The organism is Streptomyces sp. NPDC055749 (genome assembly GCF_053617235.1).
Window position 1 is genome coordinate 1 of record NZ_JBSHFH010000054.1, and the last position, 52640, is coordinate 52640.

41 protein-coding genes and 1 tRNA gene are annotated in these 52640 nt (G+C 70.0%); 24 read left to right on the forward strand and 18 right to left on the reverse strand.

Annotated elements, in window-relative coordinates; genetic code table 11:
• Positions 1–218: 218 nt before the first annotated feature.
• Positions 219–291, forward strand: a tRNA-Thr gene (locus tag ACWGO0_RS30250).
• A gap of 46 nt (positions 292–337) precedes the next feature.
• Here ACWGO0_RS30250 and ACWGO0_RS30255 read toward each other — a convergent pair.
• A complete protein-coding gene (locus ACWGO0_RS30255; protein ID WP_453542038.1) occupies positions 338–2962 on the reverse strand; it encodes a SpoIIE family protein phosphatase in 2625 nt (874 codons plus the stop codon).
• A gap of 401 nt (positions 2963–3363) precedes the next feature.
• Between ACWGO0_RS30255 and ACWGO0_RS30260 the strand changes: the two genes are divergently transcribed.
• From ACWGO0_RS30260 to ACWGO0_RS30300, 9 genes are all read left to right on the forward strand, one after another.
• Positions 3364–8805: a HAMP domain-containing protein gene (locus ACWGO0_RS30260; protein WP_453542041.1), complete on the forward strand. Its 5442-nt coding sequence runs from the start codon at positions 3364–3366 to the stop codon at positions 8803–8805.
• A gap of 244 nt (positions 8806–9049) precedes the next feature.
• Positions 9050–9733 (forward strand): response regulator, encoded by a 684-nt coding sequence (locus ACWGO0_RS30265; RefSeq protein WP_453542044.1) that lies wholly within the window; start codon positions 9050–9052, stop codon positions 9731–9733.
• Between the two features lie 157 nt (positions 9734–9890).
• Complete coding sequence (locus ACWGO0_RS30270; protein ID WP_453542047.1) at positions 9891–12641, forward strand: DNA translocase FtsK; 2751 nt, start codon at positions 9891–9893, stop codon at positions 12639–12641.
• Positions 12642–12842: 201 nt separating this feature from the next.
• Positions 12843–13643 carry a helix-turn-helix domain-containing protein gene (locus tag ACWGO0_RS30275; RefSeq protein WP_453542050.1) on the forward strand — a complete coding sequence of 267 codons (801 nt, stop codon included), beginning with the start codon at positions 12843–12845 and terminating at the stop codon, positions 13641–13643.
• Positions 13644–13798: 155 nt separating this feature from the next.
• Positions 13799–15286 carry a 30S ribosomal protein S12 methylthiotransferase RimO gene (rimO, locus tag ACWGO0_RS30280; RefSeq protein ID WP_453542053.1) on the forward strand — a complete coding sequence of 496 codons (1488 nt, stop codon included), beginning with the start codon at positions 13799–13801 and terminating at the stop codon, positions 15284–15286.
• Positions 15283–16119: a CDP-diacylglycerol--glycerol-3-phosphate 3-phosphatidyltransferase gene (pgsA, locus tag ACWGO0_RS30285; protein WP_453542056.1), complete on the forward strand. Its 837-nt coding sequence runs from the start codon at positions 15283–15285 to the stop codon at positions 16117–16119. The genes rimO and pgsA overlap by 4 nt, the downstream gene beginning before the upstream one ends.
• Entirely contained in the window at positions 16116–16625 is a 510-nt protein-coding gene (locus tag ACWGO0_RS30290; RefSeq protein WP_453542059.1) for a CinA family protein, read from the forward strand. Before pgsA ends, ACWGO0_RS30290 begins: the two co-directional genes overlap by 4 nt.
• A 109-nt stretch (positions 16626–16734) precedes the next feature.
• Positions 16735–17118 carry a helix-turn-helix domain-containing protein gene (locus tag ACWGO0_RS30295; protein ID WP_069169097.1) on the forward strand — a complete coding sequence of 128 codons (384 nt, stop codon included), beginning with the start codon at positions 16735–16737 and terminating at the stop codon, positions 17116–17118.
• A 234-nt stretch (positions 17119–17352) separates the two neighbouring features.
• A complete protein-coding gene (locus ACWGO0_RS30300) occupies positions 17353–17604 on the forward strand; it encodes a hypothetical protein (protein ID WP_453542063.1) in 252 nt (83 codons plus the stop codon).
• A 4-nt stretch (positions 17605–17608) separates the two neighbouring features.
• Here the strand turns inward: ACWGO0_RS30300 and ACWGO0_RS30305 are convergent, their stop codons facing one another.
• The 3 genes from ACWGO0_RS30305 to ACWGO0_RS30315 are packed head-to-tail and all read right to left on the reverse strand — an operon-like array spanning position 17609 to position 23944.
• Entirely contained in the window at positions 17609–18373 is a 765-nt protein-coding gene (locus tag ACWGO0_RS30305; protein ID WP_453542066.1) for an SDR family NAD(P)-dependent oxidoreductase, read from the reverse strand.
• A 36-nt stretch (positions 18374–18409) separates the two neighbouring features.
• Positions 18410–19207: an Fpg/Nei family DNA glycosylase gene (locus tag ACWGO0_RS30310; protein WP_453542069.1), complete on the reverse strand. Its 798-nt coding sequence runs from the start codon at positions 19205–19207 to the stop codon at positions 18410–18412.
• 48 nt (positions 19208–19255) lie between these two features.
• Positions 19256–23944: an Lhr family helicase gene (locus ACWGO0_RS30315; protein WP_453542072.1), complete on the reverse strand. Its 4689-nt coding sequence runs from the start codon at positions 23942–23944 to the stop codon at positions 19256–19258.
• A gap of 102 nt (positions 23945–24046) precedes the next feature.
• Between ACWGO0_RS30315 and ACWGO0_RS30320 the strand changes: the two genes are divergently transcribed.
• Genes ACWGO0_RS30320 through ACWGO0_RS30330 form a run of 3 tightly spaced genes read left to right on the forward strand, consistent with a single transcriptional unit; the run spans position 24047 to position 26068 of the window.
• Complete coding sequence (locus ACWGO0_RS30320) at positions 24047–24910, forward strand: helix-turn-helix domain-containing protein (RefSeq protein ID WP_453542075.1); 864 nt, start codon at positions 24047–24049, stop codon at positions 24908–24910.
• A gap of 10 nt (positions 24911–24920) precedes the next feature.
• Entirely contained in the window at positions 24921–25763 is an 843-nt protein-coding gene (locus ACWGO0_RS30325) for an AzlC family ABC transporter permease (protein WP_453542078.1), read from the forward strand.
• A complete protein-coding gene (locus tag ACWGO0_RS30330) occupies positions 25763–26068 on the forward strand; it encodes an AzlD domain-containing protein (protein WP_453542081.1) in 306 nt (101 codons plus the stop codon). Before ACWGO0_RS30325 ends, ACWGO0_RS30330 begins: the two co-directional genes overlap by 1 nt.
• A 71-nt stretch (positions 26069–26139) precedes the next feature.
• Here the strand turns inward: ACWGO0_RS30330 and ACWGO0_RS30335 are convergent, their stop codons facing one another.
• Both ACWGO0_RS30335 and ACWGO0_RS30340 read right to left on the reverse strand, forming a co-directional pair.
• Positions 26140–27525 (reverse strand): MFS transporter, encoded by a 1386-nt coding sequence (locus ACWGO0_RS30335; RefSeq protein ID WP_453542084.1) that lies wholly within the window; start codon positions 27523–27525, stop codon positions 26140–26142.
• Complete coding sequence (locus tag ACWGO0_RS30340) at positions 27522–28922, reverse strand: alkyl sulfatase dimerization domain-containing protein (protein WP_453542087.1); 1401 nt, start codon at positions 28920–28922, stop codon at positions 27522–27524. The genes ACWGO0_RS30335 and ACWGO0_RS30340 overlap by 4 nt, the downstream gene beginning before the upstream one ends.
• A 146-nt stretch (positions 28923–29068) precedes the next feature.
• Between ACWGO0_RS30340 and ACWGO0_RS30345 the strand changes: the two genes are divergently transcribed.
• Positions 29069–30307 carry a PucR family transcriptional regulator gene (locus ACWGO0_RS30345; protein WP_453542090.1) on the forward strand — a complete coding sequence of 413 codons (1239 nt, stop codon included), beginning with the start codon at positions 29069–29071 and terminating at the stop codon, positions 30305–30307.
• On the opposite strand, the gene ACWGO0_RS30350 is transcribed toward ACWGO0_RS30345, so the two are convergent.
• Complete coding sequence (locus tag ACWGO0_RS30350; protein ID WP_453542093.1) at positions 30300–31214, reverse strand: hypothetical protein; 915 nt, start codon at positions 31212–31214, stop codon at positions 30300–30302. The genes ACWGO0_RS30345 and ACWGO0_RS30350 overlap by 8 nt on opposite strands.
• A gap of 79 nt (positions 31215–31293) precedes the next feature.
• On the opposite strand from ACWGO0_RS30350, the gene ACWGO0_RS30355 reads away from it, so the two are divergent.
• Both ACWGO0_RS30355 and ACWGO0_RS30360 read left to right on the forward strand, forming a co-directional pair.
• Positions 31294–31488, forward strand: coding sequence for a DUF3046 domain-containing protein (locus ACWGO0_RS30355; protein ID WP_453542095.1), 195 nt, complete (start codon positions 31294–31296; stop codon positions 31486–31488).
• 266 nt (positions 31489–31754) lie between these two features.
• The gene (locus tag ACWGO0_RS30360) at positions 31755–32924 is read left to right on the forward strand and encodes an AI-2E family transporter (RefSeq protein ID WP_453542150.1); all 1170 of its coding nucleotides are present in this window, start codon (positions 31755–31757) and stop codon (positions 32922–32924) included.
• A 15-nt stretch (positions 32925–32939) separates the two neighbouring features.
• Here the strand turns inward: ACWGO0_RS30360 and ACWGO0_RS30365 are convergent, their stop codons facing one another.
• Positions 32940–33860 carry an SDR family oxidoreductase gene (locus ACWGO0_RS30365; RefSeq protein WP_453542097.1) on the reverse strand — a complete coding sequence of 307 codons (921 nt, stop codon included), beginning with the start codon at positions 33858–33860 and terminating at the stop codon, positions 32940–32942.
• Positions 33861–34127: 267 nt separating this feature from the next.
• On the opposite strand from ACWGO0_RS30365, the gene recA reads away from it, so the two are divergent.
• Together recA and recX are read left to right on the forward strand one after the other, a co-directional pair.
• Positions 34128–35258 carry a recombinase RecA gene (recA, locus tag ACWGO0_RS30370; protein ID WP_453542099.1) on the forward strand — a complete coding sequence of 377 codons (1131 nt, stop codon included), beginning with the start codon at positions 34128–34130 and terminating at the stop codon, positions 35256–35258.
• Between the two features lie 3 nt (positions 35259–35261).
• Positions 35262–35972, forward strand: coding sequence for a recombination regulator RecX (gene recX / locus ACWGO0_RS30375; protein WP_453542102.1), 711 nt, complete (start codon positions 35262–35264; stop codon positions 35970–35972).
• 90 nt (positions 35973–36062) lie between these two features.
• Here the strand turns inward: recX and ACWGO0_RS30380 are convergent, their stop codons facing one another.
• Complete coding sequence (locus ACWGO0_RS30380; RefSeq protein WP_453542105.1) at positions 36063–36722, reverse strand: DUF6197 family protein; 660 nt, start codon at positions 36720–36722, stop codon at positions 36063–36065.
• Between the two features lie 245 nt (positions 36723–36967).
• Between ACWGO0_RS30380 and ACWGO0_RS30385 the strand changes: the two genes are divergently transcribed.
• Both ACWGO0_RS30385 and ACWGO0_RS30390 read left to right on the forward strand, forming a co-directional pair.
• Positions 36968–37672, forward strand: coding sequence for an ArsR/SmtB family transcription factor (locus ACWGO0_RS30385; RefSeq protein WP_453542108.1), 705 nt, complete (start codon positions 36968–36970; stop codon positions 37670–37672).
• Positions 37669–40236, forward strand: a complete 2568-nt coding sequence (locus ACWGO0_RS30390; protein WP_453542111.1) for an FtsX-like permease family protein — start codon at positions 37669–37671, stop codon at positions 40234–40236. The genes ACWGO0_RS30385 and ACWGO0_RS30390 overlap by 4 nt, the downstream gene beginning before the upstream one ends.
• Before the next feature lie 30 nt (positions 40237–40266).
• On the opposite strand, the gene ACWGO0_RS30395 is transcribed toward ACWGO0_RS30390, so the two are convergent.
• The 8 genes from ACWGO0_RS30395 to ACWGO0_RS30430 form a co-directional block, all read right to left on the reverse strand.
• Positions 40267–40689: a rhodanese-like domain-containing protein gene (locus tag ACWGO0_RS30395; RefSeq protein ID WP_453542114.1), complete on the reverse strand. Its 423-nt coding sequence runs from the start codon at positions 40687–40689 to the stop codon at positions 40267–40269.
• Positions 40686–41306, reverse strand: coding sequence for a cysteine dioxygenase (locus ACWGO0_RS30400; protein WP_453542117.1), 621 nt, complete (start codon positions 41304–41306; stop codon positions 40686–40688). The genes ACWGO0_RS30395 and ACWGO0_RS30400 overlap by 4 nt, the downstream gene beginning before the upstream one ends.
• Positions 41307–41322: 16 nt before the next feature.
• Positions 41323–41409, reverse strand: a complete 87-nt coding sequence (locus tag ACWGO0_RS30405) for a putative leader peptide (protein WP_311605579.1) — start codon at positions 41407–41409, stop codon at positions 41323–41325.
• A 32-nt stretch (positions 41410–41441) separates the two neighbouring features.
• A complete protein-coding gene (locus tag ACWGO0_RS30410; RefSeq protein ID WP_453542120.1) occupies positions 41442–43160 on the reverse strand; it encodes an FAD-dependent monooxygenase in 1719 nt (572 codons plus the stop codon).
• 173 nt (positions 43161–43333) lie between these two features.
• Positions 43334–44248 (reverse strand): amino acid ABC transporter permease, encoded by a 915-nt coding sequence (locus tag ACWGO0_RS30415; RefSeq protein WP_453542123.1) that lies wholly within the window; start codon positions 44246–44248, stop codon positions 43334–43336.
• A complete protein-coding gene (locus tag ACWGO0_RS30420; RefSeq protein WP_453542126.1) occupies positions 44245–44913 on the reverse strand; it encodes an amino acid ABC transporter permease in 669 nt (222 codons plus the stop codon). Before ACWGO0_RS30420 ends, ACWGO0_RS30415 begins: the two co-directional genes overlap by 4 nt.
• A gap of 92 nt (positions 44914–45005) precedes the next feature.
• Positions 45006–45848: a glutamate ABC transporter substrate-binding protein gene (locus ACWGO0_RS30425; RefSeq protein ID WP_453542129.1), complete on the reverse strand. Its 843-nt coding sequence runs from the start codon at positions 45846–45848 to the stop codon at positions 45006–45008.
• A gap of 60 nt (positions 45849–45908) precedes the next feature.
• Positions 45909–46694: an amino acid ABC transporter ATP-binding protein gene (locus tag ACWGO0_RS30430; RefSeq protein ID WP_453542132.1), complete on the reverse strand. Its 786-nt coding sequence runs from the start codon at positions 46692–46694 to the stop codon at positions 45909–45911.
• A 355-nt stretch (positions 46695–47049) separates the two neighbouring features.
• On the opposite strand from ACWGO0_RS30430, the gene ACWGO0_RS30435 reads away from it, so the two are divergent.
• On the forward strand, positions 47050–47742 hold the full coding sequence (locus tag ACWGO0_RS30435; RefSeq protein WP_453542135.1) for a response regulator transcription factor: 693 nt from the start codon (positions 47050–47052) through the stop codon (positions 47740–47742).
• Positions 47743–47757: 15 nt separating this feature from the next.
• Positions 47758–49152, forward strand: coding sequence for an ATP-binding protein (locus ACWGO0_RS30440; RefSeq protein ID WP_453542138.1), 1395 nt, complete (start codon positions 47758–47760; stop codon positions 49150–49152).
• Between the two features lie 29 nt (positions 49153–49181).
• Here the strand turns inward: ACWGO0_RS30440 and ACWGO0_RS30445 are convergent, their stop codons facing one another.
• A complete protein-coding gene (locus ACWGO0_RS30445) occupies positions 49182–50180 on the reverse strand; it encodes a TAXI family TRAP transporter solute-binding subunit (RefSeq protein WP_453542141.1) in 999 nt (332 codons plus the stop codon).
• Positions 50181–50311: 131 nt separating this feature from the next.
• Here ACWGO0_RS30445 and miaB point away from each other — a divergent pair, with 131 nt between their 5' ends.
• Positions 50312–51832, forward strand: coding sequence for a tRNA (N6-isopentenyl adenosine(37)-C2)-methylthiotransferase MiaB (miaB, locus tag ACWGO0_RS30450; RefSeq protein ID WP_453542144.1), 1521 nt, complete (start codon positions 50312–50314; stop codon positions 51830–51832).
• Positions 51833–51863: 31 nt separating this feature from the next.
• Positions 51864–52583 (forward strand): class III extradiol dioxygenase subunit B-like domain-containing protein, encoded by a 720-nt coding sequence (locus ACWGO0_RS30455; protein WP_453542147.1) that lies wholly within the window; start codon positions 51864–51866, stop codon positions 52581–52583.
• The last annotated feature ends 57 nt before the right edge of the window (positions 52584–52640 follow it).

Sequence of the window (52640 nt, forward strand, 5' to 3'; positions counted from 1 at the left end):
GGTACTGCAGGGGGGACCCTGTGGGAGAGTAGGACGCCGCCGAACAATTATTCCGGGAAAGCCCCGTACCGCAAGGTACGGGGCTTTTCTGCGTTTACTGACTGGCGAGAGTGCCCTTGGCCGGCGTCCAGGGGTGATGCGTCCAGGGGTGACGAGCGACGGTTTTGCATACCCCTCAACTCAGGGTATGCTTTAGCTCGTTGCCGCAGGGCAGCAAGGCCCCAATAGCTCAGTCGGTAGAGCGTCTCCATGGTAAGGAGAAGGTCTGCGGTTCGATTCCGCATTGGGGCTCAGCAATGAGAAAGGCCCCCGCCATTGGCGGGGGCCTTTCTCATGTCTAGACGATGGGCGGTTCCGGGACGCGCATGGCCAGGATGGCCATGTCGTCGGATGCAGGCTCGGCGGCGAAGCGCTCGACCGCCCGCAGGATGCGTGCCGCCACCGCGCCTGCCGTCAGGCCCGTACAGGTGGACAGGACATCGGCCAGGCCGTCGTCACCGAGCATGCGAGCGCCCTCGCGGCGTTCGGTGACGCCGTCGGTGACGCACAGCAGGACGTCGCCCGGTTCGAGGGTGATCTCCTGCTCGTACAGGTCCAGGTCCTCGATGACCCCGAGCAGGGGCTGGGGTTCCGCGGCTGCGACGACCGAGCCGTCCTGCCGCAGACGCAGCGGGAGGGGGTGGCCCGCGCACACCACCTTGAGGAGCGCGCTGCCGTCCTCCTGGGGCCACAGCTCCCCGTAGAGGAGCGTGAGGAAGCGGCTGCGGGTCCCCTCGTCCAGGATGGCGGCGTTCAGGCGCTCCAGGACCGCGGGGCCTGTGAAGCCCTCGCGTGCCAGCAGGCGCAGGGCGTGACGGGCAAGGCCCGTGACGGCCGCGGCCTCCGGGCCCGTACCGCAGACGTCACCGATGGCGAAGCCGTAGGCGCCGTCGTGGATCGGGAAGACGTCGTAGAAGTCGCCGCCGACCTCGTTGCCCTCGCCGGCCGCGCGGTAGATGACCTCGATCTCCACGTTGGGTACATCGGGCAGGCCGGGGGGCAGCAGGCTGCGCTGGAGCGACTGGCTGATCGCCATGCGCTCCGAGTAGAGGCGGGCGTTGTCGAGTGCGAGCGCGGCCCGGCGGGAAAGGTCCTCGGCCAGTTCCAGGATCTCCTGGCGGAAGTGGTCGTCCGACGGCTTGCCCAGCGTGAGCATGCCGATCACGCGGTTGCGGGCCACCAGCGGGAGCACCACTGTCTCTCCGCCGACGGCTGCTGCCGTGGCGAGCGTGGTGCGCGTCGCCATTCCCATGCTCAGGGGTGCGTCGCGGTCGAGGCTGCGCAGGGACGTGTGGAGGGCCGCACGGTGGGCGGCCTCCGAGGGAGCCGACCAGACGCGCGCTCCGGGGGCCGGTACCGGGTCCGGTGGGGCGATCTTGGACAGCAGGGCCTTGAGGCCGTCGATGCGCTCCTCGTCCTCGTGGAGCACGTACGAGAGGTACGGCTCCGAGGACTGGTCCGCGATCGTGTAGACGGCGCACCAGGTGGCCAGCGTGGGGACCGTCATCTGGGCCATCAGCGCCAGCGTCTGGTCGCGGTCGAGGGTGCCTGCGAGCAGGTCGGACGCCTCGACGAGGAAGGACAGGGAGCCGCGGCGCAGCCGTTCCAGCTCGCCCAGGCGGGCGGACTCGACGGCCAGGGCGATGCGGTCGGCGGCGAACTGGAGGCGCAGGGCCTCCTCGTTGGAGTAGCGGCCCGGGGCTTCGGCGGCGACGCCGAGGGAGCCGGTGAGGCGTCCCTCGACCTTCAGCGGCACCGTGACGACGGACCGCATGCCTGTGTCGCTGAGCAGCGGAACCGCGCCGGGCACCGCGTTGAGGTCTTCGTGGACCGCGGGCATTCTGGCGGAGCCGTACCGTCCGGTGCCGGCCTCGACGGGGACCCGGGCGAAGCGCTGGCGGGCCGAGGGGAGGCCGGTCGTGGCCCGTACCTCGAGTTCGGTCTCGTCGTCGGTGGCGAGCAGCAGGAACGCCGAGTCGGCGTCGAGCATGTCGCGGGCCCGTTCCACCGTGCGCTGGAGCAGCCCGTCGAGGTCGTCGGGGGCGGGGGAGCCGATGAAGACCTCGAACGGGTCCGTGGCCCGGTGCTCCGTGCCCGTGTCCGTGACCGGAGTGCGTACGGGCGACTGGAGCACCGCGCGCTCGTAGTCGCGGACGAGGAGGCAGACCGTCGAGGGTTCGCCCTGGGTGTCGCGGACCCGCAGGTGCGAGGCGTAGACCGGGATGACGCGGCCGTCGGCGCCGCGGAATCCGTAGCTGCCCTCCCAGCGGGAGAGCTGGAGTGCGTCGGCGATGCCGGTGTTGGTGCCGGGGGTGTGCGGCCAGGCCGCGAAGTCGGTGAGCTGTTTGCCGGTGACCTGGTCGGCTGCGTGACCGAAGAGGAACGTGGCGTCGTCGTTCCAGGCGGTGAGGGCCCCGGTGCTGTCGATCTGGACGACGGCCACACGTACCCGTTCGTCGGTGACGGGAAGCATGGCCGTGGGCAGGACGGGGCCCGCCGAACGGATGCCGATGGGGCGTTCCGGCAGGTCGAGTTGGAACCAGACGTGTTTGTGCGTGGGGGTGTACTCCACGCCCCAGCGGGAAGCGAGTGCGGCGCAGAGCAGCAGGCCGCGTCCGCTTTCCCGTTCCGGGCTGGCGTCCAAACCCGAGCCCTGCAACGGGACTTCCCGCTCGGGATAGTGGTCGGAGACCTCGACGCGTACGCCGTCCTCCGTGCGCAGGCACAGGACGTCCGCCGCGGTTCCGGCATGCACGACGGCGTTGGTGACGAGTTCGCTGGTCAGGACGACCGCGTCGTCGACGACGTCGGTGTATCCCCACCCCTGGAGCGTGTCACGGACAAAGGCGCGGGCGGTCGCGACGGAGCGCCCGACCGGGTCGAAGGTGGCAGCCGCGCGCGCGGTGATCACAGCACTCCCCATATGGTGTCTCGTCGCTTCCCCGAGTCCTGTGCCCGATTCTCGCCGCTTCGATTCGCCTAGCCAGGCTAGACGCTCGTTCACCGTCCCGGGTACACGAGGGCCGACTTCGGTACGGAGGCGGTCTGATAAGCGTGCGCGGGCGCACAACTATGGACTTCGGGAGGAAGGATGGGGGTCAACCGCGGGAGGTTCCACCCCGGCCTGTTTCGGCCTGGTACGTTTCAACGATTTGACGTCCGCATGGTCACCCGTCGACGGTGTCCTGTGGCGGTGAGCCAAAGAAGATCTGGGCAAGCTTCCGGATAGGCCCGAGCGATACGGTCAACCCCTGCGGGAGGGACACGGTGGAGTCTGGCGTGGCGGCGCGGGGTTCAGGCACGCGCACAAAAGGCGGACAGTCCGTGAAAAAACAGCGCAATGGGACCATCGATGTGGACGCGGCAGCTCTGAACAGACTGCTCGCGGCCCTCGTGGCGATGCGGGACGGCAATTTCCGTAGGCGGCTGACCGTCTCCGGCGACGGTGTGCTGACCGAGATCGCGGCTGTCTTCAATGAGGTCGCGGACCGGAATCTTCACCTCACCGGCGAGCTGGCGCGTGTACGTCGTGTGGTGGGGCGTGAGGGAAAGCTCACCGAACGGCTGGAGACCGGGGCCTGTGAGGGGTCCTGGGCGGCTGCCATCGATGCGTCCAACGAGCTCGTGGACGATCTGGCACGACCGGTCTCGGAGGTCGGGCGTGTGCTGTCGGCGGTTGCCGACGGTGATCTCGAGCAGCGTATGGAACTGCGGTCGCACACGGCCGACGAGACCGTACGGCCGCTGCGCGGGGAGTTCCTGAAGGTCGCCCGCACGGTCAACAACCTGGTCGATCAGCTGTCGGCGTTCACCGAGCAGGTGACGCGGGTCGCGGTCGAGGTGGGTACCGAGGGAAAGCTGGGCGGACAGGCGCAGGTGCGCGGTATGTCCGGTTCATGGAAAGACCTCACGGATTCCGTGAACACCATGGCGTACCGGCTGACCGCACAGGTGCGTGACATCGCTCTCGTGACGACGGCGGTCGCCAAGGGTGATCTGTCGCGGAAGGTCACCGTTCATGTGGCCGGCGAGATGCTTCAGCTGAAGAACACCGTCAACACGATGGTGGACCAGCTGTCGTCGTTCTCCTCCGAGGTGACCCGGGTCGCGCGTGAGGTGGGCACGGAGGGCGAGCTGGGCGGTCAGGCCACGGTGCCGGGTGTGGCCGGGGTGTGGAAGGACCTCACCGACTCCGTCAACACGATGGCCGGGAACCTGACCTCCCAGGTGCGCGGTATCGCCGAGGTGACGACGGCGGTCGCCAACGGTGACCTGTCCCAGAAGGTCACGGTGAGCGCGCGCGGCGAGGTCGCGCAGCTGGCCGAGACCATCAACCAGATGACCGAGACGCTCCGGACCTTCGCGGACGAGGTGACGCGAGTCGCCAGTGAGGTCGGAGGGGAAGGTCTGCTCGGTGGGCAGGCCCAGGTGCCGGGTGCGGCGGGGACGTGGAAGGACCTCACCGACTCGGTGAACACGGTCTTCCGGAACCTGACGACCCAGGTGCGCGACATCGCGCAGGTGACGACCGCGGTGGCCAGCGGCGATATGACGCAGAAGGTCACGGTCGACGTGGCCGGCGAGATGCTGGAGCTGAAGAACACCGTCAACACGATGGTGGACCAGCTCCAGTCCTTCGGTTCCGAGGTGACCCGGGTGGCCCGGGAGGTCGGCGTCGAGGGCCGCCTCGGCGGCCAGGCCGAGGTGCCGGGTGCGGCGGGGACGTGGAAGGACCTCACCGACTCGGTGAACACGGCGTTCCGGAACCTGACGGGTCAGGTGCGGGACATCGCGCAGGTGACGACGGCGGTCGCCAACGGCGACCTGTCGCAGAAGGTCACCGTGGATGTGGCCGGCGAGATGCTGGAGCTGAAGAACACCGTCAACACGATGGTGGCGCAGCTGTCGTCCTTCGCGGACCAGGTGACCCGGATGGCGCGGGACGTGGGCACGGAGGGCCGCCTCGGCGGGCAGGCGCGGGTCGACGGCGTCTCCGGTACGTGGAAGGAGCTCACGGACTCCGTCAACTTCATGGCGGGGAACCTGACCTCCCAGGTGCGGCAGATCGCGCAGGTGACCACGGCGGTCGCCCGGGGTGACCTGTCGCAGAAGATCGATGTGGATGCCCGGGGCGAGATCCTGGAGCTGAAGAACACCATCAACACGATGGTGGACCAGCTCTCCGCCTTCGCCGAGCAGGTGACCCGGGTGGCCCGCGAGGTGGGTACGGACGGGCGGCTCGGTGGTCAGGCGCAGGTGCCCGGTGTGGCCGGTGTGTGGCGTGATCTGACCGATTCGGTGAACGGCATGGCGGGGAACCTCACCGCCCAGGTCCGTAACATCGCGCAGGTCGCCACCGCGGTGGCGCGGGGTGACCTGTCGCAGAAGATCGATGTGGATGCCCGGGGCGAGATCCTGGAGCTGAAGAACACCCTCAACACGATGGTGGACCAGCTGTCCAACTTCGCCGAGCAGGTGACCCGGGTCGCCCGTGAGGTGGGTACGGAAGGCATTCTGGGCGGTCAGGCCGAGGTGCAGGGCGTGTCGGGTACGTGGAAGGACCTGACGCAGTCCGTGAACGGCATGGCCAACAACCTGACCATGCAGGTCCGCAATATCGCCGAGGTCACGACGGCGGTGGCCAAGGGTGACCTCTCCAAGAAGATCACCGTTGACGCCAAGGGTGAGATCCTGGAACTGGTGACGACCGTCAACACGATGGTCGACCAGCTGCTGAACTTCGCCGACGAGGTGACGCGAGTCGCGCGTGAGGTGGGTACCGAGGGGATCCTCGGCGGCCAGGCCCGGGTGCGTGGTGCGACGGGTATCTGGAAGGACCTCAGCGACAACGTCAACCTGATGGCCAACAACCTGACGAGTCAGGTGCGCAACATCTCGCGCGTCTCGTCCGCCGTCGCCAACGGCGACCTGACGAAGAAGGTCACCGTCGAGGCGCGCGGCGAGGTCGCCGAGCTCGCCGACACCGTCAACACGATGGTGACGACGCTGTCCTCGTTCGCCGACGAGGTGACGCGTGTGGCGCGCGAGGTGGGTACGGAGGGCGAGCTGGGGGGCCAGGCACGCGTCCCGGGCGTTTCCGGTACGTGGAAGGACCTCACCGAGTCGGTGAACTCGATGGCGTCCAACCTGACCGGGCAGGTGCGGCAGATCGCGACCGTCACCACGGCCATCGCCAAGGGTGATCTCACCAAGAAGATCGACATCGACGCCCGGGGCGAGATCCAGGAGCTGAAGAACACCATCAACACGATGGTGGACCAGCTGTCGTCCTTCGCCGAGCAGGTGACCCGGGTGGCCCGTGAAGTGGGCACCGAGGGGCAGTTGGGTGGTCAGGCCCGGGTGCGGGACGTGGACGGCACCTGGCGCGACCTCACCGAATCGGTGAACGAGATGGCCGGGAACCTGACGCGGCAGGTGCGCGCCATCGCGGCCGTCGCCACCGCGGTGACCCGCGGCGATCTGAATCTCAAGATCGATGTGGATGCGGCCGGCGAGATCTCGGCGCTGCAGGACAACATCAACACGATGATCGCCAACCTGCGCGACACCACCTTGGCCAACAAGGAGCAGGACTGGCTCAAGGGCAACCTCGCCCGGATCTCCGGGCTGATGCAGGGCCGCCGCGATCTGGACGACGTGGCGTCGCTGATCATGAGCGAGCTGACTCCGGTGGTCTCCGCCCAGCACGGCGCGTTCTTCATGGCCATGACGCCGGGCGACACCGATGAGGTGGGCGCGGAGGGCGGCAGGGAGAGCTCGTACGAGCTGCGTATGCGCGGGAGTTACGGCTATTCCGCGGGCTCCATGCCGACGTCCTTCAGGCCCGGCGAGACGCTCATCGGGACGGCGGCCGAGGAGAAGCGGACGATCCAGGTGGACAATGTGCCGCCGGGCTATCTGAAGATCTCCTCCGGTCTCGGTGAGGCGCCGCCCGCGCATGTGATCGTGCTGCCGGTGCTCTTCGAGGGCAAGGTCCTCGGCGTGATCGAGCTGGCCTCGTTCCAGCCGTTCACGCACATCCAGCGGGACTTCCTCAACCAGCTCGCCGAGATGATCGCGACGAGCGTCAACACCATCAGCGTCAACACCAAGACCGAGAAGCTTCTCGAGCAGTCGCAGGAGCTGACCGAGCAGCTCCGGGACCGGTCGCAGGAGCTGGAGAACCGGCAGAAGGCACTCCAGGCGTCCAACGCCGAGCTGGAGGAGAAGGCCGAGCTGCTGGCCCAGCAGAACCGTGACATCGAGGTGAAGAACACCGAGATCGAGGAGGCCCGGCAGGTGCTGGAGGAGCGTGCCGAACAGCTCGCGGTCTCCATGCGCTACAAGTCCGAGTTCCTGGCGAACATGTCGCACGAGCTGCGTACGCCGCTCAACTCGCTGCTCATCCTGGCCAAGCTGCTCGCGGACAACGCCGAGGGCAATCTCTCGCCGAAGCAGGTCGAGTTCGCCGAGACGATCCACGGGGCCGGTTCCGATCTGCTCCAGCTGATCAACGACATCCTCGACCTCTCCAAGGTCGAGGCGGGCAAGATGGACGTCAGCCCGACCCGGATCGCACTGGTTCAGCTGGTCGACTACGTGGAGGCGACGTTCCGGCCGCTCACCGCGGAGAAGGGGCTCGATTTCTCCGTACGGGTGTCGCCGGAGCTTCCGGCCACGCTGCACACGGACGAGCAGCGGCTCCTCCAGGTGCTGCGCAACCTGCTGTCCAACGCGGTGAAGTTCACCGACAGCGGGGCTGTCGAGCTGGTGATCAGGCCGGCCGGTGCCGATGTGCCCAACTCCATCAGGGAACACCTGCTGGAGGCGGGCTCGCTGCGGGACGCCGACGCCGATCTGATCGCGTTCTCGGTCACCGACACCGGTATCGGTATCGCGTCCAGCAAGATGCTGGTGATCTTCGAGGCGTTCAAGCAGGCGGACGGGACGACCAGCCGCAAGTACGGCGGCACGGGCCTCGGTCTCTCCATCAGCCGGGAGATCGCCCGGCTGCTGGGCGGTGAGATCCACGCGGCGAGCGAGCCGGGACGCGGTTCGACGTTCACGCTCTATCTGCCGCTGCACGCGAGCGAACTCCCGCCCCAGGGCTACCCGCAGATGGGGCCGGGCCCCATCGAGGCGCACGGCAACGCGATCGAGAGCGGTCTGCGCCCGGAGGCGCCGGCCGGTCACGGGACGCAGCCGCCGCTCGGTGATCCGGCGGCCACCGCGGGGATGTTCCGGCGGCGGCGCAAGGCGCTGGGCGGGGCCGGGCGCCAGCCCGCTCTGCCGGCCGGCCGGCAGAGCGCCGGTGGCGCCGCGCACGAGGAGTGGGTGCAGGAAGCGCCGGAGGGCCAGGAGGAGCAGAAGCCGCGGCGGACGTTCCGGTTCCATGGCGAGAAGGTGCTGATCGTCGACGACGACATCCGTAACGTCTTCGCGCTCACCAGCGTGCTGGAGCAGCACGGCCTGTCGGTGCTGTACGCGGAGAACGGGCGCGAGGGCATCGAAGTCCTGGAACAGCACGACGATGTGACGGTCGTGCTGATGGACATCATGATGCCCGAGATGGACGGGTACGCGACGACGACGGCGATCCGCAGGATGCCCCAGTTCGCCGGGCTGCCGATCGTGGCGCTCACCGCGAAGGCGATGAAGGGCGACCGGGAGAAAGCGATCGACTGCGGAGCTTCCGACTATGTCACCAAGCCGGTCGATCCTGATCACTTGCTGGCTGTCATGGAGCAGTGGATGCGCGGAGAGTGATGGCCAGTTGAAAGAATCACGATGAGTTGCTGATCGACTGTGTCTGAACGGGTGTGAGTACGGGGTATTCGGGGAACCTTCTGGTCTCCCACCGCGTTTTCGGTACGTGCACAGTGACATCGCGGTGACAGGGTGTGGTGACGGGCGGGGTGCGGCTACCATGACCGGCACAAGGACGGACGGCGTAAGGGAGTCGTCCCCTGGGGCGGCACCCGGTGCGATTCCGGGGCGAGGAGGACGGGCCATGGTGCAGAAGGCCAAGATCCTCCTGGTCGATGACCGGCCGGAGAATCTGCTGGCGCTGGAGGCCATCCTCTCTGCGCTCGATCAGACACTGGTACGGGCATCGTCAGGGGAGGAAGCGCTCAAAGCGCTGCTCACGGACGACTTCGCGGTCATTCTGCTGGACGTCCAGATGCCGGGCATGGACGGCTTCGAAACCGCCGCGCACATCAAGCGCCGGGAGCGGACCCGGGACATCCCGATCATCTTCCTCACCGCGATCAACCACGGTCCGCATCACACCTTCAGGGGTTATGCGGCGGGCGCGGTGGACTACATCTCGAAGCCCTTCGACCCCTGGGTGCTGCGCGCCAAGGTCTCGGTCTTCGTCGAGCTGTACATGAAGAACTGCCAGCTGCGCGAGCAGGCCGCGCTCCTGCGGCTCCAGCTCGAGGGCGGCGGCCACGCGGGCGCGGGCCACGAGAAGGAGCCGGCAGGGCTGCTGGCCGAGCTCTCGGCGCGGCTCGCGGCGGTCGAGGAGCAGGCGGAAGCGCTTTCGAAGCAGCTCGACGACGAGTCGGCGGACGCGGCGGCCGTGGCGACCGCGGCCCATCTCGAACGCAAGCTCACCGGGCTTCGCCGAGCGCTCGACGCGCTGGAACCGGGCACCGGCGGCTCCGCGGCCGTACTGCCCTCGCAGGGCTGACACCGGGCGCCCAGGGCACCTGTCGCAGGCGTCGGGGCTCCCGCGGCCCCCGCGTTCCGTGAACGCGCGTCAGTTTCCGGCCCCTGTAAGGCGACACGGTCGGGTGAAGCAGTAGGCACACGTGTCCACCGGCGTCGACACCGGTAACCTCTGGCCCATGGCCTCACGTACGTCCGGCAAGGGTTCCCAGGGCACGGCGGGCACCGCGAAGCGCGTCGGCCGTACCCAGGGGCCGGCGAAAAAAGCCGCGCCCGCGAAGAAGTCCGCCGCGAAGAAGACCGCGGCGCCCAGGAAAGCGCCTGCGAAGAAGGCTGCGCCCAAGCCCGCGCCGTCCCCGACCGGGGGCATCTACCGGCTCGTGCGCGCGCTCTGGCTCGGGCTGGCACACGGTGTAGGAGCGATGTTCCGCTCCATAGGGCGCGGCGCCAAAGGACTCGACCCCGCGCACCGCAAGGACGGTCTCGCTCTGCTGCTGCTCGGCCTCGCGCTGATCGTGGCGGCCGGCACCTGGTCGAATCTGCGCGGACCCGTCGGCGATCTCGTCGAGATGCTGGTGACCGGGGCGTTCGGCCGGCTCGATCTGCTCGTACCGATACTGCTGGGCGCCGTCGCCGTACGGCTGATCCTCTATCCGGAGAAGCCCGAGGCCAACGGCCGTATCGTCATCGGCCTGTCCGCCCTCGTGCTCGGGGTGCTCGGACAGGTCCACATCGCCTGCGGGGCGCCGGGCCGCGAAGACGGTACGGAAGCGATGCAGGACGCGGGCGGCCTCATCGGCTGGGCCGCTTCCAAGCCGCTCATCTTCACCATGGGCGACGTGCTCGCCGTACCGCTGCTCCTGCTCCTGACCGTCTTCGGGCTCCTGGTCGTCACCGCGACCCCGGTGAACGCCATTCCGCAGCGGCTGCGGCTGCTCGGCGTGAAGCTGGGCATCGTCGAGCCGGCGTACGGGTCCGGTGCGGAGGGCGAGAGCGACGACGACCGTTACGACGAGCAGTGGCGCGACGGGCTGCCCGAGCGGTCGCGTCGCTCCGCACGCCGCTCGGAGGCGGATACGGACCACGATCCCGAGCACGCCGAGTCGGCGGCGCTCGCCAAGCGCCGCAGGCCGCGCAGGCCGTCCGTGCAGCCCGCGATGAACCGGACCATGGACGCCGTGGACGTCGCGGCTGCCGCCGCTGCGGCGCTCGACGGGGCCGTGCTCAACGGCATGCCGCCCTCGCCGATCGTCGCGGACCTGACGCAGGGCGTCTCCGCCGACCGCGGTCGCGAGCGGACCGGTACGCCGGTGCCCGGGGCCCGTGAGGCCGAGCGGCCCAGGGCCGGCGAGCGGGTGGCGTCACCGTCCGGCGGCGTACCCGACCTGACGAAGCCGGCTCCCGAGCGGACCGGGCCGCTGCCCGCCCGCGCCGAACAGCTCCAGCTCTCCGGTGACATCACCTACTCACTGCCCTCGCTCGACCTGCTGGAGCGCGGTGGGCCGGGCAAGACGCGCAGCGCCGCCAACGACGTGGTCGTGGCCTCGCTGACGAACGTGTTCACCGAGTTCAAGGTCGACGCGGCCGTCACCGGTTTCACCCGTGGCCCGACGGTCACGCGGTACGAGGTGGAGCTCGGCCCGGCCGTCAAGGTCGAGCGGATCACCGCCCTCACCAAGAACATCGCCTACGCCGTGGCCAGCCCGGACGTCCGGATCATCTCGCCGATCCCGGGCAAGTCCGCCGTCGGCATCGAGATTCCCAACTCCGACCGCGAGATGGTCAACCTCGGCGACGTCCTGCGCCTCGCGGACGCTGCGGAGGACGACCACCCGATGCTGGTCGCGCTCGGCAAGAACGTCGAGGGCGGCTACGAGATGGCCAACCTCGCGAAGATGCCGCACGTCCTGGTCGCCGGCGCGACCGGATCGGGAAAGTCCTCCTGCATCAACTGTCTGATCACCTCGGTCATGGTGCGGGCGACCCCGGAGGACGTCCGCATGGTGCTGGTCGACCCGAAGCGGGTCGAGCTGACCGCCTACGAGGGCATTCCCCATCTCATCACCCCCATCATCACCAACCCGAAGAAGGCCGCCGAGGCGCTTCAGTGGGTCGTACGGGAGATGGATCTGCGCTACGACGACCTCGCGGCGTACGGATACCGGCACATCGACGACTTCAACCATGCCGTGCGCAACGGCAAGGCCAAGGCGCCCGAGGGCAGTGAGCGGGAGCTCTCGCCGTATCCGTATCTGCTGGTCATCGTCGACGAGCTCGCCGACCTCATGATGGTCGCGCCGCGTGACGTCGAGGACTCCATCGTCCGCATCACCCAGCTCGCGCGCGCTGCCGGAATCCACCTGGTGCTCGCCACCCAGCGTCCCTCGGTCGATGTCGTGACCGGTCTGATCAAGGCCAATGTGCCCTCCCGCCTGGCCTTCGCGACCTCGTCGCTCGCCGACAGCCGCGTCATCCTCGATCAGCCCGGCGCCGAGAAGCTCATCGGAAAGGGTGACGGACTGTTCCTGCCGATGGGGGCCAACAAGCCCACCCGTATGCAGGGAGCGTTCGTCACCGAGGCCGAGGTCGCGGCCGTCGTCCAGCACTGCAAGGACCAGATGGCCCCGGTCTTCCGCGAGGACGTGGTCGTCGGCACCAAGCAGAAGAAGGAGATCGACGAGGACATCGGCGACGACCTGGACCTGCTGTGCCAGGCCACCGAGCTGGTCGTCTCCACGCAGTTCGGCTCGACCTCGATGCTCCAGCGCAAGCTGCGGGTCGGCTTCGCCAAGGCCGGCCGGCTGATGGACCTGATGGAGTCCCGCAGCATCGTCGGGCCGAGCGAGGGGTCCAAGGCCCGCGACGTGCTCGTGAAAGCGGACGAGATCGACGGGGTGCTGGCCATCATCCGGGGGGAAACCGCTTCGTAGAGGTTTTGTGGGCAACCGTTTCGCCCGGTCGTACGTCAAGTTGAAGGGAAGGACGGAAGGATGTTCCGCTCCCCGCCCTGTCCGCAGGGCTGTCCGGCGAACCCGATGGCGTACAAAGTCGTCCCTCCCGGTTGCCCCACCCTTTCGTACCCCCCCTAGACTGAACACCCAGCAGGTGGCTCACGCTCGAAAGGCGCCCCCGTGTCCATCGGCAACTCCCCCGAAGACGACCGGCCTTCGATCGGTCGCGCGCTCCAGCAGGCTCGAATCGCCGCAGGTCTGACGGTCGAGGAAGTCAGCGGCTCCACCCGGGTGCGCATCCCCATCGTGCACGCGATCGAGGAGGACGACTTCTCGCGCTGCGGCGGCGACGTGTACGCGCGCGGTCACATCCGTACGCTCGCCCGTGCCGTCGGTCTCGATCCCGATCCCATGGTCTCCCAGTACGACGACGAGCACGGCGGTCGTCCCGTTCCCACCCCCGCGGCGCCGCTGTTCGAGGCCGAACGGATCCGTTCGGAACCCCGACGGCCCAACTGGACCGCGGCCATGGTCGCGGCCATTGTCGTCGTGGTCGGTTTCGTCGGCTTCACACTGTTCAGCGACGAGGACAAGGGCCCCAGCACGGCTCAGGTCGCCGAGGGCTCGACCCCCGACAAGACCACTCCCAAGCCCACCAAGACCAAGCCGTCCGATCCCAAGCCCGTGCCCTCCGAAAGTGCCATCGCCGCAGCTCCGCGGGACAAGGTGACGGTCAAGCTCAGCGCCGTACAGGGCAAGAGCTGGATCTCCGCCAAGGACCACAACGGCCGGCTGCTCTTCGACGGGCTGCTGTTCCAGGGCCAGTCCAAGACCTTCCAGGACAAGGAGCGCATCGACCTCGTCCTCGGCGACGCCGGGGCGATCGAGCTCTTCGTGAACGGCAAGAAGGTCCAGGACCAGTTCGAGCCCGGTCAGGTCGAACGGCTCTCCTACACCAAGGGCGACCCCGAAGCGGGCTGACCCGGCCTCCTGTTCCGCCTGCTCCACATGTTTCGCCTGTTTCGCCTCGGTGAGCGCCCGGCAATTCTGCCGGGCGCTCACCGTCTTTGTTACTGCCTGTAAGGGGGGAACCCTGCGCGGCGGGGCCAGTGGCGGGACAAAGTAGTCTTGAGTCCATGCCCGAACGCCGTACCGTCGCCCTTGTCACTCTCGGCTGCGCCCGTAACGAGGTGGACTCGGAGGAGCTTGCAGGCCGCTTGGCAGCGGACGGCTGGGAGCTCGTCGAGAACGCCTCCGACGCGGATGTCGCCGTCGTCAACACCTGTGGATTCGTCGAAGCCGCCAAGAAGGACTCCGTCGACGCCCTGCTCGAAGCCAATGATCTGAAGGACCACGGCAGAACCCAGGCCGTGGTCGCCGTCGGCTGCATGGCCGAGCGTTACGGCAAGGATCTCGCCGAGGCCCTGCCCGAGGCGGACGGAGTGCTCGGGTTCGACGACTACGCAGACATCTCCGACCGGCTCCAGACCATCCTCAACGGCGGCATCCACGCCTCGCACACGCCTCGTGACCGGCGCAAGCTGCTGCCGATCAGCCCGGCCGACCGCCAGGACGCCTCCGTGGCACTCCCCGGGCACGCGCAGGAGATCGCCGCAGCCCCCGAGGACCTGCCGGACGGCGTCGCTCCGGTGTCCGGCCCGCGGGCACCGCTGCGTCGCCGGCTGGGCACCAGCCCGGTCGCCTCGGTGAAGCTGGCCTCCGGCTGCGACCGCCGCTGTTCCTTCTGCGCCATCCCGTCCTTCCGCGGCTCGTTCATCTCCCGGCGTCCCTCCGACGTCCTGGGCGAGACCCGCTGGCTGGCCGAGCAGGGCGTCAAGGAGGTCATGCTCGTCTCAGAGAACAACACCTCGTACGGCAAGGACCTCGGCGACATCCGGCTCCTGGAGACCCTTCTGCCGGAGCTCGCGGAGGTCGAGGGGATCGAGCGGATCCGGGTCAGCTACCTGCAGCCCGCCGAGATGCGGCCCGGCCTGATCGACGTCCTTACGTCGACGCCCAAGGTCGCCCCGTACTTCGATCTCTCGTTCCAGCACTCCGCGCCCGAGGTGCTGAGGGCCATGCGCCGCTTCGGCGACACGGACCGTTTCCTGGAGCTCCTGGACACCATCCGCGGCAAGGCCCCGCAGGCCGGTGCCCGGTCGAACTTCATCGTCGGCTTCCCCGGCGAGACCGAGGCCGACCTCGCCGAGCTGGAACGCTTCCTCACCGGAGCCAGGCTGGACGCGATCGGCGTCTTCGGGTACTCCGACGAGGAGGGCACCGAAGCGGTCGGCTACGAGAACAAGCTGGACGCCGACGTCATCGCCGAGCGGCTCGCCCACATCTCGCAGCTGGCCGAGGAGCTCACCTCGCAGCGTGCCGAGGAGCGGATCGGCGAGACCCTCCAGGTGCTCGTCGAATCTGTGGACGAGGATGGTCAGGTTGCTGACGGCCCGGTGGCGGTGGGCCGGGCGGCACACCAGGCGCCCGAAACGGACGGCCAGGTCGTCTTCACCACACGCGAGGGTCTCGTGCCGGGCCTTATGGTCGAGGCAAAGGTCGTAGGCACCGAGGGAGTGGACCTCGTGGCCGAACACCACGAGCTCGCGGAGGTGGCCAGATGACCGGAGTCCCGGCATCCGCGGCAGGCGGGTCCGGCGCGAAGCCGGTCCGCGGCGGCAAGCTGGGCACTACGGCCGTCAACCAGGCCAGCCTCTGGAACATCGCGAACATCCTCACGATGGTGCGGCTCCTGCTCGTGCCCGGTTTCGTGATGCTGCTGTTCCACGACGGCGGCTACGACCCGGTCTGGCGTGCCTTCGCCTGGGCCGCGTTCGCCGTCGCGATGATCACCGATCTCTTCGACGGCCATCTGGCACGCCGGTACAACCTGGTCACCGACTTCGGGAAGATCGCCGACCCGATCGCCGACAAGGCGATCATGGGCGCGGCGCTGATCAGCCTTTCGGTTCTCGGTGATCTGCCCTGGTGGATCACGGGCGTGATCCTCTTCCGTGAGCTCGGCATCACGCTGATGCGGTTCTGGGTGATCCGGCACGCGGTGATCCCCGCCAGCCGGGGCGGCAAGATGAAGACGCTGGCCCAAGGCACGGCCGTGGGCATGTACGTCCTGGTACTGACCGGGCCGCTGGCCACGCTCCGTTTCTGGATGATGATGATCGCCGTCGCACTGACGGTGCTCACCGGCCTCGACTACGTGCGCCAGGCCGTGGTGCTGCGACGCAAGGGGCTCGCGGCCGAGCGGGTCGCGGCGCTGGAGGCCGTGACGTCTGCCGGGGATGTGCCGGGGAGCCCGGTTGATGCTGGTTGCGGTTCTCTTGGGGTGGAGAGTCCCGCGGACGCTGGTGCCCTTACGGGAGTGGACAGCTCCGCGGACGCTGGTGCCGGCTCCCGTGCGGGTGCCGAGTCACGCGGTCCGGCGGAGGCCGAGCGGTGACCGCCGCGGCCCGGGTGCTGGGGCGACTCGTGGAGCGCGGCGAGACTCTTGCCGTCGCCGAGTCGCTGACCGGTGGCCTGGTCGCGGCCGAGATAACCTCCGTGGCCGGAGCCTCGCGGTCCTTCCGCGGGTCCGTCACGGCGTACGCCACCGCCCTCAAGAGGGACGTGCTGGGCGTCGACGGACCCCTTCTGGCCGAGCGCGGCGCGGTTGATCCCGATGTGGCCCTCGCCATGGCTGCCGGAGTGCGGCAGGCGCTTGGTTCGGACTGGGGCCTCTCGACGACCGGGGTCGCGGGTCCGGAGCAACAGGACGGTAAGCCGGTCGGCACCGTCTATGTGGCGGTTTCGGGGCCCGGGGGCGTGGAGAAAGTCGCCGCGCTGCGGTTGAACGGCGGGCGGGCGGACATCCGTAGAGAGTGTGTACGGAGCGTGCTCGAGCTGCTGTCCGGAGAACTCGGTGAAAATGCGAGGGCACAGGATACGGAACAGATCGGGGGGAATTGATGTTTGCAGCCCTGAGTGAACACGACATCGCTCCCCGCACGGCCGCAGCGCAAGGCGGTACGGTGGGGCGTGAAGGATGCGGCTACGCGGTCCGAGGAGGGAGCCACCGATGATTCTGCTCCGTCGCCTGCTTGGTGACGTGCTGCGTCGGCAGCGCCAGCGCCAAGGCCGTACTCTGCGCGAAGTCTCCTCGTCCGCCCGGGTCTCGCTCGGTTATCTGTCCGAGGTGGAGCGGGGGCAGAAGGAGGCATCCTCCGAGCTGCTCTCCGCGATTTGCGACGCGCTTGACGTACGGATGTCCGAGCTCATGCGTGAAGTGAGCGATGAGTTGTCGCTGGCTGAACTGGCCGAGTCGGCAGCAGCCAGTGATCCGGTACCTGTGCCGGTACGCCCAATGCTCAATTCCGTCTCCGTTTCGTCGGTGGCAGGTGTGCCGACGGGCCGGGTGACGATCAAGGCGCCCGCGGAAGCGGTGGATGTCGTCGCCGCCTGACCCGCGCGGTCATGCGTGAACCGGAGCCCCGGTCCGCCCCTCACGGGGTGGGCCGGGGCTTCTGCGTGTGCGGGGTGGGGGCTGTGGGGGGAAACTGCCGAGGAGAGGGCGGCAGGTGGGCAGGCGGCAGGCGCGCGGAATCGTGCCCGGTCTCGCCGCGCGCCCCGGTGTCACACCGGTACGCCCTCCCGCCGGGTGATCGTGCCGGACTAGCGTCGGCCGGAGGAGGCAGCCATGACACGGCGATGGGTGCCGGCGCTGGTCCTCGGCGCGCTGTGGTGGTGGGCCGTGCTGCGGCTGGTGCTGGAGCCGGAGCACGCCGGGGTGATCGAGGGCGCGGTGGCGGCGGGCGGGTGGGGGCTGAGTCTTCTGCCGGTCCATGTGGCGGCGAGCGCCCGGCCTGGCGGTACGGGTTCCCGGTCCGCGGGGGCGCGGGAGCGGTCGGGGGAAGGCGGCGCCGGGGGCGTCGGGGATGCCGGCCGGTGAGGCTTCACCGGGGCATGGCGACGCCACCGTTCGGCCGGAGGATCTGGCCGGTCATGAAGGCGGAGGCGTCCGATGCGAGATGCAGGACGGTGTGGGCGACGTCCAGTGGCTCCCCGACCCTGCCGAGCGGGGATATGCGGACCATCGCGGCTTCCGCGCGGTGCTGCTGGTCCGCGTCGTGGCGGTCGGTCATCGGCGTACGGACCCAGCCGGGGGCGACGGCGTTCACACGAATGGAGTGCGGGCCGAGTTCGGTGGCGAGTGTCCTGGTCAGCTGGACGACCGCCGCTTTCGCGGTGCTGTAGCAGAGCAGCCCGGGGCTTGCGGAGTCGATGGCGCCCGAGGCCATGGTGATCAGGGATCCGGGTGCGGAGCGGGCGACGAGGCTGCGGGCGACTTCCTGGCAGGCGTACAGCACGCCCTTGAAGTTCACCGACAGGACCCGGTCGAAATCCTCGTCCTCGGTGTCGAGGACGCTGCTGGTGTGCATGATCCCGGCGATGGCGGCCAGGATGTCCACCTCGCCGGCCCTCGCGACCGCGGACCGGACCTGACTACGGTCTGTCACATCCAGGGGGTGGGTGTGGGCCGTGCCACCTGAGCCGGTGATCAGGTGGTGGGTCGTGCGGAGACCTTTTTCGTCGAGGTCCGCGCAGTGCACCGTGGCTCCCGCTTCGGCGAGGAGGACGGCGCTTGCCCGGCCGATGCCGCTCGCCGCGCCTGTGACGAACGCGGACCGGCCGGTGAGGTCGTACGCGGAGAGGGCCATGACGGGACCGTACGACCGGATCTGATGGGTCGTCAACTATGGCGTGGGGCCCACTTGGCAGTGCGGGCACCAGTAGGTGGGGCGGCCGGCTTCATCGGCCTTTCTGATGGGTGTGCCGCAGCGCAGGCAGGAGCGGCGCTCCCGGCCGTACACGTAGAGGCGTTCGTGTGAGCGGGCGCGGGTGGGTGTGCCCGTGGTGGTGCGGGTGGGGCGGTCGCGGTTGGCTTCGAGGAGTTGCTTGGCGGTGGCGACCAGGCGGGCGGTGATCGCTGCGGGGAGTTCGCCGACGGGGAGCCAGGGGGTGGCACGGGCCATGAAGCAGAGCTCGCACTTGTAGACGTTGCCGATGCCCGCGAGATTGCGCTGGTCCAGGAGCGCCTCCCCGAGCGGGCGGTCCGGCTCGGCCAGCAGATTGCGCAGAGCTGTGTCGGCGTCCCAGTCGGGGCCGAGCAGGTCGGGGCCGAGATGGCCGACGATCTTCTCCTCGTCGCGGGTGCGGAGAAGTTCGAGTACGGGGAGGCGGTAGCCGACGGCGGTGTGCGCGGAGTTGCCGAGGACGGCGCGGATCTGGTGGGCGGGCCCGCCGCGCCAGCGCTCGCCCGCCGCGTAGATGCGCCAGGCTCCGTCCATGCGCAGGTGACTGTGGAGGGTCAGGCCGTCCTCGATACGGGTGAGGAGGTGCTTGCCGCGAGGGGTGACGTCGAGGACCTTCCGGCCGGTCAGGTCGACGGTGGCGAGGCGGGGGACGCGGAGGTCGGAGTGCGTGAGGACCTGACCTGCGAGCGCGGTGTGCAGACGCTCGGCGGTCTGTAGGACGGTGTCTCCTTCGGGCATGCCTCCATGATGCGGGGCTTGCTGGTTCGGCGGGCAGAGGGCCTGCGGTCAGGCGCGCAGGCGAAGGCCTCTCGGGGTGGCGAGGAAGCCGGCCGCTTCCAGGGTGCGCCCCAGGGGGGAGGTGAGGGACGAGGCACCGTTGGTCCGTTCCACCGTGACCGTGCCGAGCGCGCCCGCGCGCGCCGCGGAGGCCAGCGCCTCGGCCGCTGCCCGGAGTGCGGGGTCGTCGGGGTCGGTCGGCCAGGCCAGGAGCGTCTTCCCGCCGCGCTCCATGTAGAGCGTCAGCTCGCCGTCGACCAGGACCACGAGCGCGCCCGCTTTACGGCCGGGCTTGTGTCCCGCGCCGTCCGGTGGTTCGGGCCAGGGCAGCGCGGCCCCGTACGCATTGGCCGGGTCGGCCGCGGCGAGAACCACGGCGCGCGGTGCGGTCCCCGGGTCCGTACGATCGCGGGCCGTGGAGGCGGCCCTGAGCCGGTCCACGGCTCCCTCCATCGCGAACTGGGCCGCTCCGAGGCCCTCGACGACATAGCCGCGACGCGCCTGCCCGTTGTCCTCGAAGGCGGCGAGGATGCGGTACGTCGCGGAGAAGCCGCCCTCTACGCCTTCGGCCTGCACGGCTCCGCGTGTCACCACGCCGTGGCGGTCAAGGAGCGTCCGGGCCAGCGCGTGCGCCCGGTGGGTCGGTTCGGGTTCGGTCGCGGGGAGCAGGGACCAGCGTCCCGAAACCGTGGGAGGGCCGGTGCGGGAGGCCGGACGGGCGGCGGCGGTCAGTGAGCCGTAACGGCCGCGCGGGACGCTGCGTCTGGCACGGTGGGCCGTGGAGCCCGCAGTGCGACCGGAACCGAGAAGCGCGCGCAGGGGGGCGAGTGTGTCGTTGGTGAGACGGCCCGACCAGGCCAGGTCCCAGAGGGCGTCGGCCAGTTGAGGATCGGTGCAGTCCGGGTGGGTGGTGGCGCGGACCTGGTCGGCGATCTGGCGGAAGAAGAGGCCGTATCCGCCGGAGAGTGTGGTGAGGACCGATTCGTGCAGCGCGGATTCCTCGAGCGGGTGCGGCGGGGGCAGCAGCAGGGGCGCGCTGTCGGCGAGGTAGAGGGAGAGCCAGCCGTCCTTGCCTGGAAGAGCGCCCGCACCGGCCCAGACGACCTCGCCGGTCGTCGTCAGCTCGTCGAGGAGCGCGGGGGTGTAGCCCGACACCCGGCTCGGCAGGATCAGCTTCTCCAGCGCCGATGCCGGGACGGGCGCGCCCTGCAACTGCTCGATGGCGCGGGCCAGTCCGTCGATTCCGCGCAGGCTGTTGTCACCGAGGTGCTGCCACTGGGGCAGGAAGGTCGCCAGGGCGGCGGGGGGCACCGGCTCCAGCTCGTGGCGGAGCGCGGCGAGCGAGCGGCGGCGCAGCCGTCGCAGGACGGTGGCGTCGCACCACTCCTGGCCGATGCCGGCCGGGTGGAACTCGCCCTGGACGATCCGGCCCGAGGCGGAAAGCCGCTGCAGCGCTCCGTCCGTGACCGCGGTGCCCAGGCCGAAACGGGCGGCGGCCTGCGTGGAGGTGAACGGGCCGTGTGTACGGGCATGGCGGGCGAGGAGGTCACCGAGCGGGTCCTTCACCGGTTCCGTGAACGCTTCGGGGACACCGACGGGGAGCGCCGTGCCCAGGGCGTCGCGCAAGCGGCCCGCGTCCTCGATCGCCGCCCAGTGGGGAGCTCCGGCGATGCGTACCTGGATGGCCCGGCGGGCCGATGCCAGTTCCGGGGCCCACTGCGGCTGCGCGCCGCGCTCGGCCAGCTCGGAATCGGACAGCGGGCCCAGGACGCGCAGGAGATCGGCGACTCCTTCGATGTCCTTGATCCTCCGGTCCTCGGTCAGCCACTGGAGCTCCTGCTCCAGCTCGGTCAGCACCTCGGGGTCCAGGAGCTCGCGCAGCTCCGCCTGGCCCAGCAGTTCGGCGAGCAGGTGCGAATCGAGTGAGAGTGCGGCTGCCCGCCGCTCGGCGAGGGGGGAGTCGCCCTCGTACAGGAACTGGGCGACATAGCCGAAGAGGAGTGAGCGGGCGAAGGGTGAGGGCTCCTGGGTGGTCACCTCGACCAGGCGGATGCGCCGCGCTTCGAGGTCACCCATCAGTTCCGTGAGACCAGGGACGTCGAAGACGTCCTGGAGGCATTCGCGGACCGCTTCGAGGACGATCGGGAACGAACCGAACTCGGAGGCGACCTGGAGCAGCTGGGACGCACGCTGGCGCTGCTGCCAGAGCGGTGTGCGCTTGCCGGGGCTGCGCCGGGGCAGCAGCAGGGCGCGTGCGGCGCACTCGCGGAACCGGGAGGCGAAGAGTGCCGAGCCACCCACCTGGTCGGTGACGATCTGACCGATCTCGCCCTTGTCGAAGACGACGTCGGCGGCGCCGACGGGAGCCTGCTCGCTGTCGAACGCGGCGTCCGGCAGGGACAGGCCCCGATCGCCGCCGCTGCCGGGGTCCGGGTCGCGGGCCGGATCGAAGTCCAGGAGATCGAGGCCCATCAGATCGGCGTCGGGAAGGCGCAGCACGATGCCGTCGTCGGCATGCATGACCTGGGCGTCCATCCCGTACCGCTCGCCGAGGCGCGCGGAGAGGGCCAGCGCCCACGGGGCGTGCACCTGGGCCCCGAAGGGGGAGTGCACGACCACCCGCCAGTCGCCCAGCTCGTCCCGGAACCGCTCGACGAGGATGGTCCGGTCGTCCGGGACGTGGCCGCAGGCGCGGACCTGCTCCTCCAGGTACGACAGGATGTTGTCGGCGGCCCATTCGTCCAGACCGGCGGCGAGCAGCCTGGCCCTGGCGTCCTGCGCGGACAGCCCGCCGATCTCCCGCAGGAACGCGCCGAGCGCGCGGCCCAGCTCCAGCGGTCGGCCCAGCTGGTCGCCCTTCCAGAACGGCAGGCGGCCGGGGACGCCGGGGGCCGGGGAGACCAGGACCCGGTCCCGGGTGATGTCCTCGATGCGCCAGGACGTGGTGCCCAGGGTGAAGACGTCGCCGACCCGGGACTCGTACACCATTTCCTCGTCCAGCTCGCCGACGCGCCCGCCGCCCTTCTTCGGGTCGGACCCGGCGAGGAAGACCCCGAAGAGCCCCCGGTCCGGGATCGTCCCGCCGGAGGTGACGGCGAGCCGCTGGGCGCCGGGGCGCCCCGTGACCGTACCGGCGACGCGGTCCCACACCACGCGGGGGCGCAGCTCAGCGAAGGCGTCGGACGGATAGCGGCCGGCGAGCATGTCGAGCACCGCGGTGAACGCGGATTCGGGGAGCGAGGCGAAGGGGGCGGCACGGCGGGCCAGGGCGAGCAGGTCGTCGGCCTGCCAGGTGTCCAGCGCGACGATGGCGACCAGCTGCTGGGCGAGCACGTCCAGGGGGTTGGACGGGACCCGCAGGGCCTCGATGGCCCCTTCGCGCATGCGCTCGGTGACCACGGCCGCCTGGACCAGATCGCCCCGGTACTTCGGGAAGACCACCCCGGTGGAGACGGCTCCGACCTGGTGCCCGGCACGGCCCACCCGCTGCAGTCCGGAGGCGACGGACGGCGGGGACTCGACCTGGATCACCAGGTCCACCGCTCCCATGTCGATGCCGAGCTCCAGGCTGGACGTGGCGACGACGGCGGGCAGCCGCCCGGCCTTGAGGTCCTCCTCTACCTGCGAGCGCTGTTCCTTGGAGACCGACCCGTGGTGGGCGCGGGCGAGGAGCGCCGGGGCGCCCTTGGCGGCGCCGGACTGGGCCATGATCTCGGCGGGGGAGCCGGCATCCGGCAGGGGGGTGGCGTTCGCGTCGAACACGGTGCCGGTCGCCCGCTCGTAGGCGATCTCGTTGAGCCTGTTGCAGAGCCGCTCCGCGAGACGCCGGGAGTTGGCGAAGACGATGGTGGAGCGGTGGGACTGGACTAGATCGGCGATCCGCTCCTCGACATGGGGCCAGATCGACGGCTTCTCGGCCTGGTCCGCTCCGCCGTCGGTGGCCGGGGAGCCGCCGACTTCCGCCAGATCCTCGACGGGCACGACCACCGACAGGTCGAACTGCTTGGTGGACAGTGGCTGGACGATCTCCACTTTCCGCTGGGGCGACAGGAACCGTGCCACCTCGTCCACCGGGCGGACGGTCGCGGACAGACCGATCCGCCGTGCGGGCCTGGGCAGCAGTTCGTCGAGACGCTCCAGTGATACGGCGAGGTGGGCGCCGCGCTTGGTGCCGGCGACGGCGTGCACCTCGTCCAGGATCACCGTCTCGACTCCGGCGAGGGCCTCCCGGGCCGAGGAGGTGAGCATCAGGAACAGCGATTCGGGTGTGGTGATCAGGATGTCCGGCGGCTTCGTCGCCATCGAGCGGCGCTCCGCGGGCGGGGTGTCGCCGGAGCGGATTCCGACGCGCACCTCGGGCTCTGGGAGCCCCAGCCGTACGGACTCCTGGCGGATGCCTGTCAGGGGCGAGCGGAGGTTGCGCTCCACGTCCACGGCGAGGGCCTTGAGCGGTGACACGTACAGCACACGGCAGCGCTTCTTCGCCTCGGCGGGCGGCGGGGCGGCGGCCAGTCGGTCCAGCGAGGCGAGGAACGCGGCGAGGGTCTTGCCCGAGCCGGTCGGCGCGACCACCAGCACGTCCGAACCCTCGCCGATGGCGCGCCAGGCCCCTTCCTGCGCCGCCGTGGGCGCGCTGAAGGCCCCCGTGAACCAGCTGCGGGTCGCGGGGGAGAACGAATCGAGTGCGGTACCGGCCATGTCCCCCATCGTGCACCTCGCCACTGACAACGGGTGGTGACAACGGGCCATGGCGGTGACCGTGATCTGCGGACCGGGCCCCGGACCTGCGAGAATTGGCGTATGGCGACAGCGGGGACGGACAAGGAGTGGGCACGGTACTGGCAGTACGCGGAGCTGCCCGAACTGGATCTGCTGCGTGCCCGCTACGTCCGCCACACCTTCCGGCGCCACAGCCACGAGGGCTATGTCTTCGGCACGATCACGCGCGGAGTCGAGGATGTCGGTCTGCCCGGCGGCACCGTACACGCGGGCCCCGGCGCCGTGGTCATGATCAATCCCGAGGTGCCGCACACCGCCCGGGCCGGTGTACCCGAGGGCTGGGTGTACGCGACGCTCTACCCCTCCTCGCAGGTGATCAACGACATCGCGGCCGATATGACGAACCTGCGGGGCACGGTCGGCTTCGACCGGACCAGCGTGATGGACCCGCACGCGGCCCGGCTGATCACCGAGGTCCACCGGGCCGCCGAGGAGGGCAACGCCCTCGCGGCCGACAGCGTGCTCCGCGTACTGGTCGCCCGGCTCCTCGGCCGGCACGGCGGGGTGCTGCCCACCCTCGCACCGCACTCGGCGGGCAGCCGCGACGCCGTTCGGGCCCGGGCGGCGCTCCAGGAGCGGATGGCCGACCCGCCGACGCTTGAGGTGCTCGCCACCGAGCTCGGGACCAGCCCGTTCGCGCTGCTCCGCGCGTTCAAGAAGCAGTACGGGATGCCCCCGCACACCTGGCTCACCGACGCCCGGGTGAGGCGCGCACGCCACATGCTGGACGGGGGCACCACGCCTGCCGAGGCCGCTGCCGCCGTCGGCTTCACCGATCAGCCCCACCTCAACCGTCACTTCAGCCGGATCGTGGGGGTGCCGCCGGGGGCGTACCAGCGCGAGCGCGCAAGAACGTACAAGACCGGCACGGACACCTCCACGTAGCGTTCCGGGCGTGGCAGAACAGATAGCACCCCCAGGAACCGCCGACGCGGACGGCGGCACGGCCGACGGCGCGGACGCACGAGTGACCGGGTCGCCCGGTACGGAGACGCCGGGCAGCGCGATACCGGACGCCGGTTCGTCCGATGTGTCGAAGCGCGATGCGGAGGTCGTACGGGACGCGCTGGGCGTCGGTATCGCCGTCGGACTCTCCGGATTCGCCTTCGGGGTCACCTCGGCCGGTTCCGGACTGACCCTGCTCCAGACCTGCGCCCTCAGCCTTCTCGTCTTCACCGGCGCCTCCCAGTTCGCTCTGGTGGGCGCGCTCGCAGCGGGAGGGAACCCGTACACCGCGGCGGCCGGAGCCTTCTTCCTCGGCGTACGGAACGCGTTCTACGGTCTGCGGCTGTCGCAACTGCTCGCGCTGCCCCGCGCCGTACGTCCGTTCGCCGCGCAGTGGGTCATCGACGAGACGACCGCCGTCACACTGCCCCAGCCCACCAGGCGGGCGGCCCGGATCGGCTTCACGGTCACCGGCCTCACCCTCTACGTCCTGTGGAACCTGACCACCCTGGTGGGAGCCCTCGGTGCCGAGGCGCTCGGTGACACCGACGCGTGGGGACTGGACGCGGCGAGCCCCGCGGTGTTCCTGGCGCTGCTCGCACCGATGCTGAAGAGCACCACGGAGCGTGTCACGGCCGCTCTCGCGGTCCTGCTCGCCCTGGGACTGCTGCCGGTGCTGCCGGCCGGTCTCCCGGTGCTGCTCTCCGCGCTCGCCGCACCCGTCGTGCTCTTCCTGATGGGGCGCGGCAAGAACGGAAAGACCATGGTCACGAAGGACGGGGAGCACCGCTGATGGACGTCTGGATCGCCATCGGGCTCACCGCCGTCGGCTGCTATCTCGCCAAGCTCCTCGGGCTGCTCGTCCCCGCCGGGGCGCTGGAGCGTCCCCTTGTACAGCGTCTGGCCGCGCTCCTGCCCGTAGCGCTGCTCGCCGCCCTTAACGCGCAGCAGACGTTCGGCGACGGGCAGCAGCTCGTCCTGGACGCCAGGGGAGCGGGACTGGCGGCAGCGGCCATCGCCTTGGTCCTGCGTGCACCCTTCCTTGTCGTCGTCGGGGCCGCCGTCGTGGTGACGGCCGGGGTACGCGCCCTGGGGTAGGTGTCCGCCGCGACGGTAAGGGGCTCGGTCCTATGGACCGAGCCCCTTACCGTTCGGCTCCGTACCTCCGCTCAGTGCGTGAGCGGAGCCGCCGACGGAGTCTCCGGCACACCCAGCCGTACCGCGTCCTTCTCTGGGCGCAGGAAGCAGACAGCGCATACGCCGGCCACCGCGACGAGTCCCGCCATCAGCAGGTACGCCGAGTGGTACCCGGCCGGGACCGAGGCGGCGGAATCCACCATCCGCCCGGTGACCAGCGGGGACAGAATGCCCGCCAGGGCGTAGACGAAGGCCAGTGCGCCGAGCACCACCCCACGCTGCGCGGAGGGAGTGATCCGGGCGACGGCGGTCTGCGACACCGTGAGGATCACATTCGTCAGTGCCATGGGACCGACCATCAACGCGATCTTCACCCCCACCGAGTCCACCTCGGCGAACGCCGCGATCGCCACAGCGGCCACGCACATCACCAGACCGCCACCGAGCCCGGAGGCCAGTCGGCCGGAGCTCCCCTTGAGGGATGCCCGGCGTGCCAGCAGCCCGTGTCCGAGAAGCACCACGGCGTTGCCGACAGCGGTCGCCGTCACCACCGCACCGGACTGCCGCAGACTCAGGCCGGAGACCTCGTGCAGGTAGTCCGGTGCCCACGTCAGACCGGCCGACAGCAGCCAGTACGCGGCGAACGCGCCGAACGCGGCCGTCAGCCAGGTGCCGGACAGCAGCAGCCTGCGGTACGGAACCGAGGGCGCGTTCCCGGCGGTGGCCGCGGCCCGGCCGAGCGGCGGGGCGAGCGGTCCCTCCTCGCCGCGCAGTTGCCAGCAGACCGCCCAGACGAGGCCCACCAGGCCCACGACTCCGAAGGCCCAGCGCCAGCCCCACACATCGATCACCACGGTGAGCAGGGGAGCGGACAGGGCCACCCCGCCGGCCGCACCGACCATCAGCACGGCGGTCGGCAGGGTCCGGTCCTTCTGTCCGAACCAGCCGTGCAGATGGTGCACGGCGACCGGGGCGGCCGGCCCCTCGGCCGCGCCGAGCAGCACCCGGGTCGCCACGAGGGTCCCGAATCCGGCGGCGCCGAGCAGCATCGGCAGCTGGGCCACGGACCACAGCAGTGCCATGCCGAGCAGGAGGACGGTGGTGCGGATCCGGCGGGTCAGGAACGACACCCCGAGAGCGGCCAGGCTGAACAGTGCGAAGAACGACGACTGTGCCGTGCCGAACTCCCCCCGGGTCAGTCCCAGCTCGTCGCGGATCGGGCCGGCGGCCAGCCCCATGACGGTCTTGTCGGCGAAGTTGACCAGCATGAACGTGAGCAGCAGCCACGTTGTGCCCCAGGCCCCGCGTCGCATACGGTCCGCTGCGGCGCCCGCTCCGGCGCCCGCCCCGGCATCCGGTTCGGTGACTCCGGGGCCCTGTGCCGCACGTGTCGGCCCCGCCTTCGGAGAGGTACTCATCCGTCCTCCCCCGGAGCCCCGCCGCAGCCGCAGGAGTCGTCCTCCGCGATGCCGACGCTGATCATTCCGGCGGCGCGCCTGCGACCCGCGGGAGAGCGGGTCAGCTCGGTCTCGAGGTCCGTTCCCTCGGCCACCGCGGCCGATTCGGCCGAGGCCCAGTTGAACACTCCCCGGGCCATCGTCGACGTCTCGGCCGCCGCACGCTCCGCGTAGACCCGTGCCCGTATCCGTGCCACCGCCACATCGGAGGGGGCCGCCAGAGCGGCTGTCTCCGCGAGGTGGGAGGCGAGCCGCAGCTCCCCCTCCTCCAGCAGCTTCGCCGCACGGTCGGCCAGTACCGCCGCGCCACCCGCCGCCCGTGCGAACTCCGTGGCGACCGCCGCGTCCGGGGCGGGCTTCAGGTGGGCCGGATTCTGGTCGTACCAGCCACCCCAGAGGCGCCACAGATTGCGTACGACGAATTCGGGCTCGTCGTAGGCGGGATGCAGATAGGGCTTCTCCAGCAGCTCCTGCGGTACCTGGACCCCGTGCAGCACGGCATCGAGGCGGTGACCCGCGTTCATCAGCGCCCGTGTCTGCTCGCACAGCGACTCCAGGAGCCGCGCCGTGTCGTCGAGTGCCTGATGGACCCGGTCCTTGCCGACGATCGGCACACCGTGCCCCGGGAGCAGCATTTCGGCGCCGAGTTCCTGCATGGAGCGCAGGGCGCGCGCCCAGTCCTCCGGGTAGCGCTGCACCTTCTGGGGGTTGCCGGCGTTGGGGGTGTTCCAGATGAAGAGATCACCCGTGCACAGCGTCTTGAGTTCGGGCACCCACACATAGGTGCTGTCGTCCGTCTCACCCTTGGCATGAACCAGCTCGAAGGTGAGGTCGCCGCGCTCGACAGTCATCCTGTCCCGGTAGGTCGTGTCGGGATAGCGATACGTGGAAGGCCAGTTCAGGGAGGGCACGCCGAACTGCCGCCGGTTGATCCAGGTGTTGTAGCCCGCCGTGCTGACGTAGCGGTCGAATCGTGCCGTCACCGCCTCGTGGGCGATCACCTCGGGGCGTTCACGCCCCTCGGCCGCGGCCTGGGCGTCGAACGGGGCCACTCCGAAGACGTGGTCCACGTGGCCGTGCGTGTAGACGACCGTACTGACGGGCTGCTCGCTGAAGGCCCGCACCGCCCGGTGCAGAGGCCGCGCCGTACGGATGTCCCCGGAGTCCACGAGCACCAGGCCGTCACCGGTGTCGAACACCGCGACGTTGGCGAATGCGGGCAGGAAACCCACCCTCTCGCGCACGGTCACCAGCTCGGCGTTCAAGTAGGCACCCGAGAGGTGGGCGAGCAAGGAGTCCTCACCCCGCCACACCCGGTCGGCATAGGTGAGATAGTCCGTCGGATTGTGCTCCGTCATACCTGCGGCTCCTTCGGCTGTACGGCTATGGCCAGGAACCCGAGTGTCAGCCCCGGAAGTGACCTCCGACACCCGCTCACGTCACACCGTCGGCGGGTGCGTACTGTGATCCGTCACAAGAGCCGCCGGGGGCACAGGGAGCCGACATGCCGCTGTCCGACGAAGCCCGGGCCCTCGCTCTGCGGTGCGAGCCCAGGGTCAACGAACTGGCCCGCCGCATGGCCCGCGAATCCTTCGAGGAGCTTCCCGGCTATGCGGGGCTCCCGAGCGAGATGAAGGACCTGGAGGTCGCCGCTACGGCCCGGTACGGAGTCCGGCTCTTCCTGCGCCGGGCCACTGATCCGTATCCCGGCCCCGGCGGGCTGCGGCTGTTCCGTGAGCGGGCCGCACAGAGGGCCGAGGAGGGCTTTCCGCTGCACCTCCTGCTGCGTTCGCACGCACTCGGGGCGTACGTGCTGTGGCAGGCGCTGCGGGACGCCGCGGAGCCCGGCGAGGAGGGCGCGCTCGTCGAACTCGTCGACCTGCTCCTGCGCTCGCACCACAAACTGATGGGCACCGTCGCGGAGACGTACCTGGACGAGCGGTCGGCCCTGGACGCGGAGCAGCGTGAACAACGCCGTTCCCTGGTACGCGGGTTTCTCGACGGCGCCCTGGAGCCCCGTCAGGACCTCCTGGAGGAGCTCGGCCTCTCCGGACCCGCCCTGGTGCTCGCCGTGGCCCTGGAGCCCTCGTCCGGTGCCGATTCCGGGAGCGGGGACTCGGTGACCGTGCGGCGGCGGATGCGACGCGTCCAGACCGCTCTCGACCAGACCTTCGGAACGGAACTGCTGGTGCTCTTCGACGCGGGGGCCGGGCGGGCCGTCGTACCTCGGGGGAGCGAACCGCCCCTCGACCTGGCGCAGCGGCTCACCAGGGCCTGCGGGGCTGAGGTCCGGATCGCGACGGTCCCGGCCGACACCCCGGACGCCGTCCCCGAGGCGTCCCGGACGGCCGTGGAGGTGCTGCGGGTGGCGCGCGCGTGCGGGCTGTCTCCCGGGCTGCACTCCCTGGACGACGTTCTCCTCGAGTACCACCTCTCGCGCCCGGGGCCGAGCAGCCTGCGCATCGCCGCGCTGCTCGCCCCGGTCGCCGCGCGTCCCGAGCTGCTGAGGACTCTGCGTACGCACCTGGCGCAGCAGCAGGACCGCCGCCGCACCGCGACCGTGCTCGGACTGCACCCGAACACGGTCGACAACCGGCTGACCCGGTTCACCGACCTGACCGGTCTCGATCTGGCGTCGCCCCGGGGTACGGCGCTGGCCATCGCCGCGCTCCTGCTCCACGACACGGCGGCGGACAGTGCGGACATGGCACAGGGGGCGGGCGCCCCCGGGCGGATCAGCTGAGGCCGCGGCCGTACGCCCGCAGTGTCTGGAGCGCCCTGAGCGTTACGAGCGGGCGGCCCTCCAGGGCCGTTCCCGGCGCCCACTGCCGCCAGGTGACCGGCCAGCCGCCGTCCTCCTGCTGCCCGGCCGCCAAGTGGTCGAGCGAGCGGTCCAGCTCCTCGTCGGTGAACCAGCGGCGCGCGAGCGATCCTGGTGTACGGGCGAAGTCGTACGGGAAGTGGTGTTCGCCCGGTGCGTATCCGGGTGCCACCGGGTACTCCGTACGCCGGTCCGGGTCCAGGACCGCCAGTCGCCGGCCGCGTACCAGCCGTCCCAGACGGCCGGCGGCGGCTTCGGCGCGTGCCCGGTCCGGGACATCGTCCAGGAAGGCGACAGCCGCCTGGATCTCGTACGGATGGGACTGCTCCAGCGCGTCGACGGCATCCCAGCAGAAATCGGTGGCCCGGAAGAGCCACGCGTGCCACACCTGGTTGCGGTGGAGCAGCCCGACGACGGGGCCGGTGGCGAGCAGCTCGGCGGGAGGGTCGTCGACGACCGGGATGAACGGTGCGGCCGGGTAGCCGCGCTGCGAGGGGTGGATCGCGGGCAGCGCACCCTCCTTGGTCGACACATCGCTCAGATAGCGGCAGATGCGCTCCACACGCATGCCGGTGCACCGGCCGATCGAGTCGAGCACGCTGAGGGCGTGGGCGGTGTGCAGCGGCTGGCTCACGGGGCCGCGAAGGTCGGGTTCCAGCGCGTGGCCGTAGCCGCCGTCCTCGTTCAGATAGGCGGCGAGCGCGGTCTCGACCGCGTCCGTGCTTCCACCCAGGAACTCCTGGGCGAACCGCCGCTGTTCGAGGACGCGGGCCGTGAGCCAGATGAACTGCTCGGCGCGGGCGAGTGGATGTGCTCCGGTTCCAGCCATGGACCGACCGTAGAGCGGAAAGCGCTGTCGGCAAGGCCGGGCGGCCGGGCTGCACTCTCAGGAGCGGGATAATGGATGCATGCGGTTGACGATTTTCTGGGAGCGGATGGCGGACCACTTCGGTGAGGCGTACGCGGACTCCTTCGCGCGCGATCACGTGATGTCCGAACTCGGAGGCCGTACGGTGCACCAGGCGCTGGCTGCCGGATGGGACGCGAAGGATGTGTGGCGCGGGGTCTGCACAGCGGTCGGCGTTCCCGCCGAAAAGCGCTGACGGCTTTCCCCGGGCGCGTACGGACAGGCTTGGCACGAACGTCGGCTTCATCCCCCGTCGTCCCCCGGACGAGCGGTGGGAGCGGGCGTTGTTGACGGCGCAGGGCCGTTTCCTTCGTCGGCGTCCGGGGCGGGCGGCCGTAGTCCACGGTTATGGGCGAGACTTGTCGCGTGGCACCGACAGACGAGACCGCCCAGACCCAGCCGCCCGTTCCACCGCCCGTCCCGCCGGCCGCGCCACCCGCGCCGCCTGCCGGCCCGGCCCGTATGCCCGGCTGGCTGCCGCGGGCGATGGTACTCGCGCTCGCGCTCTACGCCTGTTTCCAGCTCGGCAGCTGGGCCTTCGACCAGCTCATCGGTCTGCTGATCAACGTACTCATCGCCTTCTTCCTCGCCTTGGCGATCGAGCCTGCCGTGAGCCGGATGGCATCGCGCGGGATGCGCCGCGGCCTTGCCACGTTCCTGATCTCCTTCGCCGTCCTGATCGCCGGAGTCGGCTTCGTAGTGCTGCTCGGCTCGATGCTCGCGGGCCAGATCCTCGACATGGTCGAGGACCTCCCGCAGTACCTCGATTCGGTGATCAACTGGGTGAACGAGACCTTCCGCACCGATCTGTCCAGGGTCGACGTCCAGGACAGCCTGCTCCACTCCGACTGGCTGCAGAAGTACGTCCAGAACAGCGCGACGGGCGTCCTCGACGTCTCGACGACGGTGCTCGGCGGACTGTTCCGACTGTTGACGATCTTCCTGTTCGCCTTCTACTTCGCGGCCGACGGCCCCCGGCTGCGCCGCGCGCTGTGCTCCGTACTGCCGCCGGCGCATCAGGCCGAGGTGCTGCGTGCCTGGGAGATCGCCGTCGACAAGACCGGCGGCTACCTCTACTCGCGCGGACTGATGGCGCTGATCTCCGGCGCCGCGCACTACATCCTGCTGGTGATCCTCGGGGTGCCCTATGCCCCGGCGCTCGCGGTCTGGGTCGGCCTGGTCTCCCAGTTCATCCCCACCATCGGTACGTATCTGGCGGGCGCCCTGCCGATGCTGATCGCCTTCACGGTCAACCCCTGGTACGCGCTGTGGGTGCTCGGCTTCGTGGTGGTCTACCAGCAGTTCGAGAACTATGTGCTGCAGCCCAAACTCACCTCCAAGACGGTCGACATCCATCCGGCGGTCGCGTTCGGCTCGGTCGTCGCCGGTGCGGCGCTGATGGGTGCCGTGGGAGCGCTGATCGCCATCCCGGCGATCGCGACGCTGCAGGCGTTCCTCGGCGCGTACGTGAAGCGGTACGCGGTGACGGACGACCCGAGGGTGCACGGCGGCCGGCGCGGGCGCCGCGGCGGGTTGGTCTCGGTCCGGATGCGCCGACTGCTGCGGCCACGCCGTGCCGGGGTCGGGCGGCCGGGCGACGGCCCGGACAACGGCCCGGACGCACGCGGCTGACGCGTGGCCGCCGGGTCAGCGATACCCGGTGACGTCCGCGGGGAGGCCGGGGTCCTGGACCTCGGTGAGATACCTCCAGGCATCGGGTTGGCTGCCGTCGATGTCGGTGAAGCCGTAGACCTGTGCCAACTGGCCGCTGGACAGCGATTCCCCGTTCCAGCGAGCCACATCGGGGTCCTGGGCCAGTGCGGCGACCGCCCGGCCGACGAAGGCCGGAGTCTCGGAAATGGCGAAGTGGGGCGAGTGCGCGATCGCGTCACGCCAGTTGGCCTCGGTGACTCCGTGCGCCTGGAGCATGGCCTCGGACCTGAGCCAGCCCGGGGTGAGCGATACGGCGGTCGCGTGGTGGGGTTCCAGCTCGTGGGCGAGCGCGAACGCCATCCGGTTCACGGCGGCCTTCGCCAGGTCGTAGAAGAACGAGACCCGGTAGTTGTGCGCGTTGTACCCGGTGGTGCCGTCGGTCACCTCGACGACCAGTCCGCCGGGCCTCTCGATGAGCAGCGGGATCGCGTAGTGGCTGGTGATCGCGTGGGTGTCGACAGCGAGCCGCAGGGTGTGCAGCCCGGTGTCCAGGGACGATTCCCACACGGACTTGTTCCACTCGATCCGAGCACCCCAGATGTCGTTCACAAGCACGTGGAGCGCGCCCTGCTCGCTTCGGATCCGCGCAACCAGCCCGCTGACCTGGGAGGGGACGAGGTGGTCCACCTGTACGGCGATTCCGTGACCGCCCGCTCGGTCCACGAGAGCGGCGGTCTCCTCGATCGTCTCCGGCCGGTTCATCTCGGAACGCTCGGACCCGCTGGTGCGTCCCGTCACATACACGGTCGCTCCGGCGGCACCGAGCTGAACCGCGATGCCTCGTCCCGCACCGCGCGTGGCTCCCGCGACCAGAGCGACTTTTCCTGACAGAGATGTCCTCGGAGATGTCCCCATACGCCCGGAATCTAGCATGATGCCGAACACTCTTCATTGACTTGCTCGCCCTACGCTGTTATAAGCCGCTACTCTCGGCTGGATGGTTCGGCGTGGTGCGCTTGACACCGAAATCGAACATCCATTCTCATGAGATTCCGGCCGGGTTTTCCCGGGCCCGACCGTGGAGTTGTCCACAGGCCGGGAGGACGTCGAGGCCCATTGTCAGTGGCAGGGGTTAGCGTCTTTGACGTGAAGCGATCGACTCAAGCAAATCGGGTGGAACCCATGGCAGGAAACGACCGCGAGAAGGCGTTGGACGCCGCACTCGCACAGATTGAACGGCAATTCGGCAAGGGCGCGGTGATGCGCCTCGGTGAGCGGCCGAACGAGCCGATCGAGGTGATCCCCACCGGGTCGACCGCCCTCGACGTCGCGCTCGGCGTCGGCGGTCTGCCGCGCGGCCGTGTGGTGGAGGTGTACGGACCGGAGTCCTCCGGTAAGACGACGCTGACGCTGCACGCCGTGGCGAACGCGCAGAAGCTCGGCGGCACGGTGGCCTTCATCGACGCCGAGCACGCTCTCGACCCCGAGTACGCGAAGAAGCTCGGTGTCGACATCGACAACCTCATCCTGTCCCAGCCGGACAACGGTGAGCAGGCGCTGGAAATCGTGGACATGCTGATCCGCTCCGGTGCGCTCGACCTGATCGTCATCGACTCCGTCGCGGCCCTGGTGCCGCGTGCCGAGATCGAGGGCGAGATGGGTGACTCGCACGTGGGTCTGCAGGCCCGCCTGATGAGCCAGGCGCTCCGCAAGATCACCAGCGCGCTCAACCAGTCCAAGACCACCGCGATCTTCATCAACCAGCTTCGCGAGAAGATCGGTGTGATGTTCGGCTCCCCCGAGACCACGACCGGTGGCCGGGCGCTGAAGTTCTACGCCTCGGTGCGTCTCGACATCCGACGGATCGAGACGCTCAAGGACGGCACCGACGCCGTGGGCAACCGCACCCGGGTCAAGGTCGTCAAGAACAAGGTCGCGCCGCCGTTCAAGCAGGCCGAGTTCGACATCCTCTACGGCCACGGCATCAGCCGCGAGGGCGGTCTGATCGACATGGGCGTCGATCACGGCTTCGTGCGCAAGGCCGGTGCCTGGTACACGTACGAGGGCGACCAGCTCGGCCAGGGCAAGGAGAACGCCCGTAACTTCCTCAAGGACAATCCCGATCTCGCGAATGAGATCGAGAAGAAGATCCTGACGAAGCTGGGTATCGGCGTGCGGCCCGAGATCTCGGCGGCCGAGCCTGCTGCCGATGCGGCGGCCACTGCCGACGGCGAGGCCGACGCTTCGGCGAAGTCCGTGCCCGCGCCGGTCACCAAGGCCAAGGCCACCAAGGCTGCGGCGGCCAAGAGCTAGGCCGTGACGCGTCGTACGGAGTGGCTGAGCGGCGGCGACGCCGACCCCGGCGCGGGCCCTGAATCCGCTGCGCGGGCCGGTTCCCGTCGGGGGAGGGGTTCGGGCGGGGGATTCGGTGAAGGTTCGTGGTCGGGCGGGGGCGCCGGCCGTGGTTCCCGCGCAGGCTCCAGAAGCGGTGGTTCCCCTGCCTCGTCGAGGGCCGAGAAGGGGGAACCGCAGGACCCGGTCGAGCAGGCGCGCAATATCTGTCTGCGCCTGCTCACCGGGACCCCACGCACGCGGAAGCAGCTCGCGGACGCCCTGCGAAAGCGGGAGATCCCCGACGAGGCGGCGGAGGAAGTGCTGTCGCGGTTCGAGGACGTGGGGCTGATCAACGACGGGGCGTTCGCCGAGGCGTGGGTGGAGTCACGGCATCACAGCCGGGGGCTGGCTCGCCGGGCCCTCGTCCGTGAACTGCGCACCAAGGGCGTGGATTCCGCACTGATCGACGAGGCGGTCGAGCAGCTCGCCCCGGAGCAGGAGGAGGAGACGGCCCGCGACCTGGTGGCCCGCAAACTCCGCTCCACCCGCGGCCTGGACCGCGACAAGCGCCTGCGCCGCCTCGCTGGGATGCTCGCGCGCAAGGGGTACGGGGAGGGGATGGCCCTGCGTGTGGTGAGGCAGGCGCTGGCGGAAGAGGGCGAAGACACGGAGGGCCTGGACGAGCCCTTCTGAGCGCGCGGCGGTCGGTGCGGGCGAGCGGGCGGTGCGGGCGGCGGCGAGCGGGTGAGGGGAACCAGGGCGTGGGGAACCAGGGCTAGGGGGTCAGTGGCCCGCGCGTGCGGCCCGTCGGATGGTCGCGTCGAGCAGGCCCAGGGCGTCCGCGGCGGTGCGGTCGGGGTGGCGGTTCCATGGGCCGATCAGGTCCGTCCAGCCCTGCGAGCGGAGCTCGGTGATCAGCCAGGCGCCGGCCCGGTCCACCGTGTCCAGAGAGCCGTACCCGAGACGGTGAGCGCTGAGGAGGGCGCCGCAGATGCAGCGGGCGCCACGGGCGTTGCGCAGACGGTACGGAGTGTTCTGCCAGCCCCACTCGACCAGGATCTGCCGGGCGTAACCGAGGTGCGTGGAGGGGCGCACGTCGGGCTGGCCGATACGCCGCCAGCTGTGCAGACGGTCGGGCAGGACCGCGCCAAGTCGCCCGGGAAGCGGCCGCTCACGGGGCGGTGACGTGGGCAGAGCCCGCAGGGACTCGTCGATGAGCTGCTCGACGGGTACGGACAGCAGGTCCCGCCAGTCGGCCGGCTCGGAATCCGGCCGCGGCTCCGCCCCTGGCCGCAGCTCCGGCTCCGCCCCCGCTCCCGGGGCACGTACAGGTTCGGGGGCGGTGTGCTCCCAGCCCGTGATGATTTCCTGCCACACCGCTGTGTCGTGGAGGTGCGAGACCTGGGCATCGAGCTGATCAGGCGTGAGGTGAGCGGTTTTCATCGGTGCGACATCTCCGTACATTTCGGTCCTCGGTATTGAGGCGAATGTGCGGGGCCCGGAGCGATTGCTCCACCGGGGTGTGGCGTTCGGGTGTGTCGGCACGGATTCCGGGCCGGGCGGGCGAGCGGGCGGCAGGGGGCAGGGCTGAACGCCGGGCGGAAGGCAGGGGGAGGGGCTAACCCCCGTACGAAGACGCCGGAATGCTCCAGTGCACAGGTATCTGTGCACAGAGCAGTGTGTGAGGCATGGCAGAGAAGCCCGGCGGTACCGAGATCACAGAGCTGGCAGCCCTCAGGGTGCTCGCCCAGCCGCGACGCCAGCAGATCCTTCAGTACCTCACCCTGAGCGGACCGGCCACGTCCGCGATCCTCGCCCGCGCTCTCGGGCTGAACACCGGAGCCACCAGCTACCACCTCCGCGAACTGGCCAGGTACGGCTTCGTGGAGGACGCGACGCCGGAGGAGGCCGAGGCCCGTGCCGCGGGCCGCGAGGACTCCGGTGCAGGTAGCCAGGGCCCGGGCAGTAGGAGGCGCCGGTGGTGGAAGGCCGTGCCAGGTGACCGGCGCTTCCCGCCCCGGTCCCGTCAGACACCCGAGACGCGGCTCGTCATGGACGAGCTCAACCGCCACGCCTACGCCGCGGACCTTGCCCTCTTCGAGCGGCTCCAGCGTGACAGCGCAGTCGACCAGGATGACGAGTGGGCCGACGCCTTCCCCTATTCGCGCGGCTCCATCCGGCTCACCCTCCCCGAACTCCGCGCGTTCTTCGAGGAGTTCATCGAGCTGATGAACCGGTACAAGCGCCCGGACGACGCAACGCCTCCCGGTGCACGCACGGTCCACACGCGCCTGCTCGCCTTCCCGGCCGCCGAGCCCCATCCAGCGCCGCCCGCCACCGCCACCGAGCCCGCGAGCCCCGCGGGCAACCGCACAGAGACGGACGCATCATGATGCTGCGCTACGCCCTTCACACCGTCCGGGACCGGAAGGGCGGGTTCTTGGGTGCGTTTCTGGCCCTCATGTGTGCCGCCGCCCTCATCACCGCCTGCGGCACACTCCTGGAGACCGGCCTGCGTGGGAAGATCGCCACCGAGCGCTACGCCGCCACACCCCTCATCGTCTCCGCCGACCAGAACGTCCACCGGACCACCGTCAAGCACAAGGGCAACGGCAAGACGAAGGTCAAGCACAAGGCGAAGCCCGTCGCCGAGCGGGCCTGGCTGCCCGCCGCCACCGCCGACCGGGTCCGCGCCGTCGAAGGCGTCAGCAAGGTCCTCACCGAACTCACCTTCCTCGCAGAGCCCTTGGTCCCCAATGGAGCCGGCGGCCCCTCAGCCCGGCCCTCGTACGGTCACGCCTGGACCTCCGCGCCGCTCACCCCCTTCGCTCTCACCGCAGGCAGCGCCCCTGCCTCGGCCGACGAGGTGGTGATCGACCGGGAGCTCGCCCGACGCGCCGGTCTGGAGCCCGGAGACCGGCTCACCGTGCAGTCCACCGGCAACCCGAGCCCCTACCGCATCAGTGGCATCGCGGCCCCCGCCGCTCCCGCTGCCCACGACGGTCTCCGCCGGCAGACTTCCCTCTTCTTCTCCACCGCCGAGGCCGAGCGCCTCGCGGCCCACCCCGGCCAGGTCACCGCCCTCGGCGTGATCCCCGCGCCCGGAGCGGACCTCGCGGACCTGGAGCGGCAGGTGAAGCAGGCTCTCGAGGGCACCACCGCACAGGTCTCCACCGGCGACGCCCGCGGGCCTGTCGAGTTCCTGGACGCCGCCGGTGCTCGTATCAAACTCGTCTCCATGGGCGGGGCGATGGGCGGCACCTCGCTCCTCGTCGCGGTCCTCGTCGTCGTCGGCACCTTCGCGCTCTCCATCCAGCAACGGCACCGCGAACTGGCCCTGCTGCGAGCCATCGCCGCCACCTCCCGTCAGGTCCGCCGCCTGCTCTGCCGGGAAGCCCTGCTGGTCGGAGCAGCCGCGGGCATCCTGGGATCGCTCGCCGGACTGCCCCTCGCCAGGTGGCTGCACAGTCGATTCATCGACATCGGTGCCGTACCCGCCACCCTGGAGCGGACCTCCGGCATCTTGCCGATGCTCGCCGCCTTCGCCGTCACTCTCGTCGGCGCCTGGGCCGCTGCCCGTATCTCCGGCAGCCGCATCTCCCGTATCAAGCCCGCCGAGGCGATGGCCGAGGCCGCCGCCGAGCGTCAGCGCCCGGCGTGGGGACGACTCGTCGCCGGTCTGGTCCTGCTCGCGGGTGGCATCGTCCTCGTCTCCGTACTCGCCGTTCTGCGTACGGAGGCGGCCTCGACGCCCGTCACCTTCCTGGCCGTCGTGGTGCTGGCCACTGCGGTGTCTCTGCTGGGGCCCGTCCTCGTCAAGGGGGCGCTGGTGGTGCTCGCCGTGCCCCTGCGCCTCTCAGGTCCGGGTGGTTCCCTCGCGGCCTCCAACGTCCGTGGAAACGCCACCCGGATGGCCGCGGTCGTCACCCCGCTCACTCTGCTCATCGGCATGACCTGCACTGTTCTCTTCGTCCAGCCGACCCTCTCCGACGCCGCGCGGGCACAGGCGCGTGAGGGCACCCAAGCCACCTCGGTGCTGGTCGCCGACGGTCCCGGCGTCCCGCCCGCCGCCGCCGAGGCGGTGCGCGAGATGGAGGGGGTCGTCGCCGCCACCGAGGTCGTACGGACCACCGTGCGGGTCGGGCTCGAAAAGTACGCGGCCCAGGGCGTCACCGGGGCAGGACTCGCGCGGACCTGGGACCCCGACGTCACCAGCGGCTCGCTGGCCGACTTCGCGGCCGGCTCCCGTACCGCGGCGATCAGCGAACTCGCCGCCGACCGGCTGGACCTGCGCCCCGGAGACCGGCTGGAACTTCACCTCGGCGACGGCACCCCGGCCAGCCTCACCGTCGCCGCCGTGTACGCCCGGGGGCTGGGCTTCGGCGATCTGACGCTCCCTCATGATCTGGTGGCCCGGCACGTGGACAACCCCTTGGCCGCCACCGTCCTGGTCGCCGGGGACCGCGACCGTGCCGACATCGCCGGACGGCTGAAGGACTTCCCCGGGGTCGCCGTGCTCGCCCCCGCCGATGTCGACCGGCTCCAGGCCGACCGGCAGCAACAGAACGCCGAGGTCAACTACCTGGCCATGGGGCTCGTGCTGGCCTTCACCGCCATCGCCGTCGTCAACACCCTCGCCATGTCCGTGTCCGAACGAATCCGGGAGTTGGCCATGCTCCGGCTCGCCGGTGCGACCCGCCGCCAGGTGCTGCGGATGCTCCGGATCGAGGCGCTGACGGTCCTGCTGATCGCCGCCGTCCTGGGAAGCGGCATCTCCCTGGCCGTACTGACCGCCTTCAGTATCGGAATGACCGGAAGTGCCGCACCCGCCGTAGTGCCGACGGCGTACGCGGCGGTGCTGGGCGCCGCCGCGCTGCTCGCCCTGGTGGCCACCGCACTCCCGGGCCGGCTGGCGCTCAGACCCCGCCCGGTGGAGGTGGCCACAGCGAGGCAGTGACCACCCACGATGGGCGGCAGGGGCTTTCGGTCACACCTCGACCGGAAGCCCCTCCGCGCGCCATGCCTGGAATCCGCCGATCAGGTCGGTCGCGCGGTGCAGCCCCAACTGGCGCAGGGATGCGACCGCGAGACTCGACGCGTACCCCTCGTTGCAGAGCACCACCACCCGGAGATCGTGGCTCACCGCCTCGGCGGCGCGATGGCTTCCCCACGGATCGAGCCGCCACTCCAGCTCGTTGCGCTCGACGACCAGCGCACCCGGAATCAGACCGTCCCGTTCCCGCAGCGCCGCATAGCGGATGTCCACCAGCAGCGCGCCGTCCGCTGCCGCGGCGGCGGCCTGCCGCGGACCGATCCGGTCGATGCCTGCCCGGACCCGCTCCAAGAACTCGTCGATGCCCACCGGTTGCGTACCCGCGCCCAAGGCTGTGTCCCTGTGGTCGTTGCTCACTGCCAGTCCTCCGGACGTTCGACCTGCTCCAGGCGCAGCACCGCGCCCGTACGGCTGTACCGGCGGATGCGGGGCAGCGGCGGGTAGTACGCGTGCACCGACACGGCGTGCTCGTTATCGGACTCGTTCAGCACCTCGTGCACATGGTGCCTGCCGAAGACCCTGCCCTGACCGGCGGTCAACTGCCGTGAACGGTCGACCCCTTCGCTGAGTTCCAGGGTCTTCCAGCCGTCGGTGGGCAGGCGGGCGGCCAGTGAGAATTCCTTGAGGGTGCCCGCGGCCGTGGTGAAGGCGCCGATCGAGTCGGCGTGGTCGTGCCAGCCGGTGCCCGTGCCGGGCGGCCAGCCGATCAGCCACGCTTCACTGCCGCCGGGCCCGTCGAGCCGGATCCAGGTGCGGCCCTCGGGGTCCAGAGGGAGGGAGGCGACGAGCGCAGTGTCGGCCGCGGTGCGGCGGACGAAGGCGAGCAGTTCCGCGGCGTCCGGGCCTGCCGAGGAGGCAGGTGACGCGGAGGCGGATGTGCGTACGGGAACAGAAGACGAAGGGTGAAGAGCAGACACAGGAGCCGTCCTGAGAGTTCGCGCGGGAGCCACCGCCGTACGAGGACAGCACGGCATGGCAGTGAGAGGCGATTCAGCAGGACGGTCGACACACGCAGCCCGCATAGCGGACGAGGTCCATATGGACCCTCCGCCACAGGCGCACATCGGTGTCGGTCATGATCTGGAGTACACCATGTGCGCCTGTGAGGGTCAATTGATGTTCGCGGTGCGCCCGGAGCGCAGAGGCGTACGCTGCGATTCCTCGCGCGCCGCGCCCGTACCACCCCCGCGCGCCGCGCCCGTACCACCCCCGTGAGCCGCGCCCGCACCACCCTCGCGAGCCGGGGCCGTGTCGCCTCCGCGCGCCGCGTCGGCGGCGGCGAAGAGCTCCGCCGGCCGTACCCCGCCGAAGGCCGCCACCAGGTGCCCGTCCGGCCGCACCAGCAGCACGGTGTGCGCCGACGCACCCGGATAGCTCTCCGCCACCAGAAGCTCACCCTTCACCGGCAGCGCGGCCACCGCCTCGATGAGCCGCGGCATGACGCCCGCGGTGAGCCAGTGCCGCCGGTCCCACACCCCGGTTCCCGGTGCGACCAGGAGCACCAGCAGATGCCCCTGCCCCAGCCGGTCGCGCAAGCGGACGCTCGTGCCGTCGGGTGCGGTCACCCGTACATCGGCGACCGGCGCACCAGGGGGCGTACCCACGGCGGCGTGCGCCTCGGCGCGCGGAGGTGAAAGGGGCGAATGCGTGTACGAAGGGGGCGCACCCAGCGGCCCGCACCCCAGATGACCATCGGTGAGCAACGTGTCGTGCCCCCGTGCGCTGCCCGGAACCAGCGTCCGCAGGCCGCCGCTCCCGCGCAGTATCGGCAGCGACTGGTCGGCGGCGCGGAGCCGTGAGGCGACCGCGGCCCTGCGCTCCGCCTGGTAACTGTCGAGCAGCAGCTCGGAGGCGCCGTGGTGCCAGCTCTGCGCCAGCTTCCAGGCCAGGTTCTCGGCGTCCCGCACCCCTTCGTCCAGGCCCTGGGTGCCGAGCGCGCCAAGGAGGTGGGCGGCGTCACCGGCCAGGAACGCCCGCTTCGACCGCCAGCGCCGGGCCAGCCTGTGGTGCAGCGTGTACACCCCGGTGTCGAGCAGTTCGTAGGCCGGAGTCTCCCCGCACCAGCCCTCCAGGGTGTCCCTGATCCGGGTGATCAGCGCGTCGGGGGTGACGAGCTCACCGCGCGGCGGAAGCAGCCAGTCAAGCCGCCAGACACCGTCGGGCAGGGGCCGCGCGGTCACCTCGGGGCCGCCACTGCGCCACGGCGGCGCACGGTGCAGTACGGCTTCGCCAGGCCAGGGCAGTTCGGCACGCAGCGCGGCGACCGCGTGGCGTTCCACCGCCGTGCGCCCCGGAAACCTGATGTCCAGAAGCTTGCGTACGGTGGACCGGGCGCCGTCGCAGCCGACCAGATAGCTCCCCCGCCACCAGGTGGAATCGGGCTCCCTGGTGTGCACGGTGACCCCGTCGGGGTCCTGTTCCAGGGTGTCGATGCGGCTGAGCGGTGCCATCCGCACCAGGCTCTGCGCGGCGACCGCGGCCCGCAGACCACGGGTCAGGGCGTGCTGCGGCAGATGGACCGGAGCCGGCAGGGGATCGGTTACCGACCCGGCCCCCGACGCATCGCCGAGCGGCAGCGCGCGTACCAGTTGCTTGCGCCGCATCGACCGCCACCCGGACCACTGAAGGCCCTCGTCGCGCAGGGTCGTGCAGCCGAGCCGCTCCACGAGAGCGGCGGTGTCCTCGCGCAGGACGACGGTCCGTGCGAGCCGCTGTTCGTCCTTGCCTGGGCCTTCGTCGAGGAGAACGGAGGGGACGCCCTGCGCGGCGAGGGCGAGCGACAGCACCAGGCCGACGGGCCCGGCGCCGACGACGATCACCGGGTCCACGGCGCACACCATCCGGCCCGTACGGTCGTAGGGGAAGTGGCGACGGAGGCTCGGGGCGCGATCACAGAACGTATGCAACCTACTGCCGGTGCTTGCGTCAAGTGACAGAGAGACGTGGCGGGGGGCGCGGCAGATGCGCCCGCGCCCCCCGTGGGTCGATTATCGACAGCCCGTCAGTTGCCCGATCCGTCAGCGGTCTTGAGCGGGGGAGCGTCGATGATCTCGATGCCGCCACCGGGGCCGGCGCCGACCACCGCGCCCGTGCTCTTCTTGGCCCGCCGCAGCTTGCGCTCGAGCCAGCTCGCGAACGAGGTCAGAGCGAAGTTCACCGCGATGAAGATCAGCGCGATGATGGTGAAGCACGCGATGGTGTTCGCACCGTAGTTCGCGCTCATCGGACGGACCGACGCGAGCAGCTCGGGGAAGGTGAGGATCGCACCGCCGAGAGCGGTGTCCTTCACGATGACCACGATCTGGCTGACGATCGCGGGCAGCATGGCGGTGACCGACTGCGGCAGCAGCACGTACCGCATGGTCTGGCCCTTGCGCATACCGATCGCCTTCGCGGCGTCGGTCTGCCCCTGCGGGAGGGACAGGATGCCGGCCCGCACGATCTCGGCGAGGACCGAGGCGTTGTACAGCACCAGACCGGTGACGACGGCGTACAGCGGACGCACGTCGCTCGCGATGTCGGTGAACTCCGAGTACGCGGCGTTCGCCGTGATCATCAGGATCAGCACCGGGATCGCGCGGAAGAACTCCACGACGATGCCGGACGGCATCCGTACCGACCGGTGGTCGGAGAGCCGGCCGATACCGAAGAGCGCCCCGAGGGGCAGGGCTATCAGCAGGGCGAAGAACGCGGCCTTCAGCGTGTTCTGGAGCCCCGGCCAGAGGTAGGTCTCCCACGGCTGGGAGCTTGTGAAGAATGGCTCCCACTTGACCCAGTCGAGCTGATGCTTCTCGTCGAGTGCGGTGTAGACCCACCAGAGCACGGCGGCGAGAGCCGCTACGAAGATGACCGTGTACAGGATATTGCGCCGCTTGGCGCGGGGCCCCTGTGCGTCGAAGAGGACGGACGTCGTCATCGTTTCACCGCCACCTTCTTGCTCACCCAGCCGAGCAGGAGCCCGGTCGGGAGGGTGAGGCAGATGAATCCGAACGCGAAGATGGCCGAGATCAGAATCAGTTGAGCCTCTGCTTCGATCATGTCCTTCATCAGGTACGCCGCTTCGACCACGCCGATCGCCGCAGCGACGGTGGTGTTCTTGGTCAGCGCGATCAGCACGTTGGCCAGCGGGTTCACGACCGCGCGGAAGGCCTGCGGGAGGACGATCAGCCGCAGGACCTGGGTGAAGCTCAGCCCGAGCGCCCGTGCCGCCTCGGCCTGGCCCGCCGGCACCGTGTTGATGCCCGAGCGCAGCGCCTCGCAGACGAAGGCGGCCGTGTAGAGGGCGAGCGCGAGTACCGCGAGCCGGAAGTTGATGACCTCGAAGTCGTCGCCGCCCCCGAGGGTGACCTGCAAGGTCTGGAAGAGGCCCAGTGACGCGAAGACGATGATCACGGTCAATGGGATGTTGCGGACAATATTCACATAAGCGGTACCGAACCCGCGCATCAGGGGGACCGGGCCGACCCGCATACCGGCCAGCAGCGTTCCCCATATGAGGGAACCGAGGGCGGAGTAGACGGTGAGTTTCACCGTCACCCAGAAGGCCCCCAGTAGGTCGTAACCTTCAAGAAAGTCGAACACGATCTCCCGTGCTTCCAGGTGTGGGGAGGGCTCGGTGCGCCGCCTGGACGGCGGCGCACCTCATCGGCCCAGCTGCTGGACCGCGAACGGCCTTACTTGACGACGTTGCCGATCTTCGGCGCCGGCTCGTTCTTGTAGTTGGCCGGGCCGAAGTTGTCCGCGACAGCCTTGTCCCACGCACCGTCGGAGACCATCTTGGTCAGCGCGGCGTCGATCTTCTTCTTGAGGTCGGCGTCGCCCTTCTTCAGGCCGATGCCGTAGTTCTCGTTGGTCATCTGGAAGCCGGCCAGCTTGAACTTGCCCTTGTGGGCCTCCTGCGCCGCGTATCCGGCGAGGATCGAGTCGTCCGTGGTCAGCGCGTCGATGGCCTTGTTCTCCAGGCCGGTGAGGCACTCGGAGTAGCCGCCGTAGTTCTGCAGCTGCGCCTTGGGGGCCAGCTTCTCCTTGACGTTCTTCGCGGAGGTCGAACCGGTGACGGAGCAGAGCTTCTTGCTGTTGAGGTCCTCGGTCGACTTGATCGAGTCGTCGTCGGCCCGGATGAGGACGTCCTGGTGCGCCAGGAGGTACGGGCCCGCGAAGTCGACCTTCTGCAGACGCTCGTCGTTGATGGAGTACGTCGCGGCGATGAACTTCACGTCGCCGCGCTCGATGGCGGTCTCGCGGTCGGCGCTCTTCGTCTCGACGAAGTTGATGTTCTCGGCGTCGTAGCCGAGCTCCTTGGCGACGTACGTGGCGACGTCGACGTCGAAACCGGCGAACTTGCCGTCGGGCGTCTTCAGACCGAGACCGGGCTGGTCGATCTTGATGCCGATGGTGATCTTCTCGCCGCCGCCGGAGCCCGCCTTGCCGTCCTTCTCTTCGGAACCACAGGCGGTGGCGGTGAGGGCGAGCGCGAGCACGGCGGCCGAGGCGGCGGTGACCTTACGAAGCTGCATGGTGAAATTCCCTAGAGTTGACGCGATGTGCGCGAGGTGAGTGATCAGCTGATCCGGAACTCAGTGGTGAAGGATCTTCGACAGGAAGTCCTTGGCCCGGTCACTGCGCGGGTTGCTGAAGAACTGGTCGGGCGTTGCCTCTTCGACGATCTTTCCGTCCGCCATGAAGACGACGCGGTTGGCCGCCGACCGTGCGAAGCCCATCTCGTGGGTGACGACGACCATGGTCATCCCGTCCCGGGCGAGCTGCTGCATGACCTCCAGCACCTCATTGATCATTTCCGGGTCGAGCGCGGACGTCGGCTCGTCGAACAGCATGACCTTCGGGCCCATCGCCAACGCCCGCGCGATGGCGACGCGTTGCTGCTGACCACCCGAGAGCTGGGCGGGGTACTTGTCCGCCTGCGAGGCGACGCCCACCCGGTCGAGCAGCGAACGTGCCTTGTCCTCTGCGGCCTTCTTGTCCATCTTGCGGACCTTGAGCTGGCCCAGCATCACGTTCTCGAGCACCGTCTTGTGCGCGAAGAGATTGAACGACTGGAAGACCATGCCCACGTCGGCGCGCAGGCGGGCGAGCTCCTTGCCCTCCTGCGGCAGCGGCTTGCCGTCGATCGATATCGCGCCCGAGTCGATCGTCTCCAAGCGGTTGATGGTGCGGCACAGCGTGGACTTTCCGGACCCGGAAGGCCCGATAACGACCACGACCTCGCCACGGGCGATGGTCAGGTCGATGTCCTGGAGCACATGCAGCGCGCCGAAGTGCTTGTTGACGTTGCTCAGTACGACAAGGTCGTCGCCCGCAGGCGCGGCATCCTCGGCGGCCTTGGTCACTGAAACTCCGCTCATCGGCTTAATGCTCCGTCCTCCTCGGTTGGCAAGGACACTAATGACGCAGTGCGACCAGCGTCATTACATCTGAGCGGAAATTGAGCATAACGATCCGGCTGCAACCGGACACACCGCGTGAACGGGACTTCCTCAACGGTGCTGGGGCGTACCGGGTGGGTAACGGAAACCCTGATGTAACCGGCAAGCTCTTGACCGGAGCACCCGTCATCGGCATGGATGCCCTGGTAGGGGATGACGTGAACGTCGCCGTACGGGAGAACCTCACCGGGCGGAACATCACGCGTCACCGAAGAAGCGAACCGAAGAAGCAACATCAGCCGTCCCGAGATCTCGGGCGCCGGAAGGAGGGTCAATGAGACTGCTGCTCGTCGAGGACGACGACCATGTCGCGGCGGCCCTGTCCGCCGTGCTCGCCCGCCACGGGTTCCAGGTCAAGCACGCCCGTAACGGCGAGGAGGCCCTGAGGGCTCTGCTGCCGGCCGACAAGGAACCCTTCGGCGTCGTGCTGCTCGACCTCGGCCTGCCCGACCAGGACGGCTACGAGGTGTGCGGCAAGATCCGCAAGCGCTCCGCGATCCCGGTGATCATGGTGACCGCGCGTGCCGACGTCCGGTCGCGGATCCACGGGCTCAACCTCGGGGCGGACGACTACGTCACCAAGCCGTACGACACCGGGGAGCTGCTCGCCCGTATCCACGCGGTCGCGCGGCGCAGGACGGCCGGTGAGGACACCGCCCCGACCCCGGCCGCCGGTCTGCGTCTGGGTCCCGTCCAGATCGAGCTGCCGACCCGCCGGGTCAGCGTCGACGGTGAGGAAGTCCAGCTCACGCGCAAGGAGTTCGATCTTCTGGCGCTGCTCGCGCAGCGGCCCGGAGTGGTGTTCCGGCGTGAGCAGATCATCAGCGAGGTGTGGCGTACGAGCTGGGAGGGGACGGGCCGCACTCTTGAGGTGCATGTGGCGTCCCTGCGTTCCAAGCTGCGGCTGCCCGCGCTGATCGAGACCGTGCGGGGCGTCGGATACCGGCTCGTCTCGCCGTCCGCGTAAGGGCGTACGTTCCCCGTGCACACCCGTCTCCTTCCGCTGCTCATCATCCTCATGGCGGCCGTACTGCTCGCCCTGGGCGTCCCGCTGGCCATGCGCATGGCCGCCGCCGAGCAGCAGCGCGTCGTCATCGACCGGATCGACGACACGGCGCGCTTCGCCGCACTCGCCCAGTTCGTCAGCGAGTCGCTTCCGGGCAACGAGGAGCGGCAGCGCATCCTCCAGGCCGAGCTCGACGCGTACGACTCCGTGTACGGGATCAGGGCCGGCGTCTTCTACCGCGACGACCGGGCCCTGGCGAAGGCCCCGTCCTCCTGGATGGTGCCGACGGAGGGGGAGGGCCGTGAGGCGTTCCGGGAAGCGCTCCTGGGCCGCCGCTCCCACGATCCGCCGCAGGTCTGGCCCTGGCAGACCGGCAGGGTCGTCGTGGCCTCGCCCGTCGTACGGGACGGTGACGTGGTCGCCGTCGTCGTCATCGACTCGCCCACCGGCGAGATGCGGTCCCGGACGCTGCGCGGCTGGCTGCTGATCGGCCTCGGTGAGGCGCTGGCGCTGCTCGTCGCGGTCGGCGCCGCGTTCCGGCTCACGGGCTGGGTGCTGCTTCCCGTACGCATCCTGGACGCCGCCACGCACGACATCGCCAGTGGCCGGATGAGGTCCCGGGTCGCCGCTTCCGGCGGACCTCCGGAACTCAGGCGGCTGGCCCGTTCGTTCAACGAGATGGCTGACAACGTCGAAGACGTTCTGGAGCAGCAGCGCGCCTTCGTCGCCGACGCCTCGCACCAGTTGCGCAACCCGCTGGCCGCACTGCTGCTGCGCATCGAGCTCCTCGCGCTCGAACTCCCTCAGGGGAACGAGGAGATCGCCGCGGTGCGTACGGAGGGCAAGCGCCTCGCCCGGGTCCTGGACGACCTGCTGGACCTGGCGCTGGCCGAGCATGCCGCGGCCGACCTCCGGCTCACGGACATCGGCGCGCTCACCGCCGAGCGCGTCGCGTCATGGGGCCCGCTGGCGGACGGGAAAGGGGTGCGGCTCCTGCTGGACGGGGTGTCCGCGGCCACGGGCTGGGCGGACCCGATCGCGCTCTCCAGCGCGCTGGACGCCGTCATCGACAACGCACTCAAGTTCACGCCGCCGGACGAGGAGGTACGGGTCACCGTGGCGTCCACCGGCGCGAGTGTCACCGTGCGCGTCGCCGACCACGGGCCGGGGCTGACCGACCAGGAGCTCGAACGCGTCGGCGACCGCTTCTGGCGCAGCAACCGGCATCAGAACGTCAAGGGCTCCGGCCTGGGTCTCTCCATCTCGCGTGCGCTGCTCACCGCGGGCCGGGGCTCGATCGCGTACGCACGGAACGAGCCCCATGGGCTGGCGGTGACGGTGTCCGTACCGCGCAACGCTCCACACGTCTGAACGAGCGCCAGGACACCGGGGGAACGTCGCTACGGCTTGACCGACCGGTAGTAGCGCCTGGCCCCTTCGTGCATCGGCAGCGGATCGGTGTAGATCGCCGTCCGCAGATCCACCACCTGCGCCGAGTGCACCTCACGTCCGATGCGGTCGCGGCTGTCGATCACGGTCCGGGTGAACGCCTCGGTCATCGCCGAGTCAGTGCGGTCCGTGGTGACCAGCAGATTGGCGACCGCGACCGTCGGCACGGTCTGGCCCTGCTGCGCGTTGAGATAGGCGTCGGCCGGAATCACGGCCGAGCGGTAGTACCGGGTCGATCCGCCGACTCCCTGGAGCTGGGTGACCAGCGGGTCCTCCAGCGGCACCAGCCGGATGGCGAACCGCTCCGAGAGCTCCTGCACGGCATTGGTCGGCAGGCCCCCGGACCAGAAGAAGGCGTCGAGTGTGCCGTTCGCCAGCCGCGTCGGCATCGTGTCGATGCCGACCGGTATCGGGGTGACGCTCTTCTCCGGATCGAGGCCCGCGGCGCTCATCAGCCGGTCGGCGACGAGCCGTACCCCTGATCCCGGCTGCCCCACGCCCACCCGCTTCCCTCGCAGGTCGGCGACGCTCTGCACGTCCGAGTCGCGAGGCACGACGAGCTGGACGTAGTCGTCGTACAGCCGGGCGCAGGCCCGCAGGCGCTGGGCACCGGCTCTGCCGTTCTGCATGAAGGTGGCCACGGCGTCGGCGGTCGCGATGGTGAAGTCCGCCTTCCCCGAAGCCACCCGTTCTATGTTCTGCTGCGAGCCCTCACTGGTCTGCAGTTTTATGGACACCTTGGGCATGTCCTTGGCCAGCGCGCCTTCGAGCCGCTCGCCGTAGCGCTGGTAGACCCCGCTGCGTACGCCGGTGGAGAAGGTCAGCGAGCCCGTGGGAGAGGACTCCCCCAGGGGGAGCACCCACCACAGCAGCAGCCCCAGGACGACCGTCACGGCCGCTCCCCCCTGAAGGGTGCGTCGTCGGTCGAACCGGGACAGTACGGAGAACATGGCGCGATCCTGCCAGCCACTCCCCGTAATGGCCAGGCCCGGGCTTCCGGGGCGGCCGGGGCCGGGCTCCCGGACCCCGCGCCGGGACTGCGGCGGCACAGGGCATTCCAGGTACCGCCTACCCTTGTCGCATGAGCAGCGGCAACCGGAGCGAAGCAGTGGACGTCAAGAAAAGCTACGAGGTACGCACTTACGGGTGCCAGATGAACGTCCACGACTCGGAACGGCTGTCGGGGCTCCTGGAGGACGCCGGATACGTCCGTGCGCCGAAGGACGCCGACGGTGACGCCGATGTCGTCGTCTTCAACACCTGTGCGGTGCGTGAGAACGCCGACAACAAGCTCTACGGCAACCTCGGCCGGCTGGCGCCCATGAAGACCAAGCGCCCCGGGATGCAGATCGCGGTCGGCGGCTGCCTCGCGCAGAAGGACCGCGACACCATCGTCAAGCGGGCCCCCTGGGTGGACGTCGTCTTCGGTACGCACAACATCGGCAAGCTCCCGGTGCTGCTGGAGCGCGCCCGCGTCCAGGAGGAGGCGCAGGTCGAGATCGCCGAATCCCTGGAGGCCTTCCCTTCCACGCTCCCCACCCGACGTGAGTCCGCCTATGCCGCGTGGGTGTCGATCTCCGTCGGCTGCAACAACACGTGCACCTTCTGCATCGTCCCCGCACTGCGCGGGAAGGAGAAGGACCGCCGTACCGGCGACATCCTGGCCGAGATCGAGGCACTCGTATCCGAGGGCGTCTCCGAGGTCACGCTGCTCGGCCAGAACGTGAACGCGTACGGCTCCGACATCGGGGACCGCGAGGCGTTCTCCAAGCTGCTGCGGGCCTGCGGCGCCATCGAGGGTCTGGAGCGCGTCCGCTTCACGTCCCCGCACCCGCGTGACTTCACCGACGACGTGATCGCCGCGATGGCCGAGACCCCGAACGTGATGCCGCAGCTCCACATGCCGATGCAGTCGGGCTCGGACACCATCCTCAAGGCGATGCGCCGCTCGTACCGGCAGGAGCGTTTCCTCGGGATCATCGAGAAGGTGCGTGCCGCCATGCCGGACGCCGCCATCTCGACCGACATCATCGTGGGCTTCCCCGGCGAGACCGAGGAGGACTTCGAGCAGACCATGCACGCGGTCCGGGAGGCCCGTTTCGCGAACGCCTTCACCTTCCAGTACTCCAAGCGCCCCGGGACGCCCGCCGCGGACATGGCGGACCAGATCCCCAAGGAGGTCGTCCAGGAGCGGTACATGCGCCTGTCGGCCCTCCAGGAGGAGATCTCCTGGGAGGAGAACAAGAAGCAGGTCGGCCGCACCCTGGACGTCATGGTGGCGGAGGGCGAGGGCCGTAAGGACGGCTCCACGCAGCGCCTCTCCGGCCGCGCCCCCGACAACCGTCTGGTCCACTTCACGAAGCCCTCGCAGGAGGTGCGCCCCGGTGACGTGGTGACGGTCGACATCACGTACGCGGCTCCGCACCACCTGCTCGCCGAGGGCGCCCCGCTCGGCGTGCGCCGGACGCGTTCCGGTGACGCCTGGGAGGCGCGTACGGCCGCTGCGGCGGCCAAGCCCGCCGGAGTGATGCTGGGCCTGCCCGGCATCGGCGCCCCGGCCCCGCTGCCTGCCGCATCGGCCCCCGGCTGCGGCTGCGACTGACGCCGCGGCGCTTCGCAGTACGCTGACCGGCATGCTTGTCGCTGCCGCCGTCTGCCCCTGCCCGCCGCTCCTGGTTCCCGAGGTCGCCGCCGGAGCGGCGCCCGAGCTCGACGCCGCGCGGACCGCGTGCACGGACGCCCTGGGCGTGCTCGCCGCGGCCCGCCCCGATCTGCTGATCGTCGTGGGGCCCGCCGAACCCGACGGAGAAGGGCCGCATCCCGCCGGAGCGGCCGGTTCCTTCGAAGGGTTCGGCGTCGCTCTCTCCGTGCGCCTCGGAAACCCGCCCGGCGACACCGTGCCGGGGGGACGCCCGCTTCCGGCCTCCCTTGCCGTCGGAGCGTGGCTGCTGGAGCGGACCCGGTGGTCCGACGCCCCGGTCGAGGGTCTCGGCGTGGGGGAGCGGCTGCCGGCCGACGACTGCGCCCTGGCGGGCAAGGAACTGGCAGCGAGGGCGGACCGCGTCGCCCTGCTGGTGATGGGTGACGGAAGCGCCTGCCGCACGGTCAAGGCCCCCGGCTATCTGGACGAGCGGGCCGTGGGATTCGACTCGGACGTGACCCGTGCGCTGGGTGAGGCGGATCTCGCCGCTCTGAGCTCGCTCGACGCCTCGCTGGCGTACGACCTGAAGGTGGCGGGCCGGGCGCCCTTGCAGGTGCTTGCCGGGGCCGCCGAGGGCGCGGGGCTCGGCGGGCAGCTGTTGTACGAGGACGCCCCGTACGGCGTCGGCTACACGGTCGCCGCCTGGTCGTGACGGACTGACCGAGCACGACTTGCCGAGCATGGAGGAGGGCCCGGAACGCATGCGTTC

Excerpts from the sequence above, each read along its gene's own strand:
- ACWGO0_RS30255 (WP_453542038.1), bottom strand. The coding sequence starts at position 2,962 with ATGGGGAGTGCTGTGATCACCGCGCGCGCGGCTGCCACCTTCGACCCG.
- ACWGO0_RS30265 (WP_453542044.1), top strand. The coding sequence starts at position 9,050 with ATGGTGCAGAAGGCCAAGATCCTCCTGGTCGATGACCGGCCGGAGAAT.
- ACWGO0_RS30270 (WP_453542047.1), top strand. The coding sequence starts at position 9,891 with ATGGCCTCACGTACGTCCGGCAAGGGTTCCCAGGGCACGGCGGGCACC.
- rimO (WP_453542053.1), top strand. The coding sequence starts at position 13,799 with ATGCCCGAACGCCGTACCGTCGCCCTTGTCACTCTCGGCTGCGCCCGT.
- pgsA (WP_453542056.1), top strand. The coding sequence starts at position 15,283 with ATGACCGGAGTCCCGGCATCCGCGGCAGGCGGGTCCGGCGCGAAGCCG.
- ACWGO0_RS30295 (WP_069169097.1), top strand. The coding sequence starts at position 16,735 with ATGATTCTGCTCCGTCGCCTGCTTGGTGACGTGCTGCGTCGGCAGCGC.
- ACWGO0_RS30300 (WP_453542063.1), top strand. The coding sequence starts at position 17,353 with ATGACACGGCGATGGGTGCCGGCGCTGGTCCTCGGCGCGCTGTGGTGG.
- ACWGO0_RS30305 (WP_453542066.1), bottom strand. The coding sequence starts at position 18,373 with ATGGCCCTCTCCGCGTACGACCTCACCGGCCGGTCCGCGTTCGTCACA.
- ACWGO0_RS30310 (WP_453542069.1), bottom strand. The coding sequence starts at position 19,207 with ATGCCCGAAGGAGACACCGTCCTACAGACCGCCGAGCGTCTGCACACC.
- ACWGO0_RS30315 (WP_453542072.1), bottom strand. The coding sequence starts at position 23,944 with ATGGCCGGTACCGCACTCGATTCGTTCTCCCCCGCGACCCGCAGCTGG.
- ACWGO0_RS30320 (WP_453542075.1), top strand. The coding sequence starts at position 24,047 with ATGGCGACAGCGGGGACGGACAAGGAGTGGGCACGGTACTGGCAGTAC.
- ACWGO0_RS30330 (WP_453542081.1), top strand. The coding sequence starts at position 25,763 with ATGGACGTCTGGATCGCCATCGGGCTCACCGCCGTCGGCTGCTATCTC.
- ACWGO0_RS30335 (WP_453542084.1), bottom strand. The coding sequence starts at position 27,525 with ATGAGTACCTCTCCGAAGGCGGGGCCGACACGTGCGGCACAGGGCCCC.
- ACWGO0_RS30340 (WP_453542087.1), bottom strand. The coding sequence starts at position 28,922 with ATGACGGAGCACAATCCGACGGACTATCTCACCTATGCCGACCGGGTG.
- ACWGO0_RS30345 (WP_453542090.1), top strand. The coding sequence starts at position 29,069 with ATGCCGCTGTCCGACGAAGCCCGGGCCCTCGCTCTGCGGTGCGAGCCC.
- ACWGO0_RS30350 (WP_453542093.1), bottom strand. The coding sequence starts at position 31,214 with ATGGCTGGAACCGGAGCACATCCACTCGCCCGCGCCGAGCAGTTCATC.
- ACWGO0_RS30355 (WP_453542095.1), top strand. The coding sequence starts at position 31,294 with ATGCGGTTGACGATTTTCTGGGAGCGGATGGCGGACCACTTCGGTGAG.
- ACWGO0_RS30360 (WP_453542150.1), top strand. The coding sequence starts at position 31,755 with ATGCCCGGCTGGCTGCCGCGGGCGATGGTACTCGCGCTCGCGCTCTAC.
- ACWGO0_RS30365 (WP_453542097.1), bottom strand. The coding sequence starts at position 33,860 with ATGGGGACATCTCCGAGGACATCTCTGTCAGGAAAAGTCGCTCTGGTC.
- recA (WP_453542099.1), top strand. The coding sequence starts at position 34,128 with ATGGCAGGAAACGACCGCGAGAAGGCGTTGGACGCCGCACTCGCACAG.
- ACWGO0_RS30380 (WP_453542105.1), bottom strand. The coding sequence starts at position 36,722 with ATGAAAACCGCTCACCTCACGCCTGATCAGCTCGATGCCCAGGTCTCG.
- ACWGO0_RS30385 (WP_453542108.1), top strand. The coding sequence starts at position 36,968 with ATGGCAGAGAAGCCCGGCGGTACCGAGATCACAGAGCTGGCAGCCCTC.
- ACWGO0_RS30390 (WP_453542111.1), top strand. The coding sequence starts at position 37,669 with ATGATGCTGCGCTACGCCCTTCACACCGTCCGGGACCGGAAGGGCGGG.
- ACWGO0_RS30400 (WP_453542117.1), bottom strand. The coding sequence starts at position 41,306 with ATGCCGTGCTGTCCTCGTACGGCGGTGGCTCCCGCGCGAACTCTCAGG.
- ACWGO0_RS30405 (WP_311605579.1), bottom strand. The coding sequence starts at position 41,409 with ATGACCGACACCGATGTGCGCCTGTGGCGGAGGGTCCATATGGACCTC.
- ACWGO0_RS30415 (WP_453542123.1), bottom strand. The coding sequence starts at position 44,248 with ATGACGACGTCCGTCCTCTTCGACGCACAGGGGCCCCGCGCCAAGCGG.
- ACWGO0_RS30425 (WP_453542129.1), bottom strand. The coding sequence starts at position 45,848 with ATGCAGCTTCGTAAGGTCACCGCCGCCTCGGCCGCCGTGCTCGCGCTC.
- ACWGO0_RS30430 (WP_453542132.1), bottom strand. The coding sequence starts at position 46,694 with ATGAGCGGAGTTTCAGTGACCAAGGCCGCCGAGGATGCCGCGCCTGCG.
- ACWGO0_RS30435 (WP_453542135.1), top strand. The coding sequence starts at position 47,050 with ATGAGACTGCTGCTCGTCGAGGACGACGACCATGTCGCGGCGGCCCTG.
- ACWGO0_RS30445 (WP_453542141.1), bottom strand. The coding sequence starts at position 50,180 with ATGTTCTCCGTACTGTCCCGGTTCGACCGACGACGCACCCTTCAGGGG.
- miaB (WP_453542144.1), top strand. The coding sequence starts at position 50,312 with ATGAGCAGCGGCAACCGGAGCGAAGCAGTGGACGTCAAGAAAAGCTAC.
- ACWGO0_RS30455 (WP_453542147.1), top strand. The coding sequence starts at position 51,864 with ATGCTTGTCGCTGCCGCCGTCTGCCCCTGCCCGCCGCTCCTGGTTCCC.